The organism is Achromobacter sp. 413638 (genome assembly GCF_043119405.1).
Taxonomy (GTDB): domain Bacteria; phylum Pseudomonadota; class Gammaproteobacteria; order Burkholderiales; family Burkholderiaceae_B; genus Achromobacter.
In genome coordinates, this window is the sequence record NZ_JBICCO010000059.1 from 1 (window position 1) to 42,045 (window position 42,045).

The window sequence follows — 42,045 nt, forward strand, 5'->3', positions numbered from 1 at the left end:
ACGCCTGATGCCCACGCTGGGCCCCTATGTCTGCCATCCTTTGGAGGAACCTGCGCAATGAGACGCGCCATCGTGTTGATCGTGCTTGCGTGGTGCTGGGCCTGGTCCGGCGCGGCGCAGGCGCAGAGTTGCGACCTGACCGGCAGTTCGACCACCATCGACTTTGGCACGATCAATCCCCTGCTGCCGGCGGATACGCTCAACAGCGGCGGGCTGATCAAGCTGAACTGCTCCGGCCTGTCGTTGTTCACGCGGGTATGCATCAGCCTGGGAACGGGAAATACCAGCCCGTCGATCGCGGCGCGCGCGATGGGCAACGGTTCCTACCGCATGAACTACAACCTGTATACGGATCCGGGCTATTCCAATATCTGGGGCAACGCGACCACCTCGGCGCCTACGTCGCAGCTGCTGACCGGCATCGGCGCGGGGTCGGTGTCGGCGACCGTCTATGCCAAGCTGCCGGGCGGCCAGAACACCGTGACCATCGTGAACAATGCCGATACGCAATACATGGAAAGCTACGCCACGACCACGCAGGCCAAGGTGGACGTGCAGACCTTTCCGCTCATCGGGCTGCTCCTGAACTGCCCGCTGAGTTCGCCCTCCCTGACCTTGCAGATCCCGTTGACGGTCAAGGCGCTGGTGCAGAAGAACTGCACCATTTCCGCCACCAACCTGGTGTTTCCGGCGCAGGGGCTGTTGACGGCCCCGGTGCCTGGCAGCAGCCAGATCAGCGTGCAATGCACCAACAACAACGCGTACTCGCTGGCGCTCAATGGCGGGACGGTGGGCGGCAACGTGCTGGCGCGCAAGATGAAGCACTCGACCGCCGCCGACACGGTCGGCTACCAGCTGTACCAGGGGTCGAACTACGCCATCGTCTGGGGCGACGCGACGGGCGGCTCGCCCATGGCCGGCCTGGGCACGGGCGCGGCGCAGAGCTACACCGTCTACGGCCTGGTGCCGCCGCAGGCCACGCCCAGGCCGGGCAGCTACAGCGATACCGTCACGGCCACCATCACATTCTGAGCCTGCGCCCGGGACAGGCCCGGACCGCGCGCCCTACAGCGATTCCGGATCCCGCCGCAGCGAGAATCCCTGCGACCCGTTCATCGCCAGGTAGCTGACGTTGCGCGACACTTCCGGCGCCGCGTCGCCGGCGTGCAGCGCGCGCACGCCGTCCAGCACCATCTTGTCGGCCAGCGTCATGCGATCCAGCATGCGCAGGTACTGCATCCAGCTTTCGACCAGGAAGACCTCGCGCCACACCCCTTCGCGCTCCAGGTCGCGGAACAGCTGCCACTGCTGCGCGCCGTTGCGCAGCCGCATCAGGCGCAGCGGATGGGCGGCGCCGATCAGCGCGCGCAGCTTGTCGTTCGGGATCTGGTATTGCACCGCCACCAGCACAGCGCCGTGCTCGGTGTCGAAGCCGGCGGCTTGCAGGGCCGGCTCGGCGCTGTCGGCGCGCGTCAGCGACTGCGCGTCCACCTGCTCGGGCAGGCGCGAGCGGTACAGCAGCAGTACGGTCAGGCCCAGCATGACGCCGGCGCCGGCCAGCGCGCCCGACACGCCCAGCGTGCCGGCGAAATGGCCCCACATGAACGAGCCGGCCGCCAGCCCGCCGAAAATGGCGGTCTGGTACAGCGCCAGCGAGCGCGCCTTGACCCAGTCCGGCACCAGCATCTGCACCGTGGTGTTGTAGGTGGCCAGCACGCCGATCCAGCAGCCGCCGGACAGCAGCAGGGCAGGGAAGGCGACCCACAGCGTGCCGGTCAGGCCCAGCGCCAGCAGGCAGGCCGCCAGCAGGCCGGCGGCGGCGCTGATCAGGCGGCTGGCGCCCCAGCGCGCCTGCACCCGGCGCACCAGCACGCTGCCCAGGATGGCGCCCAGGCCCAGCGCGCCCAACATGTAGCCGTACAGCATGGCGCTGCCGCCGTCGTGTTCGTGGGCCAGCAGGGGCAGCAGCGCCCACAGGGCGCTGGCCGACAGGCCGAAGGCGAAGGCGCGCAGCATGACCACGCGCGTCACGGTGGAATGCTGGGTGTAGCGCAGCGCCGTGACCGCGCCCTGCAGCAGGCGCTCGGGAGGCAGGCGGCGCTCGGGCAGGTCGCGCTTCCAGCGCCAGATCGCCCAGATCAGGCCGCCATAGCAGAAGCAGTTCAGCAGGAACACCCAGGGCGCGCCCAGCGCGCCCAGCAGCAGGCCGCCGATGGCCGGACCGACCGCGCGCGCGACGTTGTAGTTGACGCTGTTCAGCAGCACCGCGCTGCCCACGTGGGCGCGCGGCACCTGCTCGCCCACCGCCGCCTGCCAGGCCGGCGTCACGACGGCGCTGCCGATGGCGATGCAGAAGACCGAGGCGATCAGCGTGATCGGATGCAGCAGGCCGGCGAAGGCCAGGATGGTGATGAACAGGCCCCCGGCCAGTTCCAGCCCCATGCCGGCCAGCATGACCTTGCGGCGGTCGTAGTTGTCGGCCAGCACGCCGGTCAGGATGGACAGGGCCACCAGCGGAAAGGCGGCGGCCACCTGGATCATGGCGACAAGCAGCGGGCTGCTCTGTTCGGTGGTGATGATCCAGGCCGCGGCGACGGACTGCGCCCAGGTGCCCAGGTTGGCGAACAGGTTGGCGATCCAGATGATGCGGAACGCCGGGAAGGACAGCGGGGACAGCGTGCTGACGCGCAGCGCGGGCGCCGGCGCGGCGGCGGGCTCGGCGGGCAGGTCGGTGTTGGCCGAAACGGGTTGGAGCATGCGGGCCTCGAGAATCGCCCCAGCCGTACCGCGGGCCGGGGTCGCCCAATGGTACGCCGAAAGCCGGACGCCGGCATGGCATGGCGGGGCGGGCGGGCCGGGCCCGCCCCGGGCCTGCCCGGTCCGGCCTACTTCGCGGCGGCGGGCGCCGCCGGGGGCGGGGGGTAGGCCTGGTTCAGGTACTGGATGATCAGCTGCGCCTGATCCGGCGCGATGGGCGCGCCATAGACGGCGACCATCTTCTTGACCTCGGCCTCCCAGAAGCCCAGCGGCATGGGCGGCTGGGTGGACAGGTAGTCCACCGAATGGCACATGAGGCACTGGGCCGCGCTCTGTGCGCCGGGGCTGGCGCCCGGATGCAGGGTGGCGGTTTCGGCGGGCAGCTGGATGTCCAGCGCATGGGCCGGCGACAGCATGGCCAGGGCGGCGGCGCCGGCCAGCGCAAGCAGATGACGGTTCATGACGGGCTCCTCAGGCGGCGGTGACGCGCAGGGTTTCGACCACGTTGCGCATGTAGCCGGCGGGGTTCCACAGCGCCTCCAGCGGCTGGGTCTCGCCGGCCATGTTGGTGGCGCGGGCCTTCAGCTCGTAGGCGCCGGCCCGTTCCGGCCTGAAGTCCGCCTGCCATTCGCGGAAGGAGTAGCGCCCCAGGTCCTGGCCCAGTTGCGCGGCGCGCCAGGTTTTGCCGCCATCGGCCGAGAACTGCACCTCGCGGATGCCGCGTCCGCCGTCGAAGGCGATGCCGCGCACGCGCTGCGCCTGGCCCAGCGGCAGGCGCGCGCCGTCGGCCAGGCTGGTGATGAAGCTGCGCACGTTGTAGCGGCCGATCGGGCGGGTCTTCTCCGGCGCCTTGCCCACCGGCGTACAGGCGCAGTCGTTGTCCGGGATGCGGTAGGCCTTCTGCATCCAGTAGCCGTCGAACTCCTTGTCCAGCACGGTGATGTCGGCCAGGTGCTTGACCCAGTAGGTGCCGTAGTGGCCCGGCACCACCAGGCGCACGGGATAGCCGTTGAGCAGGGGCAGGTCGGCGCCGTTCATGGCGTAGGCCAGCATGACCTCGCCGTCCATCGCGTGGGCCGCATCCAGCGCCTTGACGAACTCGGGCGTGCCCGGCAGCACCGGCCGGTCCATGCCTTCGAAGCTGACCTGGCGCGCGCTCTTGCCGATGCCGGCCTTCTCCAGCACGCGCGACAGGGGGATGCCGAGCCAGCGCGCATTGCCCATGGCGCCGTTGCCCAGCTGTCCGCCGCCCACGCGCGGCTCGAAGAAGCCGCGGCTGTTGCCGGAACACTGGGTTACGGCCACCAGCTCCACCGGCGCGCCGAACTTCTCTTTCAGGTCGGTCAGCGTCAGTTCCAGCGGCGCGTCCACCAGGCCGCCCACGCGCAGCCGGTAGGCGGCCGGGTCGATCCGGGTCGGTATGTTCCCCAGGTGATAGCGCACGAAGAAGGCATCGTTGGGGGTGATGAGGCCCTCGTTGTAGACCTCGAACGGCGTTTCCAGCTGCGGCGGCCGGGCGGTCTGGCGGATCAGGGGGCGCTTCTGCGGGTAGGCGATCAGCTCGCGCTCGCCGTTGGCGAAGGGCAGGGTGACGGTGGCGGGGGCCGCCAGCGCGTTCAGGGCCTGGCCGGCTGTCGTGCCGGCCGCGCCCAGGGTACAGGCCTGGCGCAGGAAGCGCCGGCGTCCGTTGGTGCCGGATGTGCTCATACTCGTTGTCTCCAGGAGTTTTTCGAGTACGCTGCCGGCGTTGCGCAACCTGTCCGGCGGCGGCTTGCCAGAGTATGCGCCCGGACCCCGTCGCCGCGCCACGCTTTTGCGCGCCGCGCGGTTTCAAAAACCGCTATTTCCGTCTTGGACCATGTCGCTACGATTCGATGGCCGCGCCTTCGCGGCCCTGCTGCTGCTCACCGCCGTGGAGGCGCTGATCGCCACCGTGGGAAAACCCTATCCCTGGCTGCGAGGCTTCGTCGGCGACGTGCTGGCGGTGGGCTGGGTGTACCTCGTGTTCCGCAGTTTCATCCGGGCGGGCGTGCTGCCGCTGGCGGTGGCGGCGCTGCTGACGGGCTATGCGGTCGAGTTCGGCCAATACCTGGCCAAGCTCTACGGTTGGCAGATCAAGCAGCCGCTGCTGCGCATCCTGCTCGGCAGCGTGCCGGACTGGTGGGACGTGCTGGCCTACACCGTGGGTTTCTTCCTGGTGCTGGCGCTGGCGGGCTGGCGCCGGCGCGGCGGGCGCGTGCCCGCCGGCGCCTAGGTGGCGTGCGCATGCCGGCGGCCGTATTGGCGGGACTGCACACTAGCGCAGCACCAGCACCGGCAGTTTGGTCTGCGCCAGCACGCGCTGGGTTTCGCTGCCCAGCAGGAAGCCGGTCATGCCGTGGCGTCCATGCGAGCCCATGATGATGAGATCGCAGCCCTGCGCCTTGGCGGTGTCGACGATGGCGGCATGCGGGTGGTCGTTGACCGCCACCAGGCAGGAGCAGGGCACCAGCGCACTGCGGGCCTGCGCCTCCAGCCCGTCCAGGTAGGCCTGCGCGTTCTTGCGCGCCTGGTCGGTGTGGTAGCCCTGGGCGGTGCCTAGCATCTCGGCCTGGTAGACCAGCAGGTGGTCTTCGGGAATGGCGCGCAGCACGGTGACGGCGGCGTTCATCTCCTTGGCGAAGACGATGCTGCGCTGGAAAACCGAATCGGACAGCGGCGAGCCGTCCACGGTGATGAGCAGGTGCCTGTACATGTTGCCTCTCCCTTGGAAAAAGGAACGTTCAGCAACGGCGAATTCAGTATAGGCCCGTGTTTTGGCGTGATCCAGTCCCGCTTTCGGACGAGGGCGGCGGGGTTTTCCCGGACGGCGCCGGGCGTGTCGGACGGCGGGTCAGGCGTGCGCGGGAGCGCGGCGGCCGACGGCCGGTGCGGCCCGGTCGGCGGCGGGCGGCGCGCCATCAACGGCGCGGCCGTCCGGCAGGATCACGTTGGGGAACAGCGCGCCGGTGCCCATCAGCGCGCCGGCGGCCATCAGCCAGCGGTGCAGGGTCTGGCCGACGCCTTGCGGGTCGCTGGCGCCGTTTCGGGTGTCCGGTGGGGTAGGGGTCATGGATCTGCTCGCGATGCCGCGCAGGCGCTGCCGCCCGCGGTTTGGGCTGGTGGTGGCAAGCCCAGACTCTAAGCAAGCGTGCGCATCGCCAGCAAGCATTCTTTAGTGATGACGATATGCGCGCGCCTTATGCCGGCCTCGCATAAGCGCATGCGCAATCCGTTCTTCCGCGCCGACGCGCGCGGCGATAGGCTGCATGCCTGAACCCCGCCGGGGCCAGCCGTCGCGCCGGCCCCGGCCAGAAGCCTGGAAGACCGTCCGTCATGACCAAGAAGCAGATCCTGCTCAACGCCTTCAACATGAATTGCGTGGGCCACATCAACCATGGGCTGTGGACGCATCCGCGCGACACGTCCACCGCCTACAAGACACTGGATTACTGGACCGGCCTTGCGCGGCTGCTGGAGCGCGGCCTGTTCGACGGCCTGTTCCTGGCCGACATCGTCGGCGTGTATGACGTGTACCAGGACTCGGCCGACCTGACCCTGCGCGAGTCCATCCAGCTGCCCGTCAACGACCCGCTGCTGATCGTGCCGGCCATGGCGGCGGCCACGCGCCACCTGGGCTTTGGCGTCACCGTCAACCTGACCTACGAGGCGCCCTATCTGCTGGCGCGCCGCTTCTCCACGCTGGACCACCTGACCCAGGGCCGCGTGGGCTGGAACATCGTCACCGGCTACCTGGAGAGCGCGGCGCGCGCCATGGGGCTGTCCGGGCAGATCGCGCACGACGAGCGCTACGACCGCGCCGACGAATTCCTGGACGTGGCCTATCAGCTGTGGGAAGGCAGCTGGGACGCGGACGCGGTCAAGGCCGACAAGCGCGCGCGGGTCTATGCCGATCCCGCCGCCGTGCGCCGGGTGGACCATGCCGGCAAATACTATCGTGTTCAAGGCTATCACCTGGCCGAGCCTTCGCCGCAGCGCACGCCGGTGCTGTACCAGGCGGGCTCGTCGGGCCGGGGGCTGGCCTTCGCCGCGCGCCATGCCGAATGCGTGTTCGTTTCCAGCCAGACCAAGGAGGGGCTGCGCAAGCTGGTGTCCGAGCTGCGCGAGGCGGTCGCGCGCGAGGGCCGCGATCCGCGCGACATCAAGTTCTTCATGGGCATCACGGCCGTCGTCGGGCGCACGGAACGGGAAGCCCGGGACAAGCACGCCGAGTACCTGCGCTACGCCAGTCCCGAGGCTGGCCTGGCGCACTACGCCAGCTCCACCGGCATCGATTTTTCCACCTACGCGCCGGACGAGCCGATCCGCTACGTGAAGAACAACGCCATCGAATCCGCCGTGCGCAGCCTGACCGTCGCGCGCACCGACCGCACGGTGCGCGACCTGCTGGCCGACATGGCGCTGGGTGGGCGCTATCCGGCGTTGGTGGGCAGCGCCGCGCAGGTGGCCGACGAGCTGGAATCCTGGGTCGCGGAAACCGGCATCGACGGCTTCAACCTGGCGCGCACGGTCACGCCGGAGTGCTATGAGGACTTCATCGACCTGGTGATTCCCGAGCTGCAATCGCGCGGCTCATACAAGACCGCCTACGCCGACGGCACGTTGCGCGAGAAGCTGTTCGGCGCGGGCCGGGCGGCCTTGCCGGACGTACACGCGGGCGCGCGCGCCCGGGCCGCCTACGCCTGAACGCGCGGCGCGCATGCGTGGCAGATAACCGGCGCCGCAAGGCGCCGGCTTCGTTTAGAACCCCAGGCGATAAGCGCATATTTCCCGAAGTGGGTTGCTGTCCATGCGGTGCAAGCGCGGCCACATAAGGCACATAAGGTCATGCCGACTAAGTATTTTTCGGCGCGCAAACGCGATGACAGAATCGTCCCGTCTCCTGTCCCATCCTGGAATCGAAACGATGTCTACCCTGATCCGCCTGCTGTCCGTCGCCGTCCTGGCCACCGCCTTCACCGCCGGCGCGCAAGCGCAGCAAAAGTCCTCCATCAGCGTCGGCATTTCCGTCGGCACGACCGAGAAGATCTTCGACGTGGTCAAGCAGGTCGCGGCCCGCGACGGACTGGAGATCAAGCTGGTCAAGTTCAATGACTACCAGCTGCCCAATGCCGCGCTGAACGCCGGCGACCTGGACGCCAACGCCTTCCAGCACAAGCCCTTCTTGGACAACCAGATCAAGGCGCGCGGCTTCGACATCGTGCCGGTGGGGCTGACCGTCACCGCGCCGCTGGGCTTCTATTCGCGCAAGATCAAGGCGCTGGGCGACCTGCCCGAGGGCGCTTCGGTGGGCATCCAGAACGACCCGTCCAACGGCAACCGCGCGCTGCGCCTGCTGGCGGCGTACAAGCTGATCACGCTCAAGCCCGAGGCCGAGCAGAAGAACAACGCCACGCCGCAGGACGTGGTGTCCAACCCGCGCAAGCTCAAGCTGGTGCCGCTGGACGCGGCGCAGTTGCCGCGCTCGCTCGATGACCTGACCGCCGCCGCCATCAACAACGACTATGCCGACCAGGCCGGCCTAGTGCCGGCGCGCGACGCCATTGGCCGCGAGGCCGCCGACGGTCCCTACGCCAACCTGATCGCGGTGCGCGCCAAGGACCGCGACCAGCCCTGGGTCAAGAAGCTGGTGGCGGCTTACCAGTCGCCCGAGGTCCGCGCCTTCATCGAGAAAGAATTCAAGGGCTCGCTGGTGCCCGCGTTCTGACGCGTCCGGCAGTCTTTTCCGCATCCCTGACATCCGGCGACACACCATGAGCATCATCACCCTGGCGGGCAGCCCGTCGCAGCGTTCCCGTTCCTCCGCCCTGCTGCGCCACGCCGCCAACCGGCTGCGCGCGGGCGGCTGGAACATCGGCGAACTGGGCCTGCGCGACATTCCCGCCGAAGAGCTGATCGAGGGCCACTACGCCAGCCCCGCCGCCGGCGCGCTGCGCGCCCGCGTCGCGGCCGCCGACGCGGTGCTGATCTCCACCCCGGTCTACAAGGCCTCGTTCGCCGGCGGCCTGAAGGCCGTGCTGGACCTGCTGGACGAGAAGGCGCTGGCCGGCAAGGTGGTGCTGCCCATCGCCACCGGCGGCAGCCCGGCCCATCTGCTGGCGCTGGAATACGGCCTCAAGCCCGTGTTGTCCGCGCTGGGCGCGCGCCACATCCTGGCCGGCGTGTACGCCACCGACAAGCAGGTGCGCGTCGACGAGGCCGGCCAGCCCCATATCGACGACGACGTGCGGCAGCGGCTGGAGGACTCGGTCGACCGGCTGTCCGAACAATTGCGTCCGCATGCCTATGTCGCCAATGAAGCCTATGACCTGGGCCGGCTGGCGCTGGCCGGCGGCTTCAGCGTCTGAACCGGAAACCCGCACATGAACCCATTTCCTTCCGCCATCCGCCGCGCCTTGCTGCGCGGCCTGCTGGGCCTGTTGGGCGCGGCGCTGCTGGCGCCGGCCGCGCAGGCGCAGGACCGCAAGACGCTGCGCATCGGCTTTCAGAAATACGGCACGCTCACCATCGTCAAGGCGTTGGGCACGCTGGACAAGCGCCTGGCCGAGCAGGGCGTGACGGTGAAGTGGACCGAGTTCCCCGCCGGCCCGCAATTGCTGGAAGGCCTGAACGTGGGCTCGATCGACTTCGGCACGGTGGGCGAGGCCCCGCCGATCTTCGCCCAGGCCGCCGGCGCGGCGCTGGTGTACGTGGGCAGCGAGCCCGCCGCGCCCGCCAGCGAGGCCATCCTGGTGCCCAAGGATTCGCCGCTGCGCGGCGTGGCCGACCTGAAGGGCAGGAAGGTCGCGCTGAACAAGGGCTCGAACGTGCACTACCTGCTGGTCAAGCAGCTGGAGCGCGCGGGCGTGGCCTACCGCGACGTGAATGTGGTCTACCTCACGCCGTCGGACGCGCGCGCCGCCTTCGAGCGCGGCGCGATCGACGCCTGGGTCATCTGGGATCCGTTCCAGGCCGCCGCCGAGAAACAGCTTGGCGCGCGCGTGCTGGCCGACGGCGCCGGCGTGGTCAAGAACTACCAGTTCTTCCTGGCCGCCAGCGGTTACGAGAAGGCGCATCCGCAGATCATCCAGACCGTGCTGGACGAAGTGCGCAAGGGCGATCTGTGGGCGCGCGACCACCGCGCCGAAAGCGTGGCCCTGCTGCAACCGGTGCTGGGCCTGGACCGCGAGATCGTGGAGCTGGCCGCGAGCCGGCTGGCCTATGGCGTGCAGCCGATCACGCGCGAGGTGCTGCTGGAACAGCAGCAGGTGGCGGACGCCTTCCATGCGCTCAAGCTCATCCCCAAACCGCTCAACGTATTCGACGCCGCGCCGTCGATACTGAAATAGACGAGGGCAGGATTTTCATGGACGTTTTCTGGTTCATCCCCACGCACGGCGATTCGCGTTACCTCGGCACCAGCCTGGGCGCGCGCGAGGCCGGTTACGACTACTTCCGGCAGGTGGCCGTGGCCGCCGACACGCTGGGCTACGACGGCGTGCTGCTGCCCACCGGACGCTCCTGCGAGGACGCCTGGGTGGTGGCCTCCAGCCTGATCGGCGCGACCAGCCGGCTCAAGTTCCTGGTGGCGATACGCCCCGGCGTCAGCTCGCCGCAGTTCTCCGCGCGCATGGCCGCCACCTTCGACCGCCTGTCGCAAGGGCGTCTGCTGGTCAACGTGGTGACGGGCGGCGATCCCGGCGAGCTGGAAGGCGACGGCGTGTTCGTCAGCCATGACGAGCGCTACGCCATCACCGCCGACTACCTGAAGATCTGGCGCGGCATCCTGGCCGCCAGCCACGAGGGCGCGGGCTACAGCCATGACGGCGAAAAGCTGGTGTCCAAGGGCGGCAAGGTGCTGTATCCGCCGACGCAGAAGCCGTATCCGCCGCTGTACTTCGGCGGCTCGTCCGAGGCCGCGCACGAGCTGGCGGCCGAGCAGCTGGACGTGTACCTGACCTGGGGCGAGCCGCCCGAGGCCGTGGCGCGCAAGATCGCCGACGTGCGCGAGCGCGCGGCGCGCCATGGACGCAGCGTGAAGTTCGGCATCCGGCTGCACGTGATCGTGCGCGAGACCGAGGCGGCGGCCTGGGCCGCCGCCGACGAGCTGATCAGCCATCTGAGCGAGGACACGGTGAACGCCGCGCAGGCGGCCTTCGCCAGGATGGATTCGGAAGGCCAGCGCCGCATGGCCGCGCTGCACGGCGGCAAGCTCGACGACGGCCGTGGCGGCCGCTCGCACCTGGAGATCGCGCCCAACTTGTGGGCCGGCGTGGGCCTGGTGCGCGGCGGCGCGGGCACGGCCCTGGTGGGCGACCCGCAGACCGTGGCGGCGCGCATCCAGGAGTACGCCGACCTGGGCATCGACACCTTCATCTTCTCGGGCTATCCGCACCTGGAAGAGTCGTACCGCTTCGCCGAGCTGGTGTTCCCGCTGCTGCCCGGCAAGGGCCGTGGCCGCCAGGGCAATCCGGTGCTGACCGGCCCGTTCGGCGAGGTCATGGCCACCGAGCTGGTGCCGAAGGTCGCGGCCAGCTGATGGATACGCGCCCCGTACGCGGCTGGCGCGCGGCGCTGGCGCCCTGGCTGGTGCCGCTGGGCATCCTGGCGCTGTGGCAGCTGGCGGCGCAGGCCGGCTGGCTGTCCTCGCGCATCCTGCCCGCGCCCTCGGCCGTGGCCGCCGCGGCCTGGTCGCTGGCCGTGTCGGGCGAGCTGTGGCTGCATCTGCGCGTCAGCGCGTTGCGCGCCTTGTGGGGCCTGCTGCTGGGCGGCGGGCTGGGCCTGGCGCTGGGGCTGCTGAACGGCGCGTCGCGCCGCGCGGAGACGCTGCTGGACACCACGCTGCAGATGATCCGCAACATCCCGGTGCTGGCGCTGATCCCGCTGTTCATCCTGTGGTTCGGCATCGAAGAGACCGCCAAGCTGGCGCTGCTGTCGGTGGGCGTGTTCTTTCCCGTTTATCTCAACACGTTCCACGGCATCCGCTCGGTGGATCCGGCGCTGATCGAGATGGGCCGGTCCTATGGCCTGAGCGGCTGGCGCCTGTACCGCGACGTGATCCTGCCCGGTGCGCTGCCGTCCGTGCTGGTGGGCCTGCGCTTCGCGCTGGGCCTGGTGTGGGTGGTGCTGATCGTGACCGAGACCATCTCGGCGCAGTCAGGCATCGGTTACATGACCATGAACGCGCGCGAGTTCCTGCAGACGGACGTGGTGCTGCTGGGCATCCTGCTCTACGCGATGCTGGGCAAGGGCGCGGACGCGCTGGCCCGCGCGCTGGAGCGGCGCCTGCTGCGCTGGAACCCCGCTTACCGGCCGGCCTGAGCCGGCCATCCAGGAGTGATGATGGCCAAGATCCAAACCGTGCAGGACGCGCGCCGCGACGGCGGCGCGGGCGCTGCTTCCGGGCGCGCGGCCGACGCGCCGCCGCCCACGCCTGCCGAGGCGCTGGAAACGCTGGCGCGGGCGCTGGCCGCCACCGCCGTCGAGCGCGACCGCCTGGGCGGACATGCCGCCCGCGAGCGCGAACTGATCCGCCAGAGCGGCCTGCTGCGGCTGTCGGTGCCGACCGCGCATGGCGGGGCCGGCGCCAGCTGGTCGACGGTCCTGGGCGCCGTGCGCCGGCTGGCCCAGGCCGACAGCGCGCTGGCGCATGTATTCGGTTTCCACCATCTGCAGGTGGCCGGGGTGCTGCTCTACGGCACGCCCGAGCAGCACGCCTATTTCCTGGAACCGACCGTGGCGCGCAACCTGTTCTGGGGCAATGCGCTCAATCCGCTGGACCGCCGCGTGGTCGCGCGCGCCGAGCTGGACGGCTATCGCATCGACGGCGTCAAGAGCTTCAGCTCGGGTTCGGTGGGCTCGGACCTGCTGACCTTCTCGGCCTGGCACAAGCCGTCCGGCACGGCGCTGATCGCCGCGCTGCCGACGCGCGTCGAGGGCATCACCGTCAACCCGGACTGGGACGCCTTCGGCCAGCGCCAGACCGATAGCGGCACGGTGCGCTTCGACCATGTGCGGCTCGAGCCCGTGCAGGTGCTGCAGGCGCCGGGCGCCACGCCGACCGCGCGCGCCACGCTGCGCTCGCAGGTGGCGCAGCTGATCATGACCAATCTGTACCTGGGCATCGCGCAGGGCGCATACCAGGACGCGCGCGGCTATGTGCGCGACGCCGCCCGGCCGTGGTTCGCCTCGGGCGTGGAGCGACACGCCGACGATCCCTATGTGCAGGAGCGCTTCGGCGAGTTCTGGCTGTCGCTGCAGGCGGCCCGCGCGCTGGCCGACCAGGCGGCGCAGGCGCTGGACGAGGCGCTGGCGCGCGGCCCGTCCGTCACCGCCGAGGAGCGCGGCCGCGTCGCCGTGGCCGGCGCCCAGGCCAAGGTGCTGGCGCATCGCGCCGCGCTGTCGGTGGGCGCCGAGCTGTTCGACGTGACCGGCGCCAGCTCCACCCACAACCGCCACGGCCTGGACCGCCACTGGCGCAACGCGCGCGTGCACACGCTGCACGATCCCGTGGCCTACAAGATCCGCGACCTGGGCCGCTACGCGCTGCTGGATCAGCTGCCCGAACCCACGCCGTATTCCTGACCCCAGGCCTGTCCCGATGATGAACCGACCGCCATTTCCCGGATTTACCCGATGACCCAGAGCGCGACGCTTTCCCCGCTTTCCACCGTGCCCCAGCCCGTGATCCGGCTGGACGCCGTGAGCAAATCCTTCCGCCTGCCGGCGGGCCGCTTCGACGCGGTTTGCGACGTGTCGCTGTCGATCCGCGCCGGCGACACCTTCGGCATCATCGGCAAGAGCGGCGCCGGCAAGTCCACGCTGCTGCGCCTGATCAACCTGCTGGAGCGGCCCGACCACGGCGCCGTGTACGTGGCCGGCACCGAGCTGACCGGCCTGGGCAAGTCCGCGCTGCGCGCCGCGCGCCAGAACATCGGCATGATCTTCCAGCAGTTCAACCTGCTGCAGAACGAGACCGTGTTCGAGAACGTCGCCTTCCCGCTGCGCGTGCACGGCGGCCGCGACCGCGAACAGATCGCCGCGCGGGTGCGCGAGTGTCTGGAGATCGTGGGGCTGGCGGACAAGTCCGCCAGCCATCCGGCGCAGCTGTCCGGCGGCCAGAAGCAGCGCGTGGCCATCGCCCGCGCGCTGGCCAGCGAACCGGCGGTGCTGCTGTGCGACGAGCCCACCTCCGCGCTGGATCCCGAAACCACCCGCTCGGTGCTGGGCGTGCTGCGCGACATCAACCGGCGGCTGGGCGTGACCATCGTCATCGTGACGCACGAGCTGGCCGTGGTGCGCGCGCTGTGCCGCCATGTGGCGGTGATGGAGAACGGCCGCGTGCTGGAGCAGGCCGAGATCACGGGCGCGCACGTGAACCTGAGTTCGGCGCTGGGGCGCGAACTCATCCGCGAGGCCGCCCATCCCTATGAAGAGGTGGCGTGATGCTGGATACCTTCGTGCAATTGCTGCCCGAGCTGGGCGTGGCGATCGGCCAGACCTTCCTGATGCTGGCGATCGCGCTGTCCGCGTCCATCCTGCTGGGCGGGCCGCTCGGCGTGCTGGTGTTCCTGACCGGGCCGGGCCAGTCGCTGGACCGCCCCGTGCTGCACCGGCTGCTGAGCTGGACGGTGAATACCGTGCGGTCCTTTCCCTTCATCATCCTGCTGGTGGCGCTGGTGCCGTTCACGCGCGTCATCGCTGGCACTTCGATCGGTCCGGTGGCCGCGGCCGTGCCGCTGTCCTTCGCCGCCATTCCGTATTTCGCGCGGCTGGTCGAGCAGGTGCTGCGCGAAGTGCCGCGCGGCGTGATCGAGGCCGCGCATGCCGCCGGCGCGTCGGAGCTGCAGATCGTGCGGCGCGTGCTGCTGGTGGAAGCGCGCTCCGGCCTGGTGCTGGCGCTGACCGTGCTGGCGGTTAGCTTCCTGTCCTACTCGGCCGTGGCCGGCGTGGTGGGCGGCGGCGGCATCGGCGACCTGGCCATCCGCTACGGCTATTACCGTTTCCAGACCGACGTGATGGCGCTGACCGTAGCGCTGCTGGTCGTGCTGGTGCAGATCATCCAGTTCGCCGGCAACACCATCGCCCGGCGCATCGACAAACGCTGATTCCCCTACGCCATTCCGAGGTCGTCCATGTCCGTCTTGCGCAAGCCCTCCCTCCGTCAACTGGCCGTCGCCGTCGCCGCGCTGGCCCTGTCCGGCGCCGCCGTCGCGGCCGATCCGGCCAAGAAGGAAATCGTCTTTGGCGCCACCGCCGGTCCCTACAGCGACCAGATCAAGCTGGGCATCAAGCCCATCCTGGAAAAGCAGGGCTACACGGTGCGCGTGGTCGAGTTCAACGACTATGTGCAGCCCAACTTCGCGCTGGCGCAGGGCGCGCTGGACGCCAATGCGTTCCAGCACGTGGTCTATCTGAAGAACTTCGCGGCCAAGAACAAGCTGGAGCTGTCGGAGCTGGTGAAGGTGCCGACCGCGCCGATCGCCATCTACAGCCGGAAATACAAGAGCGTGGACGCCGCGCCCGAGGGCGTGAGCGTGGCCGTGCCCAACGATCCCACCAATCAGGCGCGCGCGCTGGTGGTGCTGCAGGAGCTGGGCTGGATCAAGCTGCGCGAGGGCTACGACCCGCTGCAGGTGTCGGAGAAGGACGTGGCCGCCAATCCGAAGAAGATCAAGCTCATCCCGTTGGAGGCGGCTCAGCTGCCGCGCTCGCTGGAGGACACCGACTATTCCTTCGTCAACGGCAATTTCGCGCTGGCGTCCGGGCTCAAGCTGACCGAGGCGCTGGCGCTGGAAAAGACCACGCCCACCTACCAGAACCTGGTGGCGGTGCGCACGGCCGATCTGTCCAGGCCCTATGTGCAGGACATCGCGGCGGCTTACCGCTCGCGCGAGTTCCTGGCCGTGACCGAGAAATCCTTCGCCGGCTTCGTCAAGACCGACGACCAGCGCAAGCTGGAGGCGTCCCGCTGAGGGCCGCGCGGCCGGGCGCGGGCAGGATCGGGTATCGGGAGGCTGCCGTCATGTTCATCAACCCCAACGAGTTCGAGTTGCTGCGGCACCTGGACGGGCCGGCCCGCACGGGGCCCGAGGGCGGCGCGGACGCCCGGGCGGCGCAGGCCGAGCCGGGACCGACGCCGCCGCTGGGCGTGACGCTGCGCAAGCTGGGCAAGCGCTACGGCGAGCGCGTGGTGCTGCGCGGCCTGGACCTGGAGCTGGCCGCCGGCGAGTTCGTGGCGGTGGTCGGGCGCAGCGGCTGCGGCAAGAGCACGCTGCTGCGCCTGCTGGCGGGGCTGGAAGCGCCCAGCGGCGAGCAGGGCGGACCGCCCGCGCGCGCGCCGGTGCTGTTCGACGGGTTTCCGCAGTGGGGCGCCGACGACCGGGTCCGCATCATGTTCCAGGACGCACGGCTGCTGCCGTGGAAGTCGGTGCTGGACAACGTGGCGCTGGGCCTGCCGCGCCGGGAGCGGGCGCAGGCCGCGGCGGTGCTGCGCCAGGTCGGCCTGGGCGACCGGGGCGGCGACTGGCCGGCGCAGCTGTCGGGCGGGCAGCGTCAGCGGGTCGCGCTGGCGCGGGCGCTGGTGCACCGGCCGGGCCTGCTGCTGCTGGACGAGCCGCTGGGCGCGCTGGACGCGCTCACGCGCATCGACATGCAGCAGCTGATCGAGACGCTGTGGCGGCGCGACGGCTTCACGTCCGTGCTGGTGACGCACGACGTGGGCGAGGCCGTGGCGCTGGCGGACCGCATCCTGGTGCTGGACGAGGGCGGGGTGGCGCTGGACGAGCGCGTGCCGCTGACGCGTCCGCGCGCGCGCGGTTCGGCCGCCTTCGCCGCGCTGGAGGCGCGCGTGCTGCGGGTGGTCCTGCGCCAGCCGGAAGAGGAGCCGCGGCCGCTGGCGCAGGTGATTCCCATCCGGCACCTCAAGCTGGCGATTTAGCATTGCCCGCGCCGGCAACGGCGGGCGCGGATTTTCCTTGTATTTCTCAATTCGGGAGCAAGTCATGAGCATTCAATCCATCAACGCCCGCAACCAGTTCCGCGGCAAGATCAAGGAGATCATCCTCGGCCCGGTGGTGTCCGAGGTGGACGTGGACACGCCGGCGGGCATCGTCACCTCGGTGATCACGACCCGTTCGGTCAAGGAACTGGACCTGCAGGTGGGCACCGAGGTGCTGGCCTTCGTCAAGGCCACCGAGGTGTCGGTCGCCAAGCTTTGACGCGGGGGCCGCAACCTTGTAGCGGCTTCATGTGGCGGCCGCGTCACGCGGCGGCGCGCAGCGGGGCTGGCCGGCGGTTGTTGCGACTCAGCAACAGCCGCCGGGGATTGTTTCCAAACCCTGCGCCGTCGCTTTTTTATCCTGCCGCTATGCCAAAATGTCGGGCACCGGGATCGGAGCCAGATCCCCCCTTGCCGGACCTTGAAATTGAATCCCATGCATTTTGTCCGCTGCGCCCTGTTCGGCGCAGGGATGGCGCTTAGCGCCGCGGCGGCCTCGGCCCCCATCTTCGTCCTGAATTCGCTGGACGCCAACGTCAGCATCGTCGATCCCGCTTCGTACAAGGAAGTGCGCCGCGTGCCCACCGGCAAGGAGCCGCACCACCTGTACCTGACGCCCGACGAGAAGTCGCTCATGGTGGCCAACGCCACCGGCGACTCGATCACGCTGATGGATCCCAAGACCGGCGAAGTGCAGCGCACGCTGACCGGCATCGTCGATCCCTACCAGCTGCAGTTCTCGCCCGACATGAAGTGGTTCGTCACCGCCGCGAACCGCCTGGACCATATCGACATCTATGCCTGGAAGCCGCTGGAAAAGGGCTTCGACCTGAAGCTGGTCAAGCGCATCCCGGCGGGCAAGACGCCCAGCCACATCATGATCGACGCCAAGAGCACCACGGCCTACGTCACGCTGCAGGACAGCGACCAGCTGATCGCCATCGACCTGGCCACGCAGACGCCGAAGTGGACCGTGTCGGTGGGCAAGACGCCGGCCGACGTGTTCCTCACGCCCGACCAGAAGACGCTGCTGGTGGCCCTGACCGGCGATTCCTACGTCGAGGCGTATGACGTGAGCAACGGCCCGGCCAAGCTGGTCACGCGCATCAAGACGGCGGCCGGCGCGCACGCCTTCCGCGCGCAGGGCGACAAGCGCCACCTGTTCGTCAGCAACCGCACCGCCAATTCCATCAGCCGCATCGACCTGCAGACGCTGGCCGTGACCGACACCTTCGCGGTGCCGGGCGGCCCGGACTGCATGGACGTGCTGGCCGACGGCAAGACCCTGCTGGTCACGTCGCGCTGGGCGCGCAAGCTGACCGTGGTCGATCTGGAGCAGAAGAAGGTCGTGCAGCAGGTGCCGGTCGGCAAGTCGCCGCACGGCGTCTGGACGCTGAACCATGCGCCGACGCGCTGAGCCGTCGAAGCGGGCGGCGGCGGCCTGCCTGGCCGCGCTGCTGCCGGCGCTGGCCGGTGCCGCCGGGCCGGCCCCGGCGGCCGTTTGCGACAAGCCCGTCTACCTGACCTTCGATACCGGCCACATGGGCGTGGCCCCGCTGGTGGCCGACGTGCTGGCCCGGCATCACGTCAAGGTCACGTTCTTCCTGGCCAACGAACGCACGCTGACCGACGGCGCCAGCCTGGACGACCAGTGGGCGCCCTGGTGGAAGGCGCGCGCCGCCGAGGGCCATGCCTTCGGCTCGCACACCTACGACCACGTCTACTGGCAGGGCGACCTGCCGGACGGCAAGTTCCGCGTCAAGCCCAGCGCCGGTCCGCAGACGGGCAAGGTCCAGACCTGGACCGCGCAGCAGTATTGCGAAGAAATCAAGCGCTCGTCCGCGCGCTTCACGCAGATGACCGGCCACGCCATGCTGCCCCTGTACCGCGCGCCGGGCGGCAAGACCTCGCCTGCGCTGCTCAAGGCGGCGCGCGAATGCGGCTACGAGCACGTGGGCTGGGCGCAGGCCGGTTTCCTGGGCGACGAGCTGCCCAGCGACAAATTCCCCAACGCCCGCCTGCTGGAGCAGGCGCTGCGCAACATCAAGCCCGGCGACATCCTGCTGGCCCACCTGGGCATCTGGTCGCGCCAGGACCCCTGGGCCCCCGCCGTGCTGGAGCCGCTGGTTGAAGGCTTGCAGCGCAAGGGCTATTGTTTTGCCACCTTGGATACGCATCCGGCCTACAAGGGCTGGATCGCCACGCATCACTGATCATGGATACGCTTAGTCAATGGTTCGGGGAGTGCCAGCAATGGCTCTTCGAGACCCTCGTGCAGCCCGCGCTGTTTCATCTGGGCTTGAGCAACTTCATCGAGGACGGCTACGACGCCACCATGTGGCTGCTGGTCGGCCTGCTACAGATCGCGCTGCTGGTGCTGGTGTTCGGCCCGTTGCAGCGCCTGCGCCCGGTCGAGCCCGTGACCGACCGCCGCCAGATCGGCATCGACGTGCTCTACACGCTGATCCACCGGCTGGGCGTGTTCCGCCTGGCGCTGTTCTTCACCGTGGACCCGCTGTGGGACAGCGTGTTCGGCCAGCTGCACGTCTGGGGTTTCGCGCCGTTCCAGCTGGACCAGTACTGGCCGGGCGTGACCGACCGCGCCTGGGTCAGCCTGATCATCTACCTGCTGCTGTTCGACGCGGTCGATTACTTCTACCATCGCGCCCAGCATCGCTTCGGCTGGCTCTGGTCGCTGCACGCGGTGCACCACAGCCAGCGCCAGATGACGATCTGGAGCGACGACCGCAACCATCTGCTGGACGACATGCTGCGCGACGTGGTCGTGGTGTTCGTGTCGCAGCTGGTGGGCGTGCCGCCGGCGCAGTTCGTGGCGGTGGTGGCGATCACCCAGCTGGCGCAGAGCTTCTCGCACGCCAATCTGCGCCTGCATTTCGGCGCCATCGGCGAACGCCTGCTGGTCAGCCCGCGCTTTCACCGGCATCACCATTCCATCGCCTACGACGCCTCGTCGCCGGGCCCGGCCGGCGGCTACAACTTCGCCGCGCTGTTCCCGATCTGGGACGTGCTGTTCCGCACCGCGCGCTTCGGCACGAACTACGGTCCCACCGGTATCCATGACCAGCTGCCCGAGCAGGGCGGACGCGACTACGGTCGCGGTTTCTGGTCGCAGCAATGGCTGGCGCTCAAGCGCATGACGGGTCGCGAGCGCGATCCGGAAACGGCGGCGCCCAAGCCGCCGGCACAGGCCGGCCAGGTCTGAACTGGCGCGGCGCGCGGACTCACTGCGCCAGGCGCAGCCCGCGTTCGCGCGCCAGCGTCTCGATCGACTCGCGCTGTTCGTCCAGGAAGCTGGCGAACGCCGCGCCGGCGCGGGTGTCCAGCGCGATGCCCTGTTCCTGGAATTGCCTGCGCAAGCCTTCGTCGCGCGCCGCCTCGGCGATCGCGGCGGCCAGCGCGTCGACCACGGCCGGGGGCGTGCCCCGGGGCGCGAACACGCCATGCCAGGACGCGAAGCGAAAGCCGGGCAGGCCGGCTTCGGCCAGCGTCGGCGTGTCGGGGAAGGCCGGGGAGCGATCGGCGGTGACGGCCAGCAGGTCCAGCTTGCCGCCCTTGACCAGCGGCGCGGCGGCGCCGTCGATCATCACATCCACCTGGCCCGAGGCCACGTCGTTGAGCGCGGGCGCGCTGCCCTTGTAGGGCACGGCCAGCAGGTCGATGCCGGCCGCGCCGCGCAGCATCTCCATCGCGAGCTGGCTGGGCGTGCCGATGCCGCCGGTGGCGTAGCTCAGCTTGCCGGGATGGGCCTTGGCGTAGGCGATGAAGTCGCCGGCGCTCTTGAAGCCGGTCTTGGGATTGGCGACCAGCAGCAGTGACACGCTGGTCAGGCGCGCGACGGGCGCGAAATCGCGCTGCGCGTCATAGGGCAGATTGGGCATCGAGAGCCGGTTGATGGCGTGCGTGGCGATGTCGCCCAGCAGCAGCGTATGGCCGTCGGGCTCGGCCTTGGCCGCGATGCCGGTCCCGATCGAACCGCCCGCGCCGGGGCGGTTGTCGACGATGAAGATCTGCCCCAGTCTGTCGCCCAGCGCCCGCGCGAACACGCGGCCGATCATGTCGGCGTTGCCGCCGGCGGGATAGGGCACGATCAGCCGGATCGGCTTGTCGCCCGGCCAGGACGGCCCCGGGCCGGCGGCGCCCGCCAGGGGCGCGCAGAATGCCAGGCCGATGGCCAGCAGCGTTTTGGCACAGCTCATGATGCAGTCTCCCTTGTCGTTGTTGTAGCCGGCGCGGGGCCGGACGCGCGCCTCAGCCCGGCGATCCCACCGTCCGGGTCGGGTCGCTCTGGGGCGGTTGCGGATAGTGCAGGCCGCGCTGGCCGCCGAACTGGCGGTCCGCGCGCGGCGGCGCGGCGGGGGCCGGGAAGCCGGTCAGCCGGCCCGCGGCAATCCAGTCCCGGTCCACGCCCCAGGCCCGTTCGACCAGCGCCTGTTCCAGGCGCTGGCGGATGAGCGCGTACTGCGCCGCCTCGGACAGGTCGCGGCATTCGCGCGGGTCGGCCTGCAGGTCGAACAGCTGCACAACGTTGCCGGCCGGGTACCAGATCAGCTTGTGGCGGCCGTCATGCGCCATGCGGGTCGCCAGCCGGTCTTCCTTGCATTCGCCATAAAGAATGTCGCGGCGCCGCTCGCCCGTCATGGGCAGGCCTTCCACCGTGGCGGGGACCGGCAGCCCGGCCAGCGACAGCAGGGTGGGCATGACGTCCTGCAGGCCCACCAGCCGCTCGTCCACCTGGCCGGCGGGCACGCGCGCATCGCCGGCCGCGCCGACCAGGATCATGGGCACGCGCGCCGAGCCTTCGTAGAACAGGCGCTTGGCCCACAGGCCGAAGTCGCCCAGCATGTCGCCATGGTCGCCGCAGAACAGGATGACGGTATCGTCCAGCAGTCCTTCCTCGCGCAGGGTGCCGAGCAGCACGCGCAGCTGATGGTCGATGTGGCTGCACAGCGCGTAGAAGGCGCGCCGGATGGCGCGCAGCCGGGCGGGGTCGTCGCCGATGGGCCAGTGCTCGCGGATGCTGCGCAGGGCGGGCGGCATCGCGTCCGGGTCCTGGTCCCAGCGCTGTTCCCAGGCGGCGCGCGCGGGCAGGTCGATGGCGTCGCGCCCATACAGATCCAGGTAGGCGGCCAGCGGCACCAGCGGCGGATGCGGATGGGTGTAGGAGACATGCCACAAGGCCGGCCGGCGCGGATCGCGCCGCTTGATCATCCGGGCGGCCTCGCGGGTGGTCCAGTTGGTGACGTGCAGGCGTTCCGGCAGGTGCCAGGGGCGGTGCAGATAGTCGTTGTTGTTCATGCCGTGCAGGTACTGCTCGCCCGCCGCGCCCTGTTCGGCCAGGTACATGTCGTAGTCGTCCACCGCGCCCAGCTGCGCGCGGCCTTCCTCGGCCAGCAGGATGTCGTCGAAGCCGATGCGGTCGCGCTGCGGGTACAGGTGCATCTTGCCCACCGCGTAGGCCTGGTAGCCGCCGTCGCGAAAGCGCTGGGCCAGCGTGGGCAGCGCGGGCATGGGCAGCGCGGGAGCGAAATTGCGGTCGCCGTGGCCGCGCGGCGAGGTGCCGGTCATCACGCTGCGCCGCGCCGGGATGCAGATTGGACACTCAGCGTAGGCGCGCGGATAGCGGGTGCCCAGGCGGGCCAGGTGGTCCAGCGTCGGCGTCTGGATGACGGGATGGCCGGCGCTGCCCAGCAGGGCGCCGGGCCATTGGTCGACCATGATGAAGAGCACGTTGGGCGGATGGGGCATGGGGGCGTCTCGCGGCTACGGATCCCGGCCAGTCTAGGACGCCGTGGCTTGCGAAAACAGGGCATGACAGCGATAGCAGATATACTTTTTTTGTCATGTCTGACGCCGCGCGCGTCTTCTCTCCCGGGGGCCTCGTGGCTACGTTGACGCTGGATCAATGGCGCTTGTTCATCCAGATCGCCGATCTGGGCAGCCTGACCAAGGTCGCCGCCCTGCGCGATGGCGCGCAGTCGGCCGTCAGCCGCCAGCTGGCGGCGATGGAGCAGGCCTGCGGCGGCCGCCTGTTCCTGCGCACGGGTCGCGGCGTGGCCCTGACCGAGGCCGGGCGCCGCCTGTATCCGCGCGTGCTGGCCTGGCTGGAGGCGGGCGAGGCGCTGGGCGAGGATCTGGCGCGGCAGGTCGAGCAGCCGGCCGGTCAGGTCTGCATCGGCGTGCTGTCCTCGATCGATCCGCAGTACCTGTCGCGCGCCTATCTGGAGCTGAGCCGGCGCTATCCGGGCATCCGCCTGCGCGTGCGGGATGGCGTGGGCGCGGCGGTCGACGAGTGGCTGGAGAACGGCGAGGTCGACATCGGCATCCTGCCGCGCAGCGGCCGCGGCGCGCGCCGCCGCGACAGCGCGCTGTTCACTGCCCGGCACCTGCTGGTCGGCGCGCCGGACAGCTGGGTCGCGGGTCGCCGGACCGTGCCCTTCGCCGGGTTGCAGGGCCTGCCGCTGGTGCTGGCCGGCGCGCCCAGCGCCTTCCGGCGCCAGATGGACCAGCTCGCGCGCCGCATGGGCGTGACGCTGACAGTGGCGCTGGAATGCGATTCCCTGGCGCTGCAGAAACACATGGTGCTGCAGGGCGGGCTCTACGCCGTGCTGGCCCAGCACGCGGTCCTGCGGGATATGCAGGCCGGCGCGCTGGCCGCCGCGCCCATCGTCGAGCCCGGCATCCGGCGCGGCATCACGTTGGCCATGTCCGAGGTCCGGCCGACGACGCAGGCGAGCCGCGAGGTCGCGCGCATCCTGCGGCTGTGCCTGGAGCCCCTGGCGCAGGCGGGATCCGGAACGGATTGAGCGCCGCCGCGCCGGTTTTCAGCCGGCGTTGCCGGCGTCGTGCGTGGTCTCGCGCTTGATCTCGCCGTGGCGGCGTTCCATTTCCTGGCGCAGCTCGCGCCGCAGCCGCGCGGCCACGAAGCGCTGCTTTTCCTCCAGCGTGCCCGGATTCAACGGCGGCACTTCGGCGGGCACGCCGTGCTCGTCCACCGCCACCATCGTGAAGTAACAGCTGTTGGTGTGGCGCACCAGCTTCTTGCGGATGTCCTCGGTCACGACCTTGATGCCGATCTCCATCGAGGTGCGGCCGGTGAAGTTCACCGCCGCCAGGAAGGTCACCAGCTCGCCCACATGGATGGGTTCGCGGAACACCACCTGGTCGACCGACAGGGTCACCACGTAGTGGCCTGCGTAGCGGCTGGCACAGGCATAGGCCACCTGGTCCAGGTATTTGAGGATGGTGCCGCCGTGCACATTACCTGAGAAGTTCGCCATGTCTGGCGTCATCAGGATGGTCATCGACAATTGGTGGCTGAAGGCGTCGTCCATGTCGGGCGCTCCTGATTGCTGAAATGAATATGGTAGCGGCTGGCGCGGGCGCGCCGCCGTCTTTTTCGCGGGCGGATGGGGCGGGCCATGCCTGCGCCGGCGCGGCGGCGACGCCGCCGGTCAGCGGCCCGGCTGGGACTGTGCTTGCGGCTTGGCCTTGCCCTGGACCGCCGGTTTGGCCGGCGGGGTCGCCGGGGCGGACGATGTGGCGGTCGTGGCGGAGGCCGCTGGCGCGCTTGCCCCGGTCTCGGGGGCGGGGTCGGTCGCGGGTGCCGCCGGCGCCGGGGCCGCCTCGGCGGTGACCTCCGGCGGCGTTTCCGCCAGCAGCGGTGGCGGCGTCCAGAGTCCGTCCAGCAGCGCCGGGCCAGGCTGGTAGACGCGCAGCAGCAATTGCGCGGGTCCGGAGGCCGGCAGCGGCAGCCAGTTGGACTGCTGCTCGGGCGCGGGCGCTTCGTGGCCGAGGACCAGGTCCAGCGAGCCGTCCTCGTTGTAGCGCAGCGGGTCGCGGCTGCCGAGCGCCTGGCGGTTCAGCGCGTTGGGCGCCAGCAGGCCCTGGGCGTCGTAGGCCGCCAGCGACCAGAAGGCGCCGGCCGGCGGCAACTGGCCGTTGGCGAAGCGCAGGTGATAGCGGCGCGAGCCGTCCACGGCCTCGCCCCGGCTGTCGGCGGCCAGCAGCAGCGTGGTCAGGTCCTCCGGCAGGCTGGCGCCGGGCTGGGCCTGGGCGGCCAGCGCGCGGCGCATGTAGGCATTGCCGTACACACCGACGCCGCCCGCTTCCCGCTGCCAGCCATTGGCCTCGCGCAGCGTGGCGCCGGCGGCGGCCTGCATGCGCTCGCGCGCGGCCCGCAGGCCCCGGCGCATGCCTTGTTTGGCGGGATGGTCCAGCTTGTCGAAGTCGAAGGGGCGGCCGGGGATCAGCCCCTCGCCGCGCAGCCGGGCCAGCACGGGCTGGTCGGCGGCGTGTGGCGGGTTCCGGCGCAGCAGCTCGGCGGCGTAGGCGAACAGGGCGTCGGTCGGCAGCGACTCGACCTGCTCGCGCGGCGAGACCTTCATGTTCAGCGCGCCGTCGGCGCGCACGCGTTGCGCCTGCGGCGGCAGATTCCATTGCGACAGCGGCGTGATCACGAAGCCATCCTGCAGGGCGTGCACCGCCGGGTACTCGGCCGGACCGTCGGCCTGGATCAGCAGCCGGGCCAGGACATGGGTGGTGGGCGCGTCGATGCGCGGCATGCCGGACGGCAGGGTGCCGCTCCAGCCGGGCGGCACCAGCACGGTGTTGCCCTTGGCGGTGCCGGTGCTGCGCTTGCCCAGGACGGCGAAGGCGTCGTTCCACAGGTCCACCAGCGTCAGCGTGTACAGCCGGCCGCCGGTGTCGGGCACGGACAGCACCACGGGGCCGGCGCTCAGGTCCAGCCAGGCTGTGCCGCGCAGCATGTCGGGGTTGGCCCAGGGGGCGGCGGCGCCGGCCTGGGGCAGGCCGCGCACGAAGGCGTAGGCGTTGGGCGGCGTGTTCTGCGAGGGATGGGCGGCCTGGCGTCGCGTCAGATCCATGACCAGCAGCGGGTAGAAGTACAGATAGCCTTCCATCGCGGCCTGGTGCGCGGCCTCGGTGGCGGCCGCGGCCGGGGTCGGGGCCGGCGGCGCGGCCGGCGCCAGGGACGGCCAGACGGCGGCCAGGGACAGGGACAGGATCAGCGGGGCAACGCGGCGCATCGGCGCTCCAACGGACTTGCGGGATTCGCGGGCAATGGTACCAGTCCCGCGCTTGTCCAAAATCCGCGAAAAGCCGGGATCCGGCCGTCAGATTGCCGGCTTGCGCATGGCCGGCCTTGCCATGCCCGCGCGTGCGCAAGTTGCGCAACTAGCGCGGCAGGCGCCTCGCATACATTCGCGCGATAGCAGCGGTTGAATGATTGTCTTGGACTCTTTCCCGGGCGACAGCTAACTTGCGTCGAAGCAGCGTCGAAGCATGCCGTGCGAGTCTGGGACATTCAAGGACGGGTTTCGCGGAGCGTTTTTCCGGACGAGAACATCTGCCATCGCGCCCTTCTCGTCAGCCCCGATTCGAGTGTCTTTTCCTGAAACAGGCATCTGAATGAAAGGCTGAGAAATGGACAGCTCGCTCAAGAGTATCGACCCCGACGCGCCTGGGCATGGCGTGCGCGAACAGCAGGGAGATACTAGTCCGCCATCTTCCGTGAACCGCGCGGTGATTGCCGGCGCGATTGGCAATTTCGTCGAGTGCTTCGACTGGTTCGCCTACGCGCTCTTCGCCAGCTATCTTTCGCGCCTGGTCTTTCCCTCGGGTGATCCGCTGGGGGCGTTGCTTTCAACATTCGCCGTCTTTGCCATCGGCTTTTTCGTGCGGCCGCTGGGAAGCTTCATCTTCGGAATCTATGCGGATCGGTATGGCCGCAAGAATGCGTTGGCCGCGACGATTTTCCTCATGGCCACGGGAAGCCTGATGATCGCGATCGTCCCGTCCTTTCAACAGGCGGGCTGGTTGGCCCCCGCCATGCTCCTGTTGGCGCGCCTGATGCAGGGGCTTGCCATGGGCGGTGAAACATCGTCAGGCGGCAGCTATATCGTCGAATCGGCGCCCTTGCACCGTCGCGGCTTCAGCGGCAGCTTCTTCTACATCAGCGTTGGGTTGGGGACGTTATGCGCGTCGTTGACGGGAACCTTCCTGACCTATCTGTTGCCGAAGGACCAGATGGAAAGTTACGGCTGGAGGCTGGTGTTCGTGCTGGGCGCGTTGCTTGGCATCTTCGGCCTCTATCTGCGGCGCTCGATCGGAGAGTCGGAAGTTTTCAAGCGCGCCGCTCGAACCACGTCAAAGAAAGACCGGGGCAGCCTGCGCGCCGTCATGCTCAATCATTGGCCGGGCGTGTTGCGAGTTTTTTTCCTTGCGATCGGCACGACGATGGCGTTCTATATCTGGGCTGCCTACATTCCCAACCTGTTGCGAGCCAGTGGTCGCGTATCCGCATCGACATCATTTCTCGCGAGCACGTTCGGATTGATCGCCTATAGCGCGTCTATGCCGATCAGTGGCGCGCTTGCGGATCGTGTGGGTCGTCGGCTCGTGCTCGGGAGTTCGTGGTTGCTGTTCGCGGCATTGTTCATACCCATGATTCACTATGCGCTGGGCAATCCTGAATCGCTGCCATGGATCATGGTGGTCGCGATGAGCCTGATCGGACTGGGCAGCGGCGCGGTCGCCGCCAGCTTCGCCGAGCAGTTTCCAACCAGCGTGCGCGCGATCGGCTGGGGGGTGCCCTACAACGTTTCCATTGCCGTGTTTGGCGGCACCGCGCCGTATCTCGGCTCCTGGCTCGCCAGTAAAGGAATGCCCGACCTGTTCAATTGGTATGTCGTGGCGCTTTGCGTCATAAGCGGCCTGGCGGCATTCGGCCTGCGGGACCTTCGGGGAAGACCGCTGGATTGAAATCGAAGGCGGGCCGAAGGTCCCGTGCAAGCGGCTTGCCATGCCCGGGGATGGGCGGCTCTGAGTCTTGTCCACATAGTCAATGAAAAAGGACTTTCACATGTCAATGGAAAAAGTGGCGCTCATTTCCGCCGGCGGAAGCGGCTTGGGCGCGGCAGCCGCCAAGCGCCTGGCGACGGAAGGTTTCAAGGTGGCGATTCTCTCGTCCTCCGGAAAAGGCGAAGCGCTGGCGAATGAACTGGGCGGTATCGGCGTGACCGGCTCCAATCAATCGAATGACGATTTGCAGCGCCTGGTCGATGCGGTCATGCGGCAGTGGGGGCGCATCGACGTGCTGGTCAACAGCGGCGGCCACGGGCCGCGCGGGCCGGTTCTGGAAATCACTGACGAGCAGTGGCACCTGGGCCTGGATATCTATCTGATGAATGTCATTCGTCCGGTTCGCATCGTGGCCCCGATCATGCAGGCGCAGAAATCGGGTTCGATCATCAATTTTTCATCGGTCGCGGCCTTCGAGCCGGTTGCGGGATTCCCGACGTCCGCGGTGTTCCGGGCAGGACTTGCCGCCTACGCAAAGGTCTTCGCGGATACCTATGCCGCCGACAACGTGCGCATGAACAACATTCAATGCGGTTGGATCGACAGCCTGCCGACGGTCATCGAGCGCCGCGATGGCGTTCCCATGAAACGCTATGGAAGCACCGCTGAAATCGCCGCGACCGTGGCGTTTCTGGCTTCCGAGGGCGGGGGTTACATCACCGGACAGAACCTGCGGGTCGATGGCGGTCTGGGACGCTCCATATAGCGTCGAGCCAGAGGGGGCTGTGCGGCGCGCAGCCCTCAGGCCGGAAATCGGTCGATGCGGAATCGCGAGATGTCCTGCTCCGTGTCACCGCTGATCGCCAGGTCGGCAGCGATCTCGCCGACGACGCCGGCGAACTTGAAGCCATGCCCCGAGCACGGAGAGACGACCACGATGCGATCGTCCTCCGGTGACGTGTCGATGATGAAATCCGTATCCGGGGTCATGGTGTACAGGCACGTCTTCATGCCAAGCAGCGGGCCGGCGCCTTCGGGCATGTAGCGTTCAAGATAGTCGCGCGTGTGGTTTTCATCTGGCGCCGATGCGTCTTGTCGCGCCAGATCGGCATGCTGGATCTGCCCGGTTCCATAGTGCGAGCCACACTTCAGGCCGACATCGCCAAAGTCCGGGAAGCCGTAGAAGAAATCGCGCCCGTCATCAATCATGAAGACGGGCAGCGCGCCGGACTTGAACAGCTCGGGCCGCTTGGGCCGGTACCAGCAGGAGACCGCCCGCGTGAGCGTGAGCGTGGACTTCAGGGATGGCACCAGATCGCTCGTCCACGGCCCCGCGCAGACGACCACCGATCCGGCTTCGATGGCGCGCCCGTCGTCCAGGACCAGTCGCACGACGCCGGCCCGGGGCTCGATGGCCAGCACGCGCGCGTTCGTCACGACTTGCGCTCCCTGGGCGATCGCATGGCGGATATGCAGGGCGTTGATGGCATCGGACCGCAGGATCCCGGCATCCGGCTGCCAGACCGAGGAATAGTCTTGCGGCAATTCAATGGCGGGATAGCGGCGCTGAACTTCGCGCGGGCTTAGCACCTCGTGGTCCAGTCCATATTGCTCGCTCGCCTTGAGCGTGCCCGCCACCAATCGGCTGCCTGGCATGCCCATCTCCAGGATCCCGGAAGTCAGCAGCAGCGTTTCACCCGTCAACTGCTCGAGCTCGCGCCAATACGCGTAGGCGCGCCGCAGCAATGGCACGTATTGCGGACTTTCCGAGTAGCCCAGGCGGATCGCCCGCGACTCCCCGTGCGACGAGCCGCGATCGTGCCCCGGCTGGAACCGTTCGATGCCGATGACGCGCTGGCCGCGTTCCGCGAGCTGAAAAAGCGTCGCGGCGCCCATTGCGCCCAGGCCGATCACGGCCACATCATGGATAGATTCTTGCATCTCGTCTCCAGGATCCTTGAACCCGTCGCCTTTGCGTGGCGAGTCACAGCGGCAAGCCGTGGCAACGTGGATGGATCGGATGGTACGAGTGGAGAAATTTCGCGTCGAATATATTCGCGCGATGGTTGCAAGACCGGCGCGATATCGGCGATTGCGGCGGCGCACCAATGGATTGGCAGGGGGCGCCGGCATTGGTAACAGTCTCGCGATCATCCAAAATCCGTGAAAAACCGGGATCAGGCCGTCAAATTCCCGGTTTGCGGCTGGTCCGCCCGGCCCGTGGCGCGGGGACGGGTTATGGGCATATACTTCGCGTTAAATATCCTTGGAATTCGTAGGGCTTTCCCGTCGGGCCGGCCCTTGGCTTCCGTCACTCACCCGGAGAGGAGTGTTTCATGGTCAACATGAACCGCCGCCAGTTCTTCAAGGTGACAGGTGCGACGCTGGCAGGCTCCAGTCTGGCATTGCTGGGGGCTGCCCCCGGCACGGCCATGGCGGAAGTCCGTCAGTACAAGCTTGCGCGCATGACCGAAACGCGCAATACCTGTCCCTACTGTTCGGTCGCCTGTGGCCTGCTGATGTACGGCCTGGGCGATGGCGCCAAGAATGCGCGCGCCAGCATCGTCCACATCGAGGGCGATCCCGATCACCCGGTCAACCGCGGCACGCTCTGTCCCAAGGGCGCGGCCCTGATCGACTTCATCCATAGTCCCAACCGCCTGAAGTACCCGGAATACCGGGCGCCCGGTACGGACAAGTGGGTGCGGATGTCGTGGGACGACGCCCTGACGCGCATCACCAAGCTCATGAAGGCCGACCGCGACGCCAACTTCGTCGAGAAGACGGAAGACGGCAAGACGGTCAACCGGTGGCTGACCACCGGCATGCTGGCCGCCTCGGCAAGCAGCAACGAGGTGGGCTACATCACGCACAAGACCGTGCGCAGCATGGGGATGTTGGCATTCGATAACCAAGCCCGTGTCTGACATGGCCCGACGGTGGCAGGTCTTGCCCCGACGTTTGGCCGTGGAGCGATGACGAACCATTGGGTCGACATCAAGAACGCGGACGTAGTACTGATCATGGGCGGAAATGCCGCCGAGGCCCACCCTTGCGGGTTCAAATGGGTCACGGAAGCCAAAGCCCACAACAAGGCGAAACTCATCGTCGTGGACCCGCGCTTCACGCGCTCGGCGTCCGTGGCGGACTTTTACGCGCCCATACGCACCGGCACCGACATCATCTTCCTGGGTGGCGTCATCAAGTACCTGTTGGATCACGACAAGATCCAGCACGAGTATGTGCGCAACTACACCGACTTTTCCTTCATCGTGCGCGAGGACTTCGCGTTCGACGCGGGCCTGTACTCGGGCTACAACGCCGAGAAACGCAGCTATGACAAGTCGAGCTGGGACTACGAGCGCGGCGACGACGGCTACGTCAAGACCGATCCCACGCTGGAACACCCGCGCTGCGTCTACCAGCTGCTGAAGAAGCACTACTCGCGCTACACCGAGGAAATGGTCGAGCGCGTCTGCGGCACGCCCAAGGACAAGTTCCTGAAGGTCTGCGACATGCTGGCCTCGACGGCGACCAAGGATCGCGCCGCCACCATCCTGTACGCGCTGGGCTGGACGCAGCACTCCATCGGCTCGCAGATCATCCGCACCGGCGCGATGGTGCAGCTGCTGCTGGGCAATATCGGCATCGCCGGCGGCGGCATGAACGCGCTGCGCGGGCACTCGAACATCCAGGGCCTGACCGATCTGGGCCTGATGTCGAACCTGCTGCCCGGCTACATGACGCTGCCCAACGAGCCCGAGCAGGACTACGGCAAGTACATCGCCGCGCGCGCCTCCAAGCCGCTGCGTCCGAACCAGCTCAGCTATTGGCAGAACTACGCCAAGTTCCACGTCAGCCTGATGAAGGCCTGGTGGGGCAAGGCCGCCACGGCCGAGAACAACTGGGCCTTCGACTACCTGCCCAAGCTCGACAAGCTCTACGACATGCTGCAGGTCTACGAGCTGATGAACCAGGGCAAGATGAACGGCTACCTGGCGCAGGGCTTCAACCCGCTGGCCGCCGCGCCCAACAAGGCCAAGCTGACCGCGGGCTTCTCCAAGCTCAAGTACCTGGTCATCATGGACCCGCTGGTCACGGAGACCTCCGAGTTCTGGCGCAACGCGGGCGAGGCCAATGACGTGGATCCGAGCAAGATCCAGACCGAGGTCTTCCGCCTGCCGACCACCTGTTTCGCCGAGGAAGACGGCGCGCTGGTGAACTCCGGGCGCTGGCTGCAATGGCACTGGAAGGGCGCCGAACCCCCGGGCGAGGCCAAGAGCGACATCGAGATCATGTCGCTGATCTTCACGCGCCTGCGCAAGATGTACCAGGACGAGGGCGGCAAGTACCCCGATCCCATCGTCAACCTGTCGTGGCCGTATTCCAACCCGCAGAGTCCGACCGCCGAGGAACTGGCCAAGGAATACTCGGGCAAGGCGCTGGCCGACCTGGCCGATCCCAAGGATCCGACCAAGATCACGCGCAAGGCCGGCGAGCAGCTGGCCGCCTTCGCCGAGCTGCGCGACGACGGTTCCACCGCCAGCGGCTGCTGGATCTTCGCCGGCGCCTGGAGCCCGGCGGGCAACCTGATGGCGCGTCGCGACAACAGCGATCCCACCGGCATCGGCCAGACCCTGAACTGGGCCTGGGCGTGGCCGGCCAACCGCCGCATTCTCTATAACCGCGCGTCCTGCGACGTGTCGGGCAAGCCCTTCGATCCGCGCCGCAGCCTGATTTCGTGGAACGGCAAGAGCTGGGGCGGCGCCGACATCCCGGACTTCAAGGCCGACGAGAATCCGGAAGGCGGCATGGGGCCGTTCATCATGAACCCCGAGGGCGTGGCGCGCTTCTTCGCCCGCGCGGGCATGGCCGAGGGTCCGTTCCCCGAGCACTACGAGCCGTTCGAGACGCCGCTGGGCTACAACCCGCTGCATCCCAAGGCCAAGGGCGTGACCAGCAACCCGGCCGCGCGCGTGTTCAAGGACGACCTGGCGGCGATGGGCACGGTGGACAAGTTCCCGTTCGTGGCCACCACCTACCGCCTGACCGAGCACTTCCACTACTGGACCAAGAACGTCCGCATCAACGCGATCCTGCAGCCCGAGCAGTTCGTCGAGATCGGCGAGGCGATGGCCAAGGAATTGGGCATCGCCAACGGCCAGCGCGTGAAGGTGTCCTCGAACCGCGGCTACATCAAGGCCGTGGCGCTGGTGACCAAGCGGCTGCGCGCGCTGACGATCGAAGGCAAGACCGTGCACCACGTGGGCATCCCGATCCACTGGGGCTTCGTGGGCATCGCCAAGCCGGGCTTCCTGACCAACACCCTGACGCCGTTCGTGGGCGACGGGAACTCCCAGACGCCGGAGTTCAAGTCGTTCCTGGTCAACGTCGAGAAGGCATAACAGGAGACCGACATGGCTATGCAATCCCTGGACATCAAGCGGCGCTCCGCCACCACTACCCCGCCGCCCGGCGTCCGCGAGCCGTCCGTCGGCTCGGTCGCCAAGCTGATCGACGTTTCCAAGTGCATCGGCTGCAAGGCCTGCCAGGCCGCGTGCATGGAATGGAACGACCTGCGCGACGAGGTCGGCACCAACGTGGGCGTCTATGACAACCCGGCCGACCTGACCGAGCATTCCTGGACCGTCATGCGCTTCTCCGAATACGAGAACACGCAGGGCGACCTGGAATGGCTGATCCGCAAGGACGGCTGCATGCACTGCGAGGATCCCGGCTGCCTGAAGGCCTGTCCTTCGCCGGGCGCGATCATCCAGTACAACAACGGCATCGTGGATTTCCACGAAGAGAACTGCATCGGTTGCGGCTACTGCATCACCGGCTGTCCGTTCAACGTGCCGCGCATCTCGAAGAAGGACAACAAGGCCTACAAGTGCACCCTGTGCTCCGACCGCGTCGCGGTCGGCCAGGAGCCGGCCTGCGTGAAGTCCTGTCCCACCGGCGCCATCGTGTTCGGCACCAAGGAGGACATGAAGCAGCACGCGGCCGAGCGCATCGAGGACCTGAAGTCGCGCGGCTTCGAGCAGGCCGGGCTGTACGACCCGCAGGGCGTGGGCGGCACCCACGTCATGTACGTGCTGCACCACGCCGACCAGCCGGGGCTGTACCACGGGCTGCCGAAGGATCCGCACATCAGCCCGATGGTGTCGTTGTGGAAGGGCATCGCCAAGCCTTTGGGCGTGGCGGCCATGGCGCTGACCGCGCTGGCGGGCTTCTTCCACTACGCCCGCGTCGGCCGCAACGAGGTGCACGAGGAAGACGAACGCAAGGCCGAAGAGGAGGCTCGCCATGAGTGACAGCCAATCCCGCGACCACCGCGGCAACCGCCTGATCAAGCGCTACTCGCCCGGTGAACGCACCAACCACTGGGCTATCGCGCTGACCTTCATCCTGCTGGCGCTGTCCGGCCTGGCGCTGTTCCATCCAGCCTTCTTCTGGCTCTCGAACCTGTTCGGCGGCGGTCCCTGGACCCGCATCCTGCATCCGTTCATCGGGCTGGTGATGTTCTTCTGCTTCGTGGTCTTCGCCGGCCACATGTGGCGCAACAACATCATGACGAAGGCCGACCGCCAGTGGCTGAGCCAGCTGGACGACGTGATCGACAACCGCGAGGAAAAGCTGCCCGAGGTCGGCAAGTACAACGCCGGCCAGAAGCTGCTGTTCTACGTGCTGATCCTGTGCATGTTGGGCCTGTTCGTCAGCGGCATCGTGATCTGGCGCGAATACTTCGCGTTCTACTTCCCGATCTGGGCCATCCGCGCCGCCTCGGTGCTGCATGCCGTTTGTGCGCTGGTGCTGATTTGCGCGATCATTGTGCATATTTACGCGGCGATCTGGGTCAAGGGTTCCTTGACGGCGATGCTGCGGGGCCATGTGACGGCAGGCTGGGCGTGGAAGCACCATCGCGCCTGGTTCCGCGAGCAGCTCAGGAAGCCCGCGGGCAAGTAGCCCGTCGCCTTCCCCGACCGGACCGGTCGCACGGCTGCCCGTCCCCCACCCGGGGCGGGCAGCCGTGTTCGTTTTCTTGGAGACGCAATTGCAGCGAATTCTTCCGCGCGGCGAGATCGAAGCGCTAGACCACAACCGCATTCCCCGCATCCAGCTGCCCGAGCGCGCCAGCGTGTTCGCCACGCGCGCCGCGCGCCTGCGTCATCTGGCGGCCGAAAGCCCGGTGGGCGACTACCTGCGGCTGATGGCCGACCTGGTCGACGCCCAGCACCGCGCCCTGCAGGACTGCCAGCCGCCCGGCGCCGACGAGGACCGCATATCGCTGGCCCAGGCCCATGGCATGCCGCCGCTGCAGGCGGTGGGCTGGCCGCGCGACCCGCTGTGGCGGGCCATCCTGGCGCGGCTGGTCGACGAGGTCGCCAGGACGCCCGGCACGCCCGCCGAGGCCGCCGAGGTCTGCGCCGCGCTGCGCCGCGCCGTGGACGAGGACCCCGAGGCGCTGGAGGACCTGGCCGAAGCCGTGCTGGCCGAGCAGGACCACGGCGTCGACGGCGCCGCCGCGCCCTTCGTCATGGCGGCCCTGCAGGTCTACTGGACCAGCCTGGCCAGCCGTTTCGATGAGAAGCAGCTGCCGGTGACCAGCCCCTTCGGCGTCTGTCCGGTCTGCGCCAGCCTGCCGGTGGCCAGCATCGTGCGCGTGGGCGGCCAGTTCGAGGGCTACCGCTACCTGTGCTGCAGCCTGTGCTCGACCCAGTGGCACATGGTGCGCGTGAAGTGCTCGCACTGCGAGGACGTGGAATCGGTGGCCTATCAGGCCATCGAAGGCCGCTCCGAGGCCATCAAGGCGGAGACCTGCGACCACTGCCACAGTTATCGCAAGATCTTCTACCAGGACAAGGATCTGCACGTCGAGCCGGTGGCCGACGACCTGGCCAGCCTGATGCTGGACGTGCTGGTCGGCGAGGCCGGCTACGCCCGCGCCAGCGGCAATCCCTTGCTGTGGAACGGCACGGAGGAAGAATGAGCGCCGTCCCGTCGTCCGCTGGCGCCGCCCAGGCCGCCGCCGTTTCCGATATTCCTTCGCTCGACCGGCTGTTGAACGCCGACGCGCTGCGGCCGGCGCTGGACGCCCACGGCCGCACCCAGGTGGTGGCGGCGCTGCGCCAGGATCTGGACGCGCTGCGCCAGCGCGCGCTGCAGGGCGGCCTGACGCGCCCCGAGCTGGACGCGGCGGCCGTGGCGGGCCGCGTGGACGCCGCGCTGGCCCGCGCCACGGCGCCGCGCCTGCGCGCCGTGCACAACCTGACCGGCACCGTGCTGCACACCAACCTGGGCCGCGCGCTGCTGCCCGACGAGGCCGTGGCCTCGGTGCTGCGCGCGTTGACCTCGCCGGCCAACCTGGAGTTCGACCTGGACACGGGCGGGCGCGGCGACCGCGACGATCTGGTCGAGGGCCTGCTGCGCGAGCTGACCGGGGCCGAGGCGGCCACCGTGGTCAACAACAATGCCGCCGCCGTGCTGCTGATGCTCAATGCGCTGGCGGACCGGCGCGAAGTGGTGGTGTCGCGCGGCGAGCTGGTCGAGATCGGCGGCGCCTTCCGCATCCCCGACATCATGAAGCGCGCCGGCGCCAAGCTGATCGAGGTGGGCACGACCAACCGCACCCACGCCGCCGACTACGAGAACGCCATCGGCCCGCGCACCGCGATGCTGATGAAGGTGCATTGCAGCAACTACGCCGTCACCGGCTTCACCAAGAGCGTGAGCGTGGCCGAGGTGGCCGCCCTGGCGCATGCGCGCGGCCTGCCGGCCACGGTGGACCTGGGCAGCGGCACGCTGGTGGACCTGGCCCAGTTCGGCCTGCCGAAAGAAGATACGGTGCGCGAGACCATCGCCGCCGGCGCCGACCTGGTCACCTTCAGCGGCGACAAGCTGCTGGGCGGCCCGCAGGCCGGCCTGCTGGTGGGCCGCGCCGACCTGATCCGCAAGATCAAGAAGAACCCGCTCAAGCGCGCGCTGCGCGTGGGCAAGCTGACGCTGGCCGCGCTGGAGCCGGTGCTGGCCCTGTACCGCGCGCCGGAGTTCCTGGCCGACCGCCTGACCACGCTGCGCCTGCTGACGCGGCCGCAGCGCGAGATCCAGGCGCTGGCCGAACGGCTGCGCGGCGCGCTGGCGCACGCGGCCGGTTCCGCTTTCGAGGTCGAGGCCGTGCCCATGTACAGCCAGATCGGCAGCGGCGCTTTGCCGGTGGACCAGCTGCCCAGCTACGGGCTGGCGGCGCGCCATCGCGGCCCGGGCCGGCCGGGGCGGCACCTGGACAGGCTGGAAGCCGCGCTGCGCGGCCTGCCGGTGCCGGTGATCGGCCGCATCGCCGACGATGCGCTGTGGCTGGACCTGCGCTGCCTGGAAGCGCGCGACGAGGTCGCCTTCGCCGCGCAGCTGGCGGAGCCCATCCTGTGATCGTCGGCACCGCGGGCCATATCGACCACGGCAAGACCACGCTGGTGCGCGCCCTGACGGGCGTGGACACCGACCGCCTCAAGGAAGAAAAGGCGCGCGGCATTTCCATCGAGCTGGGCTATGCCTACACGCCGCTGGACAATGGCGACGTGCTGGGCTTCATCGACGTGCCCGGCCACGAGAAGCTGGTGCACACCATGGCCGCCGGCGCCAGCGGCATCGACTTCGGCCTTTTGGTCGTGGCGGCCGACGACGGCGTCATGCCGCAGACGCGCGAGCACCTGGCCATCCTGTCCTTGCTGGGCGTGGCGCGCGGCGCGGTGGCGCTGACCAAGGCCGACCGCGCCGACGCGGCGCAGCTGGCGGCGGCGCGCGACGGCATCGCCGCATTGACGGCGGGCACCTTCCTGGACGGCGCGCCGGTGTTCGAACTGTGCGCCGCGCAGGCTGGCGACGCCGGCACGGAACGGCTGCGGCGTCATCTGCACGAGGCGGCCCAGGCGCTGGGCCAGCGCCGCGACGACGGCCTGTTCCGGCTGGCCGTGGACCGCGTTTTCACGCTGGCGGGCCACGGCACGGTGGTGACCGGCACGGCGCACGCCGGCCTGGCGCGAGCGGGCGACGAAAGCGCCGACCTGCGGTTGATGCCGGCCGGCGAACGGCTGCGGGTGCGCGGCATCCACGCGCAGAACCGGCCCAGCGAAACCGGCGCGGCCGGACAACGCTGCGCGCTCAACCTGGCCGGCATCGACAAGAATGCGATCGCGCGCGGCGACTGGGTGGCGGACGCGCGTTGCTTCCTGCCCTCGCGCCATGTGGATGTGGAACTGACGCTGCTGCCGGGTGGTGAGGCCGATGCCGCCGGCGCGGCCGGCACGGTGCGAGCCTGGACGCCGCTGCATGTGCATATCGGCGCGGCCCGCCATCTGGCGCATGCCGTGCCGCTGTCGGCGGAAACGCTGGCGCCGGGCCAGTCCGGCTGGGCGCAGCTGGTGTTCGACGCGCCGGTCTGCGCCATGCCCGGCGACCGCTACATCGTGCGCAACGCGCAGGCCACGCGCACGGTGGGCGGCGGCCGCGTGCTCGATCCGAATGCGCCGGACCGCAAGCGGCGCGCGCCGGCGCGGCTGCAATGGCTGCGCGCGCTGGCGGCGATGCTGGACGGCGCGGATCTCGCGCCGCTACTGGAACAGGCGACGCTGGGCCTGGACGAAGCCGCCTTGCAGCGCCTGACCGGCCGCGACGCGCGCGCGCTGGCGGCGCCTGCCGGGGCGCGATGGCTGGCCGGCCGCACGCCGCAGGCGCCCCGCACGCTGATCCTGGCCGCGCAGTGGGACGCGCTGCGCGCCAAGGCCGAGCAGGCGCTGGCGGCCTTCCATCAGGCCGCGCCCGACGAGCCCGGCCCGGACGGCGCGCGGCTGCGCCGCATGGCGCTGCCGGCCATGCCGGACGCCTTGTGGCAGGTGCTGCTGGACGATCTGCAAGCGCAAGGACGGATCGCGCGCAACGGGCCCTGGCTGCACTTGCCGGGCCATGCCGCGACGCTGTCCGATGATGAAACCGCGCTGGCCGGCGCGCTGCTGCCGTTGCTGGCCGAGGGCCGCTACGATCCGCCCTGGGTGCGCGACCTGGCGCGCCTGCGCGGCGAGCCGGAAGAGCGCGTGCGGCTGCTATTGCGCAAACTGCTGCGGCGTGGCGAGGTGGCGCAGGTGGTGAAGGATCTGTTCTATCACCGTGACCGCGTGCGCGAGCTGGCGACGCTGGCGCGCGGACTGGCGGCCGCGCCCGCCGGGCTCAACGCCGCGGCGTTCCGCGACGCGACCGGCCTGGGACGCAAGCGCGCGATCCAGATCCTGGAGTTCTTCGATCGCGTCGGCTACACGCGGCGCGTGCGCGACAACCATGTGCTACGCGGCGAAAGCGCCTACGCGCTTGGGCAAGCGGCGGCAGAGCCGGTATCATAGGCGGGCCTTCGCGGAAGGCATCCGTGCCCGGCGGCACGGCCGGGCTTCAAACCCGGTTGGGGGCGTCAGACGTTCCCAGGTAGGTTCGACTCCTGCTGCCTTCCGCCATCCCTCTTGCGCCCGATGCCGCGCGCGGCGCTTCAGGCCCGCAGCATGCGCGTGACGACGCCGCTGACGCGGTCGGCCTTCCAGTCCAGTTCGCCCAGATGCCATTGGCGCGCCGCACCGCCTCGGTCGATCAGGTAGTTGGCCGGCAGACCCACCGCATTCCATGCCTTGGCCGCCGCGCTGTTGCGGTCGTGCAGCACCGTGCCGGCGACCGGCCATTTGGCGAGAAAGGTGCTGACCTTCGCCAGCGACTCGCCCACGTTCACCGCGACCAGCCGCAGACCTTCCTCGCGGTGCCGCCGCGCCATCGCCGACATCAGCGGGATTTCGTCGCGGCAGGGATCGCACCAGGTGGCCCAGAAGCTCAGCATCACGACACTGCCGCGCCAGGCCGAAAGCTTGTGTTCGCGGCCGGACAGGTCGGGCAGGATCAGCGGCGGCGTGGGCGAGGTCCAGGCCGCCCAGTCCGGGCCGGTGGCGGACTTGAGCGCGTCGTCCGAGGCGGCGCGCGCCGCCAGCGGCAGCGCGGCCAGCGCGAGGCCCGATTGCAGGAAGTGGCGGCGGCTGAACAAGGCGGACGGTCCGTGGCCGTCAGGCCGGGAGCTGGCGCGCCGTCAGGCGGTAGCGGAAGCTGTCGGGGTCCAGGCTGTCCATGCGCCCGGCGGCTGTCTCGCCATTGGGATACATCAGGAAAGGAACCGGGCCGAGGCCGGAGCCGGGCAAGGCCACGTCGTGGCCGTGGTTGAAGGCCACCCAGTTCATCTCCCAGGCGCCGAACAGCATCACGCGCGCCGCGCGCACCTGCGGATTGTTGATCGGCAATTCGCCCGGCGGCTCTTCCAGCATCACCTTGCGCACGTCGGCCGGGTCGACCGGCACCCAGCCGTGGCTGGCGGCGTAGAACTCGGCGCGGCAGTGCTGGGCGCGGGTGACGTCGCCGGCCTTGCCCAGGCTTCTGTAGCCCAGTTGCGAATCGGCCACGCGCAGCCCGTAGGCGTCGCGCGCGGGGATGCCTGCGGCGCGCGCCAGCGCCACGAACAGCGCATTGATGTCGGCGCACTTGCCGTTCAGGTCATTGGCCGTGAGCATGTAGCGCACGTCGCCCACGCCGCAGCCTCGGGTGGAGGCCGTGCGGCAGGTGTTCTCGACCACCCATTCGTAGATCGCGCGCGCCCGCGCCAGATCGCCGCTGTGGCCGCGCGTGATGCGGTCGGCGGTGGCCTTGACGATGCCGTCGGTGGGCAGCAGATCGGTGGGCTTGAGGTATTCACGCAGCGTCGCCGCGCTTTCGGGCCGGAAGTTGGCGGGCGCGGGCTGGTCCAGGTCGACGCGGCGGTTGCGCGTCTGGAAGCGGCTGATGACCGTGATCCTGCGTATGTCCGGGTTTTCAGGCCATTGCGCGGCCAGCATGCGCACGCCATAGCCGGGGGCCTGCGCCAGGCTGGCGGTGCCGCCGCCCTCGATGCGCCAGATGGTCTGCGCGCCGCGCTGGTAGTCGGTGTCGGCGCTGTCGGGCACGGGAATCCAGAGGCGGGCCTGGGCCCCGGGATCTTCGATGCTGATGTCGGCGGTCAGCTCGAAGGCGCGCCAGTCGGCGGAGACGGTGGCGGTGCGCTCCTGCGCCAGCGCGGAGCCGGCGAGCGTCGCGCCGGCGGCGCACAGGGCGCCCGAGGCGCCGGTGATACGGAGAAAGTCGCGGCGGTCCATATAGCCCTCACGCACGGTGAAGTGTGGCTGTCGGTGCGCCCTGGCGGGCGGCCGTCCCTTGCTGCCTGCTGCCTGGCCATGATAGGCCCATCATGGGCGCGGTGCTATCCTTTTTCGGTCTACATATGGAGAACCCTATGAACCAGAATGCAGCGGCCCCGGCCGTGCCGCGCCTGACCTCGCTGTCGCATGGCGGCGGCTGTGGCTGCAAGATCGCGCCGGGCGTGCTGTCCGAGCTGCTGGCCCGTTTCGGTCCGGCGGCCAGCTACCCGAGCCTGATGGTGGGCACCGAGACCGCGGACGATGCCGCGGTCTACAAGCTCAACGACGAGCAGGCGCTGATCGCCACGACCGATTTCTTCATGCCCATCGTCGACGATCCCTACGACTTCGGCCGCATCGCCGCGACCAACGCGCTCTCGGACGTCTATGCCATGGGCGGCACGCCCATCATGGCGCTGGCCATCGTCGGCATGCCGATCAACGTGCTGCCGCACAGCGTCATCGCCGACATCCTGCGCGGCGGCGAATCGGTCTGCGCCGAGGCGGGCATTCCGGTGGCCGGCGGCCACAGCATCGATTCGGTCGAGCCCATCTATGGTCTGGCGGCAATGGGGCTGGTGCATCCCGGCCGCGTCAAGCGCAATGCCGATGCGCGCGCCGGCGACGTGCTGATCCTGGGCAAGGCGCTGGGCGTGGGCATCCTGTCCGCCGCGCTGAAGAAAAACCGGCTGGACGAGGCCGGCTACCGCGTCATGATCGACACAACCACGCGGCTCAACCGGCCCGGCGCCGCGTTGGCGGCGATGGAGGGTGTGCACGCCATCACCGACGTGACCGGGTTCGGCCTGCTCGGCCACGCGCTGGAAATGGCGCGCGGCGCGGGCCTGACCGCTCATCTGCGGCGCGCTGCGCTGCCCTGGCTGCCGGGCGTGCAGGCCTACGCGGCCGATGGCGTGATCACCGGCGCGTCGGGCCGCAACTGGGCGTCCTATGGCGCTTCCGTGAAGCTGGCGGATGATGTGACGGATGTGGAACGCGCGCTGTTGACCGATCCGCAGACCTCGGGCGGTCTGCTGGTGGCTTGCGCGCCGGAAGCGGCCCAGGCGGTGCTGGACCTGTTCCGCAGCCAGGGCTTCGACCAGGCGGCCGTGGTTGGCGAGATGGGCGCGGGCGCGCCCGAGGTGCGGGTCGGCTGAGTCCCGCGCGGGCCGCGCCGGCGCG

The 42,045-nt window shown here is 69.2% G+C and carries 39 protein-coding genes and 1 tRNA gene; 28 read left to right on the forward strand and 12 right to left on the reverse strand.

What is annotated here, in order from left to right; all coding sequences use genetic code 11:
• Window positions 1–57 precede the first annotated feature (57 nt).
• On the forward strand, window positions 58–1,032 hold the full coding sequence (locus ACEU5R_RS21325) for a spore coat U domain-containing protein (protein ID WP_103272093.1): 975 nt from the start codon (window positions 58–60) through the stop codon (window positions 1,030–1,032).
• A 33-nt stretch (window positions 1,033–1,065) separates the two neighbouring features.
• Here the strand turns inward: ACEU5R_RS21325 and ACEU5R_RS21330 are convergent, their stop codons facing one another.
• From ACEU5R_RS21330 to ACEU5R_RS21340, 3 genes are all read right to left on the reverse strand, one after another.
• Window positions 1,066–2,757 carry an MFS transporter gene (locus ACEU5R_RS21330; protein ID WP_392411521.1) on the reverse strand — a complete coding sequence of 564 codons (1,692 nt, stop codon included), beginning with the start codon at window positions 2,755–2,757 and terminating at the stop codon, window positions 1,066–1,068.
• Between the two features lie 128 nt (window positions 2,758–2,885).
• Window positions 2,886–3,218 carry a sulfite:cytochrome C oxidoreductase subunit B gene (locus ACEU5R_RS21335; RefSeq protein ID WP_103272095.1) on the reverse strand — a complete coding sequence of 111 codons (333 nt, stop codon included), beginning with the start codon at window positions 3,216–3,218 and terminating at the stop codon, window positions 2,886–2,888.
• Window positions 3,219–3,228: 10 nt separating this feature from the next.
• Window positions 3,229–4,464, reverse strand: a complete 1,236-nt coding sequence (locus tag ACEU5R_RS21340) for a molybdopterin-dependent oxidoreductase (RefSeq protein WP_392411522.1) — start codon at window positions 4,462–4,464, stop codon at window positions 3,229–3,231.
• A gap of 151 nt (window positions 4,465–4,615) precedes the next feature.
• On the opposite strand from ACEU5R_RS21340, the gene ACEU5R_RS21345 reads away from it, so the two are divergent.
• A complete protein-coding gene (locus ACEU5R_RS21345; protein WP_103272097.1) occupies window positions 4,616–5,011 on the forward strand; it encodes a DUF2809 domain-containing protein in 396 nt (131 codons plus the stop codon).
• 42 nt (window positions 5,012–5,053) lie between these two features.
• Here ACEU5R_RS21345 and ACEU5R_RS21350 read toward each other — a convergent pair whose 3' ends face one another.
• Together ACEU5R_RS21350 and ACEU5R_RS21355 are read right to left on the reverse strand one after the other, a co-directional pair.
• The gene (locus ACEU5R_RS21350; protein ID WP_103272098.1) at window positions 5,054–5,491 is read right to left on the reverse strand and encodes a universal stress protein; all 438 of its coding nucleotides are present in this window, start codon (window positions 5,489–5,491) and stop codon (window positions 5,054–5,056) included.
• 138 nt (window positions 5,492–5,629) lie between these two features.
• Entirely contained in the window at window positions 5,630–5,848 is a 219-nt protein-coding gene (locus tag ACEU5R_RS21355; protein ID WP_392411523.1) for a hypothetical protein, read from the reverse strand.
• Window positions 5,849–6,111: 263 nt separating this feature from the next.
• On the opposite strand from ACEU5R_RS21355, the gene ACEU5R_RS21360 reads away from it, so the two are divergent.
• From ACEU5R_RS21360 to ACEU5R_RS21430, 15 genes are all read left to right on the forward strand, one after another.
• Window positions 6,112–7,482 (forward strand): LLM class flavin-dependent oxidoreductase, encoded by a 1,371-nt coding sequence (locus ACEU5R_RS21360; protein ID WP_103272100.1) that lies wholly within the window; start codon window positions 6,112–6,114, stop codon window positions 7,480–7,482.
• A gap of 220 nt (window positions 7,483–7,702) precedes the next feature.
• Window positions 7,703–8,503, forward strand: coding sequence for a MetQ/NlpA family ABC transporter substrate-binding protein (locus ACEU5R_RS21365; RefSeq protein ID WP_103272101.1), 801 nt, complete (start codon window positions 7,703–7,705; stop codon window positions 8,501–8,503).
• Between the two features lie 46 nt (window positions 8,504–8,549).
• Window positions 8,550–9,143 carry an NADPH-dependent FMN reductase gene (gene ssuE / locus ACEU5R_RS21370; protein WP_103272102.1) on the forward strand — a complete coding sequence of 198 codons (594 nt, stop codon included), beginning with the start codon at window positions 8,550–8,552 and terminating at the stop codon, window positions 9,141–9,143.
• 15 nt (window positions 9,144–9,158) lie between these two features.
• Complete coding sequence (locus ACEU5R_RS21375; RefSeq protein WP_392411524.1) at window positions 9,159–10,124, forward strand: sulfonate ABC transporter substrate-binding protein; 966 nt, start codon at window positions 9,159–9,161, stop codon at window positions 10,122–10,124.
• 17 nt (window positions 10,125–10,141) lie between these two features.
• On the forward strand, window positions 10,142–11,314 hold the full coding sequence (gene ssuD / locus ACEU5R_RS21380) for an FMNH2-dependent alkanesulfonate monooxygenase (RefSeq protein ID WP_392411525.1): 1,173 nt from the start codon (window positions 10,142–10,144) through the stop codon (window positions 11,312–11,314).
• Window positions 11,314–12,096, forward strand: a complete 783-nt coding sequence (gene ssuC, locus ACEU5R_RS21385) for an aliphatic sulfonate ABC transporter permease SsuC (protein WP_392411526.1) — start codon at window positions 11,314–11,316, stop codon at window positions 12,094–12,096. Before ssuD ends, ssuC begins: the two co-directional genes overlap by 1 nt.
• Before the next feature lie 21 nt (window positions 12,097–12,117).
• On the forward strand, window positions 12,118–13,359 hold the full coding sequence (locus tag ACEU5R_RS21390; RefSeq protein ID WP_392411527.1) for an acyl-CoA dehydrogenase family protein: 1,242 nt from the start codon (window positions 12,118–12,120) through the stop codon (window positions 13,357–13,359).
• A 51-nt stretch (window positions 13,360–13,410) separates the two neighbouring features.
• Window positions 13,411–14,220 carry a methionine ABC transporter ATP-binding protein gene (locus ACEU5R_RS21395; protein WP_392411528.1) on the forward strand — a complete coding sequence of 270 codons (810 nt, stop codon included), beginning with the start codon at window positions 13,411–13,413 and terminating at the stop codon, window positions 14,218–14,220.
• Complete coding sequence (locus ACEU5R_RS21400; RefSeq protein ID WP_103272107.1) at window positions 14,220–14,882, forward strand: methionine ABC transporter permease; 663 nt, start codon at window positions 14,220–14,222, stop codon at window positions 14,880–14,882. The genes ACEU5R_RS21395 and ACEU5R_RS21400 overlap by 1 nt, the downstream gene beginning before the upstream one ends.
• 27 nt (window positions 14,883–14,909) lie before the next feature.
• Window positions 14,910–15,749 (forward strand): MetQ/NlpA family ABC transporter substrate-binding protein, encoded by an 840-nt coding sequence (locus tag ACEU5R_RS21405; RefSeq protein ID WP_103272108.1) that lies wholly within the window; start codon window positions 14,910–14,912, stop codon window positions 15,747–15,749.
• 50 nt (window positions 15,750–15,799) lie between these two features.
• Window positions 15,800–16,714: an ATP-binding cassette domain-containing protein gene (locus tag ACEU5R_RS21410; protein ID WP_103272109.1), complete on the forward strand. Its 915-nt coding sequence runs from the start codon at window positions 15,800–15,802 to the stop codon at window positions 16,712–16,714.
• A gap of 64 nt (window positions 16,715–16,778) precedes the next feature.
• On the forward strand, window positions 16,779–16,994 hold the full coding sequence (locus tag ACEU5R_RS21415; RefSeq protein WP_006227327.1) for a molybdopterin-binding protein: 216 nt from the start codon (window positions 16,779–16,781) through the stop codon (window positions 16,992–16,994).
• A 216-nt stretch (window positions 16,995–17,210) separates the two neighbouring features.
• The gene (locus tag ACEU5R_RS21420) at window positions 17,211–18,191 is read left to right on the forward strand and encodes a YncE family protein (protein ID WP_199770963.1); all 981 of its coding nucleotides are present in this window, start codon (window positions 17,211–17,213) and stop codon (window positions 18,189–18,191) included.
• Window positions 18,175–18,987, forward strand: coding sequence for a polysaccharide deacetylase family protein (locus ACEU5R_RS21425; RefSeq protein ID WP_199770964.1), 813 nt, complete (start codon window positions 18,175–18,177; stop codon window positions 18,985–18,987). Before ACEU5R_RS21420 ends, ACEU5R_RS21425 begins: the two co-directional genes overlap by 17 nt.
• 2 nt (window positions 18,988–18,989) lie before the next feature.
• Window positions 18,990–19,997: a sterol desaturase family protein gene (locus ACEU5R_RS21430; protein WP_392411530.1), complete on the forward strand. Its 1,008-nt coding sequence runs from the start codon at window positions 18,990–18,992 to the stop codon at window positions 19,995–19,997.
• A gap of 19 nt (window positions 19,998–20,016) precedes the next feature.
• Here the strand turns inward: ACEU5R_RS21430 and ACEU5R_RS21435 are convergent, their stop codons facing one another.
• Together ACEU5R_RS21435 and ACEU5R_RS21440 are read right to left on the reverse strand one after the other, a co-directional pair.
• A complete protein-coding gene (locus ACEU5R_RS21435) occupies window positions 20,017–20,991 on the reverse strand; it encodes a Bug family tripartite tricarboxylate transporter substrate binding protein (RefSeq protein WP_392411531.1) in 975 nt (324 codons plus the stop codon).
• A 52-nt stretch (window positions 20,992–21,043) separates the two neighbouring features.
• A complete protein-coding gene (locus tag ACEU5R_RS21440; RefSeq protein ID WP_392411532.1) occupies window positions 21,044–22,540 on the reverse strand; it encodes a sulfatase-like hydrolase/transferase in 1,497 nt (498 codons plus the stop codon).
• Between the two features lie 134 nt (window positions 22,541–22,674).
• Between ACEU5R_RS21440 and ACEU5R_RS21445 the strand changes: the two genes are divergently transcribed.
• Window positions 22,675–23,598, forward strand: coding sequence for a LysR family transcriptional regulator (locus ACEU5R_RS21445; RefSeq protein WP_392411533.1), 924 nt, complete (start codon window positions 22,675–22,677; stop codon window positions 23,596–23,598).
• An 18-nt stretch (window positions 23,599–23,616) separates the two neighbouring features.
• Here the strand turns inward: ACEU5R_RS21445 and ACEU5R_RS21450 are convergent, their stop codons facing one another.
• Together ACEU5R_RS21450 and ACEU5R_RS21455 are read right to left on the reverse strand one after the other, a co-directional pair.
• Window positions 23,617–24,126, reverse strand: a complete 510-nt coding sequence (locus ACEU5R_RS21450; protein WP_103272115.1) for an acyl-CoA thioesterase — start codon at window positions 24,124–24,126, stop codon at window positions 23,617–23,619.
• A gap of 120 nt (window positions 24,127–24,246) precedes the next feature.
• Window positions 24,247–25,839, reverse strand: a complete 1,593-nt coding sequence (locus ACEU5R_RS21455; protein ID WP_392411534.1) for a DUF1254 domain-containing protein — start codon at window positions 25,837–25,839, stop codon at window positions 24,247–24,249.
• Between the two features lie 397 nt (window positions 25,840–26,236).
• Here ACEU5R_RS21455 and ACEU5R_RS21460 point away from each other — a divergent pair, with 397 nt between their 5' ends.
• Entirely contained in the window at window positions 26,237–27,574 is a 1,338-nt protein-coding gene (locus ACEU5R_RS21460; RefSeq protein ID WP_392411535.1) for an MFS transporter, read from the forward strand.
• Between the two features lie 100 nt (window positions 27,575–27,674).
• Entirely contained in the window at window positions 27,675–28,379 is a 705-nt protein-coding gene (locus ACEU5R_RS21465; protein ID WP_392411536.1) for an SDR family oxidoreductase, read from the forward strand.
• 35 nt (window positions 28,380–28,414) lie between these two features.
• Here the strand turns inward: ACEU5R_RS21465 and solA are convergent, their stop codons facing one another.
• Window positions 28,415–29,554: an N-methyl-L-tryptophan oxidase gene (gene solA, locus ACEU5R_RS21470; RefSeq protein ID WP_103272119.1), complete on the reverse strand. Its 1,140-nt coding sequence runs from the start codon at window positions 29,552–29,554 to the stop codon at window positions 28,415–28,417.
• A gap of 395 nt (window positions 29,555–29,949) precedes the next feature.
• Here solA and fdnG point away from each other — a divergent pair, with 395 nt between their 5' ends.
• From fdnG to ACEU5R_RS21505, 7 genes are all read left to right on the forward strand, one after another.
• Window positions 29,950–33,018: a formate dehydrogenase-N subunit alpha gene (fdnG, locus tag ACEU5R_RS21475; protein WP_158658322.1), complete on the forward strand. Its 3,069-nt coding sequence runs from the start codon at window positions 29,950–29,952 to the stop codon at window positions 33,016–33,018.
• Window positions 33,019–33,030: 12 nt separating this feature from the next.
• On the forward strand, window positions 33,031–33,930 hold the full coding sequence (fdxH, locus tag ACEU5R_RS21480) for a formate dehydrogenase subunit beta (protein WP_103272122.1): 900 nt from the start codon (window positions 33,031–33,033) through the stop codon (window positions 33,928–33,930).
• Window positions 33,923–34,582, forward strand: coding sequence for a formate dehydrogenase subunit gamma (locus ACEU5R_RS21485; RefSeq protein WP_103272123.1), 660 nt, complete (start codon window positions 33,923–33,925; stop codon window positions 34,580–34,582). The genes fdxH and ACEU5R_RS21485 overlap by 8 nt, the downstream gene beginning before the upstream one ends.
• An 88-nt stretch (window positions 34,583–34,670) precedes the next feature.
• A complete protein-coding gene (gene fdhE, locus ACEU5R_RS21490; protein ID WP_103272124.1) occupies window positions 34,671–35,606 on the forward strand; it encodes a formate dehydrogenase accessory protein FdhE in 936 nt (311 codons plus the stop codon).
• Window positions 35,603–37,042, forward strand: coding sequence for an L-seryl-tRNA(Sec) selenium transferase (gene selA / locus ACEU5R_RS21495; RefSeq protein ID WP_392411538.1), 1,440 nt, complete (start codon window positions 35,603–35,605; stop codon window positions 37,040–37,042). Before fdhE ends, selA begins: the two co-directional genes overlap by 4 nt.
• On the forward strand, window positions 37,039–39,006 hold the full coding sequence (gene selB, locus ACEU5R_RS21500; protein WP_392411539.1) for a selenocysteine-specific translation elongation factor: 1,968 nt from the start codon (window positions 37,039–37,041) through the stop codon (window positions 39,004–39,006). Before selA ends, selB begins: the two co-directional genes overlap by 4 nt.
• Before the next feature lie 12 nt (window positions 39,007–39,018).
• Window positions 39,019–39,114: transfer RNA gene (locus ACEU5R_RS21505), tRNA-Sec, on the forward strand.
• A 32-nt stretch (window positions 39,115–39,146) separates the two neighbouring features.
• On the opposite strand, the gene ACEU5R_RS21510 is transcribed toward ACEU5R_RS21505, so the two are convergent.
• Both ACEU5R_RS21510 and ACEU5R_RS21515 read right to left on the reverse strand, forming a co-directional pair.
• Entirely contained in the window at window positions 39,147–39,686 is a 540-nt protein-coding gene (locus ACEU5R_RS21510) for a TlpA disulfide reductase family protein (RefSeq protein WP_103272127.1), read from the reverse strand.
• A gap of 19 nt (window positions 39,687–39,705) precedes the next feature.
• On the reverse strand, window positions 39,706–40,821 hold the full coding sequence (locus ACEU5R_RS21515) for a transglutaminase domain-containing protein (protein WP_392411540.1): 1,116 nt from the start codon (window positions 40,819–40,821) through the stop codon (window positions 39,706–39,708).
• A 137-nt stretch (window positions 40,822–40,958) separates the two neighbouring features.
• Between ACEU5R_RS21515 and selD the strand changes: the two genes are divergently transcribed.
• The gene (gene selD / locus ACEU5R_RS21520; RefSeq protein ID WP_392411541.1) at window positions 40,959–42,020 is read left to right on the forward strand and encodes a selenide, water dikinase SelD; all 1,062 of its coding nucleotides are present in this window, start codon (window positions 40,959–40,961) and stop codon (window positions 42,018–42,020) included.
• The last annotated feature ends 25 nt before the right edge of the window (window positions 42,021–42,045 follow it).

Coding starts and splice junctions, on each gene's coding strand:
- ACEU5R_RS21405 (WP_103272108.1), top strand. CDS start 14,910: ATGTCCGTCTTGCGCAAGCCCTCCCTCCGTCAACTGGCCGTCGCCGTC.
- ACEU5R_RS21400 (WP_103272107.1), top strand. CDS start 14,220: ATGCTGGATACCTTCGTGCAATTGCTGCCCGAGCTGGGCGTGGCGATC.
- ACEU5R_RS21425 (WP_199770964.1), top strand. CDS start 18,175: ATGCGCCGACGCGCTGAGCCGTCGAAGCGGGCGGCGGCGGCCTGCCTG.
- ACEU5R_RS21450 (WP_103272115.1), bottom strand. CDS start 24,126: ATGGACGACGCCTTCAGCCACCAATTGTCGATGACCATCCTGATGACG.
- ACEU5R_RS21410 (WP_103272109.1), top strand. CDS start 15,800: ATGTTCATCAACCCCAACGAGTTCGAGTTGCTGCGGCACCTGGACGGG.
- ACEU5R_RS21365 (WP_103272101.1), top strand. CDS start 7,703: ATGTCTACCCTGATCCGCCTGCTGTCCGTCGCCGTCCTGGCCACCGCC.
- ACEU5R_RS21465 (WP_392411536.1), top strand. CDS start 27,675: ATGTCAATGGAAAAAGTGGCGCTCATTTCCGCCGGCGGAAGCGGCTTG.
- ACEU5R_RS21430 (WP_392411530.1), top strand. CDS start 18,990: ATGGATACGCTTAGTCAATGGTTCGGGGAGTGCCAGCAATGGCTCTTC.
- ACEU5R_RS21420 (WP_199770963.1), top strand. CDS start 17,211: ATGCATTTTGTCCGCTGCGCCCTGTTCGGCGCAGGGATGGCGCTTAGC.
- ACEU5R_RS21355 (WP_392411523.1), bottom strand. CDS start 5,848: ATGACCCCTACCCCACCGGACACCCGAAACGGCGCCAGCGACCCGCAA.
- ACEU5R_RS21325 (WP_103272093.1), top strand. CDS start 58: ATGAGACGCGCCATCGTGTTGATCGTGCTTGCGTGGTGCTGGGCCTGG.
- ACEU5R_RS21435 (WP_392411531.1), bottom strand. CDS start 20,991: ATGAGCTGTGCCAAAACGCTGCTGGCCATCGGCCTGGCATTCTGCGCG.
- ACEU5R_RS21485 (WP_103272123.1), top strand. CDS start 33,923: ATGAGTGACAGCCAATCCCGCGACCACCGCGGCAACCGCCTGATCAAG.
- ssuD (WP_392411525.1), top strand. CDS start 10,142: ATGGACGTTTTCTGGTTCATCCCCACGCACGGCGATTCGCGTTACCTC.
- fdxH (WP_103272122.1), top strand. CDS start 33,031: ATGGCTATGCAATCCCTGGACATCAAGCGGCGCTCCGCCACCACTACC.
- ACEU5R_RS21395 (WP_392411528.1), top strand. CDS start 13,411: ATGACCCAGAGCGCGACGCTTTCCCCGCTTTCCACCGTGCCCCAGCCC.
- ACEU5R_RS21345 (WP_103272097.1), top strand. CDS start 4,616: ATGTCGCTACGATTCGATGGCCGCGCCTTCGCGGCCCTGCTGCTGCTC.
- ACEU5R_RS21390 (WP_392411527.1), top strand. CDS start 12,118: ATGGCCAAGATCCAAACCGTGCAGGACGCGCGCCGCGACGGCGGCGCG.
- ssuC (WP_392411526.1), top strand. CDS start 11,314: ATGGATACGCGCCCCGTACGCGGCTGGCGCGCGGCGCTGGCGCCCTGG.
- ACEU5R_RS21455 (WP_392411534.1), bottom strand. CDS start 25,839: ATGCGCCGCGTTGCCCCGCTGATCCTGTCCCTGTCCCTGGCCGCCGTC.
- ACEU5R_RS21340 (WP_392411522.1), bottom strand. CDS start 4,464: ATGAGCACATCCGGCACCAACGGACGCCGGCGCTTCCTGCGCCAGGCC.
- ACEU5R_RS21335 (WP_103272095.1), bottom strand. CDS start 3,218: ATGAACCGTCATCTGCTTGCGCTGGCCGGCGCCGCCGCCCTGGCCATG.
- ACEU5R_RS21415 (WP_006227327.1), top strand. CDS start 16,779: ATGAGCATTCAATCCATCAACGCCCGCAACCAGTTCCGCGGCAAGATC.
- ACEU5R_RS21375 (WP_392411524.1), top strand. CDS start 9,159: ATGAACCCATTTCCTTCCGCCATCCGCCGCGCCTTGCTGCGCGGCCTG.
- selA (WP_392411538.1), top strand. CDS start 35,603: ATGAGCGCCGTCCCGTCGTCCGCTGGCGCCGCCCAGGCCGCCGCCGTT.
- ACEU5R_RS21440 (WP_392411532.1), bottom strand. CDS start 22,540: ATGCCCCATCCGCCCAACGTGCTCTTCATCATGGTCGACCAATGGCCC.
- solA (WP_103272119.1), bottom strand. CDS start 29,554: ATGCAAGAATCTATCCATGATGTGGCCGTGATCGGCCTGGGCGCAATG.
- ssuE (WP_103272102.1), top strand. CDS start 8,550: ATGAGCATCATCACCCTGGCGGGCAGCCCGTCGCAGCGTTCCCGTTCC.
- ACEU5R_RS21515 (WP_392411540.1), bottom strand. CDS start 40,821: ATGGACCGCCGCGACTTTCTCCGTATCACCGGCGCCTCGGGCGCCCTG.
- ACEU5R_RS21330 (WP_392411521.1), bottom strand. CDS start 2,757: ATGCTCCAACCCGTTTCGGCCAACACCGACCTGCCCGCCGAGCCCGCC.
- ACEU5R_RS21460 (WP_392411535.1), top strand. CDS start 26,237: ATGGACAGCTCGCTCAAGAGTATCGACCCCGACGCGCCTGGGCATGGC.
- ACEU5R_RS21360 (WP_103272100.1), top strand. CDS start 6,112: ATGACCAAGAAGCAGATCCTGCTCAACGCCTTCAACATGAATTGCGTG.
- ACEU5R_RS21350 (WP_103272098.1), bottom strand. CDS start 5,491: ATGTACAGGCACCTGCTCATCACCGTGGACGGCTCGCCGCTGTCCGAT.
- selD (WP_392411541.1), top strand. CDS start 40,959: ATGAACCAGAATGCAGCGGCCCCGGCCGTGCCGCGCCTGACCTCGCTG.